Annotated in this window: 55 protein-coding genes (2 of these 55 cut by a window edge); 29 read left to right on the top strand and 26 right to left on the bottom strand. The window is 37.7% G+C overall.

What is annotated here, in order from left to right:
* The 3 genes from B879_RS00250 to B879_RS00260 all read right to left on the bottom strand — a co-directional run.
* Window positions 1-1,719 carry the 5' portion of an ATP-binding protein gene (locus tag B879_RS00250; RefSeq protein WP_009183108.1) on the bottom strand. Its footprint begins 297 nt before the window's first position, so 1,719 of the gene's 2,016 nt are visible here — the first part of the coding sequence; it begins with the start codon at window positions 1,717-1,719; its stop codon lies beyond the left edge, outside the window.
* Window positions 1,720-1,724: 5 nt separating this feature from the next.
* Complete coding sequence (locus tag B879_RS00255) at window positions 1,725-1,916, bottom strand: hypothetical protein (protein ID WP_009183109.1); 192 nt, start codon at window positions 1,914-1,916, stop codon at window positions 1,725-1,727.
* 109 nt (window positions 1,917-2,025) lie between these two features.
* The gene (locus B879_RS00260) at window positions 2,026-3,531 is read right to left on the bottom strand and encodes a S10 family peptidase (protein WP_009183110.1); all 1,506 of its coding nucleotides are present in this window, start codon (window positions 3,529-3,531) and stop codon (window positions 2,026-2,028) included.
* Between the two features lie 217 nt (window positions 3,532-3,748).
* Between B879_RS00260 and B879_RS00265 the strand changes: the two genes are divergently transcribed.
* The 3 genes from B879_RS00265 to B879_RS00275 all read left to right on the top strand — a co-directional run bounded on the left by B879_RS00265 (window position 3,749) and on the right by B879_RS00275 (window position 5,598).
* Window positions 3,749-4,099, top strand: a complete 351-nt coding sequence (locus B879_RS00265) for a single-stranded DNA-binding protein (protein ID WP_009183111.1) — start codon at window positions 3,749-3,751, stop codon at window positions 4,097-4,099.
* Window positions 4,100-4,260: 161 nt separating this feature from the next.
* A complete protein-coding gene (gene pfkA / locus B879_RS00270) occupies window positions 4,261-5,235 on the top strand; it encodes a 6-phosphofructokinase (protein WP_009183112.1) in 975 nt (324 codons plus the stop codon).
* 3 nt (window positions 5,236-5,238) lie between these two features.
* Entirely contained in the window at window positions 5,239-5,598 is a 360-nt protein-coding gene (locus B879_RS00275; protein ID WP_009183113.1) for a hypothetical protein, read from the top strand.
* A gap of 14 nt (window positions 5,599-5,612) precedes the next feature.
* Here B879_RS00275 and miaA read toward each other — a convergent pair whose 3' ends face one another.
* Window positions 5,613-6,530 carry a tRNA (adenosine(37)-N6)-dimethylallyltransferase MiaA gene (gene miaA, locus B879_RS00280; RefSeq protein WP_009183114.1) on the bottom strand — a complete coding sequence of 306 codons (918 nt, stop codon included), beginning with the start codon at window positions 6,528-6,530 and terminating at the stop codon, window positions 5,613-5,615.
* Window positions 6,531-6,583: 53 nt separating this feature from the next.
* On the opposite strand from miaA, the gene B879_RS00285 reads away from it, so the two are divergent.
* From B879_RS00285 to B879_RS23065, 5 genes are all read left to right on the top strand, one after another.
* Window positions 6,584-7,342: an Hpt domain-containing response regulator gene (locus B879_RS00285; RefSeq protein ID WP_009183115.1), complete on the top strand. Its 759-nt coding sequence runs from the start codon at window positions 6,584-6,586 to the stop codon at window positions 7,340-7,342.
* The gene (locus tag B879_RS00290; protein ID WP_009183116.1) at window positions 7,339-7,716 is read left to right on the top strand and encodes a response regulator; all 378 of its coding nucleotides are present in this window, start codon (window positions 7,339-7,341) and stop codon (window positions 7,714-7,716) included. Before B879_RS00285 ends, B879_RS00290 begins: the two co-directional genes overlap by 4 nt.
* An 11-nt stretch (window positions 7,717-7,727) precedes the next feature.
* The gene (locus tag B879_RS00295; protein WP_009183117.1) at window positions 7,728-8,006 is read left to right on the top strand and encodes a hypothetical protein; all 279 of its coding nucleotides are present in this window, start codon (window positions 7,728-7,730) and stop codon (window positions 8,004-8,006) included.
* On the top strand, window positions 8,003-8,767 hold the full coding sequence (locus tag B879_RS00300) for an MBL fold metallo-hydrolase (RefSeq protein ID WP_009183118.1): 765 nt from the start codon (window positions 8,003-8,005) through the stop codon (window positions 8,765-8,767). Before B879_RS00295 ends, B879_RS00300 begins: the two co-directional genes overlap by 4 nt.
* A 595-nt stretch (window positions 8,768-9,362) precedes the next feature.
* Window positions 9,363-10,328, top strand: a complete 966-nt coding sequence (locus B879_RS23065) for an NFACT RNA binding domain-containing protein (protein WP_009183120.1) — start codon at window positions 9,363-9,365, stop codon at window positions 10,326-10,328.
* On the opposite strand, the gene B879_RS00310 is transcribed toward B879_RS23065, so the two are convergent.
* From B879_RS00310 to B879_RS00335, 6 genes are all read right to left on the bottom strand, one after another.
* Window positions 10,322-10,675, bottom strand: coding sequence for a hypothetical protein (locus B879_RS00310; protein ID WP_009183121.1), 354 nt, complete (start codon window positions 10,673-10,675; stop codon window positions 10,322-10,324). The genes B879_RS23065 and B879_RS00310 overlap by 7 nt on opposite strands.
* 3 nt (window positions 10,676-10,678) lie before the next feature.
* Window positions 10,679-11,449 carry a LytR/AlgR family response regulator transcription factor gene (locus B879_RS00315; protein ID WP_009183122.1) on the bottom strand — a complete coding sequence of 257 codons (771 nt, stop codon included), beginning with the start codon at window positions 11,447-11,449 and terminating at the stop codon, window positions 10,679-10,681.
* On the bottom strand, window positions 11,400-12,380 hold the full coding sequence (locus tag B879_RS00320; RefSeq protein WP_202949552.1) for a sensor histidine kinase: 981 nt from the start codon (window positions 12,378-12,380) through the stop codon (window positions 11,400-11,402). The genes B879_RS00315 and B879_RS00320 overlap by 50 nt, the downstream gene beginning before the upstream one ends.
* Window positions 12,381-12,533: 153 nt before the next feature.
* Window positions 12,534-13,967 (bottom strand): fasciclin domain-containing protein, encoded by a 1,434-nt coding sequence (locus tag B879_RS00325; RefSeq protein WP_009183124.1) that lies wholly within the window; start codon window positions 13,965-13,967, stop codon window positions 12,534-12,536.
* Window positions 13,968-14,135: 168 nt separating this feature from the next.
* Window positions 14,136-15,566, bottom strand: coding sequence for a pyruvate kinase (gene pyk, locus B879_RS00330; protein WP_009183125.1), 1,431 nt, complete (start codon window positions 15,564-15,566; stop codon window positions 14,136-14,138).
* 13 nt (window positions 15,567-15,579) lie between these two features.
* Window positions 15,580-16,008: an IPExxxVDY family protein gene (locus B879_RS00335; RefSeq protein WP_009183126.1), complete on the bottom strand. Its 429-nt coding sequence runs from the start codon at window positions 16,006-16,008 to the stop codon at window positions 15,580-15,582.
* A gap of 153 nt (window positions 16,009-16,161) precedes the next feature.
* On the opposite strand from B879_RS00335, the gene B879_RS00340 reads away from it, so the two are divergent.
* Genes B879_RS00340 through B879_RS00360 form a run of 5 tightly spaced genes read left to right on the top strand, consistent with a single transcriptional unit; the run spans window position 16,162 to window position 21,455 of the window.
* Entirely contained in the window at window positions 16,162-16,398 is a 237-nt protein-coding gene (locus B879_RS00340) for an acyl carrier protein (RefSeq protein ID WP_008629501.1), read from the top strand.
* 21 nt (window positions 16,399-16,419) lie between these two features.
* On the top strand, window positions 16,420-17,673 hold the full coding sequence (gene fabF, locus B879_RS00345; protein WP_009183127.1) for a beta-ketoacyl-ACP synthase II: 1,254 nt from the start codon (window positions 16,420-16,422) through the stop codon (window positions 17,671-17,673).
* 1 nt (window position 17,674) lies between these two features.
* Complete coding sequence (gene rnc / locus B879_RS00350) at window positions 17,675-18,415, top strand: ribonuclease III (protein ID WP_040400014.1); 741 nt, start codon at window positions 17,675-17,677, stop codon at window positions 18,413-18,415.
* 43 nt (window positions 18,416-18,458) lie between these two features.
* Complete coding sequence (nadE, locus tag B879_RS00355; protein WP_009183129.1) at window positions 18,459-20,306, top strand: NAD(+) synthase; 1,848 nt, start codon at window positions 18,459-18,461, stop codon at window positions 20,304-20,306.
* 39 nt (window positions 20,307-20,345) lie between these two features.
* A complete protein-coding gene (locus B879_RS00360; RefSeq protein ID WP_009183130.1) occupies window positions 20,346-21,455 on the top strand; it encodes a prolipoprotein diacylglyceryl transferase in 1,110 nt (369 codons plus the stop codon).
* Here the strand turns inward: B879_RS00360 and yidD are convergent.
* On the bottom strand, window positions 21,452-21,673 hold the full coding sequence (yidD, locus tag B879_RS00365; protein ID WP_040400002.1) for a membrane protein insertion efficiency factor YidD: 222 nt from the start codon (window positions 21,671-21,673) through the stop codon (window positions 21,452-21,454). The genes B879_RS00360 and yidD overlap by 4 nt on opposite strands.
* Before the next feature lie 108 nt (window positions 21,674-21,781).
* Here yidD and B879_RS00370 point away from each other — a divergent pair, with 108 nt between their 5' ends.
* From B879_RS00370 to B879_RS00385, 4 genes are all read left to right on the top strand, one after another.
* A complete protein-coding gene (locus tag B879_RS00370) occupies window positions 21,782-23,194 on the top strand; it encodes a POTRA domain-containing protein (RefSeq protein WP_169314507.1) in 1,413 nt (470 codons plus the stop codon).
* An 87-nt stretch (window positions 23,195-23,281) separates the two neighbouring features.
* Complete coding sequence (locus B879_RS00375; protein ID WP_009183132.1) at window positions 23,282-24,100, top strand: PorV/PorQ family protein; 819 nt, start codon at window positions 23,282-23,284, stop codon at window positions 24,098-24,100.
* Window positions 24,097-26,196, top strand: coding sequence for a ComEA family DNA-binding protein (locus B879_RS00380; RefSeq protein ID WP_009183133.1), 2,100 nt, complete (start codon window positions 24,097-24,099; stop codon window positions 26,194-26,196). Before B879_RS00375 ends, B879_RS00380 begins: the two co-directional genes overlap by 4 nt.
* Window positions 26,197-26,268: 72 nt before the next feature.
* Entirely contained in the window at window positions 26,269-28,740 is a 2,472-nt protein-coding gene (locus B879_RS00385) for a zinc-dependent metalloprotease (RefSeq protein ID WP_009183134.1), read from the top strand.
* A 122-nt stretch (window positions 28,741-28,862) separates the two neighbouring features.
* On the opposite strand, the gene B879_RS22015 is transcribed toward B879_RS00385, so the two are convergent.
* From B879_RS22015 to B879_RS00400, 4 genes are read right to left on the bottom strand one after another with little or no spacing between them, the layout of a single operon-like run.
* Window positions 28,863-28,997: a DUF2256 domain-containing protein gene (locus B879_RS22015; protein ID WP_083847908.1), complete on the bottom strand. Its 135-nt coding sequence runs from the start codon at window positions 28,995-28,997 to the stop codon at window positions 28,863-28,865.
* On the bottom strand, window positions 28,994-29,536 hold the full coding sequence (locus B879_RS00390) for a hypothetical protein (RefSeq protein ID WP_009183135.1): 543 nt from the start codon (window positions 29,534-29,536) through the stop codon (window positions 28,994-28,996). The genes B879_RS22015 and B879_RS00390 overlap by 4 nt, the downstream gene beginning before the upstream one ends.
* Window positions 29,537-29,568: 32 nt before the next feature.
* Complete coding sequence (locus B879_RS00395) at window positions 29,569-29,925, bottom strand: nucleotide pyrophosphohydrolase (RefSeq protein WP_009183136.1); 357 nt, start codon at window positions 29,923-29,925, stop codon at window positions 29,569-29,571.
* 47 nt (window positions 29,926-29,972) lie between these two features.
* A complete protein-coding gene (locus B879_RS00400; RefSeq protein ID WP_009183137.1) occupies window positions 29,973-31,046 on the bottom strand; it encodes a mannose-1-phosphate guanylyltransferase in 1,074 nt (357 codons plus the stop codon).
* 237 nt (window positions 31,047-31,283) lie between these two features.
* On the opposite strand from B879_RS00400, the gene recQ reads away from it, so the two are divergent.
* The 3 genes from recQ (at window position 31,284) to ricT (ending at window position 36,673) form a co-directional block, all read left to right on the top strand.
* The gene (recQ, locus tag B879_RS00405) at window positions 31,284-33,464 is read left to right on the top strand and encodes a DNA helicase RecQ (RefSeq protein WP_009183138.1); all 2,181 of its coding nucleotides are present in this window, start codon (window positions 31,284-31,286) and stop codon (window positions 33,462-33,464) included.
* Between the two features lie 14 nt (window positions 33,465-33,478).
* A complete protein-coding gene (purD, locus tag B879_RS00410) occupies window positions 33,479-34,774 on the top strand; it encodes a phosphoribosylamine--glycine ligase (RefSeq protein ID WP_009183139.1) in 1,296 nt (431 codons plus the stop codon).
* Between the two features lie 135 nt (window positions 34,775-34,909).
* On the top strand, window positions 34,910-36,673 hold the full coding sequence (gene ricT / locus B879_RS00415) for a regulatory iron-sulfur-containing complex subunit RicT (RefSeq protein WP_306413678.1): 1,764 nt from the start codon (window positions 34,910-34,912) through the stop codon (window positions 36,671-36,673).
* Between the two features lie 8 nt (window positions 36,674-36,681).
* Here ricT and B879_RS23070 read toward each other — a convergent pair whose 3' ends face one another.
* From B879_RS23070 to B879_RS00430, 3 genes are read right to left on the bottom strand one after another with little or no spacing between them, the layout of a single operon-like run.
* Window positions 36,682-37,485 (bottom strand): DEAD/DEAH box helicase, encoded by an 804-nt coding sequence (locus tag B879_RS23070; RefSeq protein WP_238542051.1) that lies wholly within the window; start codon window positions 37,483-37,485, stop codon window positions 36,682-36,684.
* Entirely contained in the window at window positions 37,485-40,616 is a 3,132-nt protein-coding gene (locus B879_RS00425) for an AAA domain-containing protein (RefSeq protein ID WP_009183142.1), read from the bottom strand. The genes B879_RS23070 and B879_RS00425 overlap by 1 nt, the downstream gene beginning before the upstream one ends.
* Window positions 40,617-40,621: 5 nt before the next feature.
* Window positions 40,622-41,434 carry an SDR family oxidoreductase gene (locus B879_RS00430; protein WP_009183143.1) on the bottom strand — a complete coding sequence of 271 codons (813 nt, stop codon included), beginning with the start codon at window positions 41,432-41,434 and terminating at the stop codon, window positions 40,622-40,624.
* Between the two features lie 168 nt (window positions 41,435-41,602).
* Between B879_RS00430 and rlmD the strand changes: the two genes are divergently transcribed.
* Window positions 41,603-43,009 carry a 23S rRNA (uracil(1939)-C(5))-methyltransferase RlmD gene (gene rlmD / locus B879_RS00435; protein WP_009183145.1) on the top strand — a complete coding sequence of 469 codons (1,407 nt, stop codon included), beginning with the start codon at window positions 41,603-41,605 and terminating at the stop codon, window positions 43,007-43,009.
* Complete coding sequence (locus B879_RS00440; protein WP_009183146.1) at window positions 43,006-43,383, top strand: hypothetical protein; 378 nt, start codon at window positions 43,006-43,008, stop codon at window positions 43,381-43,383. Before rlmD ends, B879_RS00440 begins: the two co-directional genes overlap by 4 nt.
* Before the next feature lie 80 nt (window positions 43,384-43,463).
* Here B879_RS00440 and B879_RS00445 read toward each other — a convergent pair whose 3' ends face one another.
* The 6 genes from B879_RS00445 to mce form a co-directional block, all read right to left on the bottom strand.
* On the bottom strand, window positions 43,464-44,141 hold the full coding sequence (locus B879_RS00445) for an ERCC4 domain-containing protein (protein ID WP_009183147.1): 678 nt from the start codon (window positions 44,139-44,141) through the stop codon (window positions 43,464-43,466).
* Window positions 44,142-44,204: 63 nt separating this feature from the next.
* Complete coding sequence (thiL, locus tag B879_RS00450; RefSeq protein ID WP_009183148.1) at window positions 44,205-45,236, bottom strand: thiamine-phosphate kinase; 1,032 nt, start codon at window positions 45,234-45,236, stop codon at window positions 44,205-44,207.
* Window positions 45,237-45,443: 207 nt separating this feature from the next.
* Complete coding sequence (locus tag B879_RS00455) at window positions 45,444-46,319, bottom strand: aldo-keto reductase family protein (RefSeq protein WP_009183150.1); 876 nt, start codon at window positions 46,317-46,319, stop codon at window positions 45,444-45,446.
* A 2-nt stretch (window positions 46,320-46,321) separates the two neighbouring features.
* Window positions 46,322-47,329, bottom strand: a complete 1,008-nt coding sequence (locus B879_RS00460) for a Gfo/Idh/MocA family protein (RefSeq protein ID WP_009183151.1) — start codon at window positions 47,327-47,329, stop codon at window positions 46,322-46,324.
* 1 nt (window position 47,330) lies between these two features.
* A complete protein-coding gene (locus B879_RS00465) occupies window positions 47,331-48,122 on the bottom strand; it encodes a WecB/TagA/CpsF family glycosyltransferase (protein ID WP_009183152.1) in 792 nt (263 codons plus the stop codon).
* A 151-nt stretch (window positions 48,123-48,273) separates the two neighbouring features.
* The gene (gene mce, locus B879_RS00470; protein WP_009183153.1) at window positions 48,274-48,684 is read right to left on the bottom strand and encodes a methylmalonyl-CoA epimerase; all 411 of its coding nucleotides are present in this window, start codon (window positions 48,682-48,684) and stop codon (window positions 48,274-48,276) included.
* 79 nt (window positions 48,685-48,763) lie between these two features.
* Between mce and B879_RS00475 the strand changes: the two genes are divergently transcribed.
* Window positions 48,764-49,090 (top strand): HesB/IscA family protein, encoded by a 327-nt coding sequence (locus B879_RS00475; RefSeq protein ID WP_009183154.1) that lies wholly within the window; start codon window positions 48,764-48,766, stop codon window positions 49,088-49,090.
* Between the two features lie 125 nt (window positions 49,091-49,215).
* Entirely contained in the window at window positions 49,216-50,307 is a 1,092-nt protein-coding gene (gcvT, locus tag B879_RS00480) for a glycine cleavage system aminomethyltransferase GcvT (protein ID WP_009183155.1), read from the top strand.
* 101 nt (window positions 50,308-50,408) lie between these two features.
* On the opposite strand, the gene B879_RS00485 is transcribed toward gcvT, so the two are convergent.
* Window positions 50,409-51,098 carry an exopolysaccharide biosynthesis polyprenyl glycosylphosphotransferase gene (locus B879_RS00485; protein WP_009183156.1) on the bottom strand — a complete coding sequence of 230 codons (690 nt, stop codon included), beginning with the start codon at window positions 51,096-51,098 and terminating at the stop codon, window positions 50,409-50,411.
* Window positions 51,099-51,393: 295 nt separating this feature from the next.
* Window positions 51,394-52,125, bottom strand: coding sequence for a glycosyltransferase family protein (locus tag B879_RS00490; RefSeq protein WP_009183157.1), 732 nt, complete (start codon window positions 52,123-52,125; stop codon window positions 51,394-51,396).
* Window positions 52,126-52,321: 196 nt separating this feature from the next.
* Between B879_RS00490 and B879_RS00500 the strand changes: the two genes are divergently transcribed.
* From B879_RS00500 to B879_RS00520, 5 genes are all read left to right on the top strand, one after another.
* Complete coding sequence (locus tag B879_RS00500) at window positions 52,322-53,038, top strand: 2-phosphosulfolactate phosphatase (protein ID WP_009183158.1); 717 nt, start codon at window positions 52,322-52,324, stop codon at window positions 53,036-53,038.
* Between the two features lie 105 nt (window positions 53,039-53,143).
* A complete protein-coding gene (locus B879_RS00505; protein ID WP_009183159.1) occupies window positions 53,144-54,070 on the top strand; it encodes a ribose-phosphate pyrophosphokinase in 927 nt (308 codons plus the stop codon).
* Between the two features lie 349 nt (window positions 54,071-54,419).
* Window positions 54,420-55,199, top strand: a complete 780-nt coding sequence (locus B879_RS00510; RefSeq protein WP_009183160.1) for a polysaccharide biosynthesis/export family protein — start codon at window positions 54,420-54,422, stop codon at window positions 55,197-55,199.
* A gap of 31 nt (window positions 55,200-55,230) precedes the next feature.
* Complete coding sequence (locus B879_RS00515) at window positions 55,231-57,594, top strand: GumC family protein (protein ID WP_009183161.1); 2,364 nt, start codon at window positions 55,231-55,233, stop codon at window positions 57,592-57,594.
* 47 nt (window positions 57,595-57,641) lie between these two features.
* Window positions 57,642-57,671, top strand: partial view of a DUF354 domain-containing protein gene (locus tag B879_RS00520; protein WP_009183162.1) — the 5' portion only. The gene runs 993 nt beyond the window's last position; only the first 30 of its 1,023 coding nucleotides appear in the window; its start codon is at window positions 57,642-57,644; its stop codon lies beyond the right edge, outside the window.

The following is a 57,671-nucleotide window of genomic DNA, read 5'->3' on the forward strand; positions in this document are numbered from 1 at the left end:
CTCTGCTCCTTCCGCTACCTCAAATTGGTAAGTAATTCCTTTGGGTTCTAAGATCTCTGCAGCAAACTCCTGCATTTTGCTGAGCAACTGTTCCAGGTTATCGTTATTGGGATGGATGGACCAGACGATGTCACTCAATTTGTCCATCATATTGGCAGTCTGGGAATTGATCTTTGAAAAAAGTACTTTGTTTGCTGCATCCTCCTTATGTAAAGCCATCTGCGATAAAATATGTATACTGGATAAAGTGCTCCCCAAGTCATCATGCAGGTCCCTGGCTATAGAGTTGCGTAATTTTTCCACTTCCAAAAGCCTCTTGGTACGCCCCACCACTCTGTATTTATTGACCAGAATACCCGCAAGCAAAATCAAAAAGAAAAATACTGCTATTATAAGATTTTGATTGGCTTTTCTTTTGGCTAACTCCAATTTATCCAGCTCCTTTTCCGCTATCAATAAACTGATTTCATTTTCTTTTAAATCCAGTGCATACTTGGACTCTAATTCTTTGAGCTGTGTCTGTAATGTTCCGATTCCGATTGAATCACGATAGGCATATTCTTTGGATTGGGCTTCTAATGCTTCTTGAAATTTACCCTGGGACTGATAGTATTCCTTTAAATTTTTAAATGCTGTGACAGCCTCACTGTATTGTTTTTGGTGCGTTGCGGTCTGAGTTGCCAACTTCAAACTTTGATAGGCCTCACTTTCTTGGGATAATATTCTTTGTACTTTTCCTAAATCAGCCAATACCTTAGCATCATAGGTACTCACTCCTGCTTCCTTCAGTACTTTCCGGGCCCTTTGGAAATGTTCTAAAGCCAACTGATATTCTTCCATCCCGATGTAATTCCTTCCTAGGTTATAAAGCTGTATACCAACCATTTCTTTCAAGCCCAACTCCTCCTGCATCTCCAAGGCCGATGTAAAATATTCTTTAGCTTTCTGGTGCTGCTCTGTGTCCATAAAAATATTGCCCAAATTTCCCAACACCATGGACTCCCCCCTTTTGTCCCCCAAAAGCTGTCTAAAATCAAGGGATTTTAAAAAGTACTTTTCAGACTCGTCATAATTCTTTATGTGGTAATGAGCAGTTCCCAGGCTGTTGTAGACAAAGGCCAGACCGGTCTTATTTTGGGTCTTTTCGAAAATCTCTAAAGCCTTATAACTCGCTTCAAAATTGGACTTTTGATCATCCATTTGCTTGTATACATTGGAAAGATTGATATATAGACCTGCCACATTATCCAATCCAATAACCTGATGGTCGAGGGCTATGGCTTTATTATAAGCTGAAAGCGCAGCTTCAAACTTCCCGATTCTATTTAGATGAATGCCTCTTCCATTATAAAGTGCATAGGCCATTTTTTGATCATTGAGATTTGCATTGATCAATTTTTCAGCCTTTTCAAAATAGAAATCCACGGAATCCAGTCTCCCTGTGGCTGAATAATTGCCGGCCAACCTTATAGCGGCACTGGCTTTGAACTTTTGAAAAGCAGGTTCTTCTTTCATGTTCAAAACAGCCCAATAATTTTCAGTAGATCGCTTTAGATCTGACCTTTCTAGATTGATTCCCAGATTCAACAGTGCCTTTATATGAAGGGTATCCTGTTGGTTTTTAGAAATAATCCCTTGCAGGCTATCCAAAAGTTGGGTTTGTGAAAAAACATCCGTAAAGAATCCAATCAAAATTAAGAAACATAAAATCTTCTTCATAAAAATCAAGGCGCTTGATTAAAAATCAATTGTTTAATTTTCCAAAGTACATTATCATACTTTTCCCAAAATAAAATAAAAGACTCCCAGACTTCTTCAAGTTCTTCATTTCTGGTGTCAGTCTTTGCCATTAAAACCGAATAACCTGTTAGTACGGGGATCAAAAAAAACAAGGGAATTAACTTAAAAGTCTTCATTTTTCTGCAGTTAAGTCTTACCCAATTTAGGATAAAAATTTGAAATCCAAAAAGTTATAAAAACAAAAAGGCTACTTCGATAATAGCCTTTTTGTTTTAAATCACATCTTTATTTCATGGTATCTTTTATAAAATCCTCCAAATCTGTTTTAAACTTTATCAAGGAAGGCATATGGGTATACATCATATGACCGGCTTCATAATAAGTCATGATAATATTATCCCTGATTTCTGGACGAAGATTCATTTGGTCTATGGTATGCTCAACCCCGTAAAAAACGGTAGCCAAATCATAGTAACCATTCATGATCAATACCTTGACATTAGGATCTTTATTCATCGCATCTGCCATGTCAATAGCCGTATTGATGGATATCATGGACCCCCAACCTTCGTTTCCTTTGTGTGACCAGTCCCATCGGAACCCGGGGGAAGCATAGGCAGAGGTTTTATAAGTCAGATCTTTACTTACCCCAAGGTCTCTATGGAAATAATCCAAGAATCCTGCAGTATAGGCTGGGGAGATGGCATCACTTTGGGGATCGGTTATAGCAAACTGATTCTGGGGCATTGGGTTAATACCGATAAACCTAGAATCCAACCTGCCTACAGTCATCCCATCTTCCCGCATAAGTTCATTGAAAAACTCTCTGGCGGTAATCCTTAAGTTTGAGCGTAACCAAGTATCCTTTGATACACCTGCATAGCGCTCCAATTTTTCAGCTACCCTCGCTTTTTCAGAATCACTAAGCCTTCCTCCTTTGAAAAGGGCAGGTAAATATTCCTCCTCGGTAAATTTCCTGACTTCATCAACAAATGCTTCCAGGTTAGGATTTTTGTTCTTCAATTTATCATGGTACCAAGCCGTAGTGGCATATGTTGGGAAATGGACCAAGTACGAAGTACTTTCCTGAACAGGGAAGGCAAGAGATCGGATATCGAAAACGGCTGAAACCATAACCACGCCATTAAGTGCATAACCTTTATCCAAAAGATATTTCATCACCCCTGCATTCCGCATGGTGCCATAGCTCTCTCCAAGAAGATATTTTGGTGATTGCAACCTATCGTATTCTTTTAGAAACTGCATGATAAATAGACTGATGGCCCTTATATCCTGATCCACACCCCAGAAATCCTTACCCTCTGCTTTTCCCACAGGTACACTTAACCCGGTACCTATAGGGTCCATCATTACTACATCCGCAATATCCAAAATAGAGTAATCATTATTTACCAATTCATAAGGGGCAGCCTTCGTATAACCCGGATCATTGACCACCACACGTTTTGGCCCCATCACCCCCATATGCAACCAATAGGAAGAAGATCCCGGCCCACCATTAAATGAAAAAATGATCGGTCTTTTGGATGGACCATCTTCCTTAAAGTAGGCTGTAAACCCATGTAGGGCAATAGGTTCGTTATTCTCATCTCTGAGCAACATGGTGCCTGCCCTTGTTTTCAGACTATGGTTCACACCATTAATTCGTACATTCTGAGTAGAACTAAATACCTGTGGTTCTGGAATAGGCTTTTCTATGGCCTTCTCCTGCCCTATTGCAGGTATGATTATCCAAAACAATAACAGTAAGAAAATATAATTTTTTCGCATGACACAAATAAGGTTGATTTGGATTTTAAGCTAATCATTTATTTCCAACATAGACACTAAATTTCTTTTAATCTCCCAAATTCAGGGATTAACCGAATATAATCGACTATATCCGTTTAATACCATCATGTTTTAATGATGTTTAATGATATTTGGTACAGCTGCATTTTTAAATCAGCATTTTGTATTTATCATTTTAACCTAAAACAATCATTCAATGAGCAGTATTAGAAACAGAGTCACGCTGATCGGGAGATTAGGTGCCAAACCAGAAATCAAAAGGTTTGATGATGGAAAAATAAAAGCCTCATTAAGCCTTGCAACGAACGATTACTACAAAAATCAAAAAGGTGAAAAAGTGGAAGAAACTACCTGGCATTTATTGATTGCTTGGGGCAAATCAGCCGAAATAATTGAAAAGTATACCGACAAGGGTTCTGAAATAGCTGTTGATGGAAAACTCACCAACAGAAGTTATACAGATAAAGATGGAGTAAAAAAATTCATTACAGAAGTATTGGTTGATAATGTGGCTTTATTGGGCGACAAAGTAGCTGCTAGCACCTAATACTATGCGTGGCCACCCACAAAATTTCTGGTATAAGATGAGTGGGTGGCCATACCATTTTTATGACTGTTCGTGGATTTATAACATTTAAAACTTTTGCGGGTTTCTTATTTTTAGATGTCTTTTTGAGTATTTTTACGCCTCATTAAACCTATTAATCCATGAAAAAAATAGCAGTTTTTACTTCAGGGGGTGATTCTCCTGGTATGAATGCATGCATCAGGGCAGTCGTCAGGACTTCCATTTTTAAAGGTATAGAAGTGTATGGTATAAGTTATGGCTATGATGGGATGATCAATGGCAATATCAAAAGAATGCAATCTCATTCTGTAAGCAATATTATACAAAGGGGTGGAACCATACTCAAATCAGCCAGAAGTGATGAATTCAGAACTTTCGAGGGTAGAAAAAAAGCCTACGATTTGCTACAAAAACATGGTATAGAAGGCATAGTTGCTATTGGAGGTGATGGCACATTTACGGGAGCCAAAGTTTTTTTCGAGGAATTTGGTATCCCAACCATTGGCTGTCCTGGCACCATAGACAATGACATTTTCGGAACAGACTTTACCATTGGTTTTGACACAGCTGTCAATACTGCGCTGGAAGCTATTGACAAAATTCGGGATACTGCAGCTGCCCATGATCGTATATTCTTCATTGAAGTGATGGGCAGAGACTCCGGTTATATCGCCCTGGAATGTGGCATTGGAGGAGGAGCTGAGTTTGTTATGATTCCGGAAACGGAAACAGACCTGAAGCGTGTGGTAAAATCCTTAAAAAATCTTCGAAAAACCAAAACCTCCTCTATCATAGTGGTGGCTGAGGGTGATGAAGAGGGAGGTGCTGAAGAAATCATGCAAAAAGTTAAAGAAAAAGTCAACGATCCAGAAAAAGAGTTTAAGGTAACAACACTTGGACATATTCAAAGAGGCGGAAATCCTACAGCCAGAGACAGGGTATTGGCCTCAAGGTGTGGTATGGCTGCAGTAGAAGGGCTTTTGGAAGGGAAATCCAACTGTATGGCAGGGGTCGTGAATGGAGAGGTAGTGTACACACCTTTCGAGGACTGCATTGGCAAACCCAAACAACTCAAAGAAGATCATTTAAAACTAATTGAAATCTTAAGTATTTAAACCATGGGATTTATTCCAGTAATCTTAACCATGTCAGCAGCCATTCTTTTATTTATCCTGGCTGTTCACAATTCATTAAAGTCAAAAAAATCCCAGATGGAAGAACTACGGTTCTCCATGGAGGAAGGTATCAAAGCTTTGACAAAGGATTTATCAGGTATGAATATGAAAGACACAGACGAATTGTCAGAAATTTTTCATACAGCAAAAAGTGCGCTGGAAGAAAGCCATCAAGAAGCCTTTCATCTGAAAGTAAGAAAACCTTATCAGCAAATCAAATTACTAAAATCACAATATAATCAGCTTATAGCCAGGAAACCTTACAGTTTTGTGGCAAAAATCATGGGACACCAGCCGATTTAACTATTCCCTAACTTTCATTTATTTTGAACCCGCTCCCGAATAAAGGCAAAGACATTATGCTCTTCTTCAGGATGAAACCATGTGATTTCCTGATCCCTACGAAACCATGTCATCTGTCTTTTAGCATATCTTCTTGAATTTCTTTTCAAAAGCCTTATGGCTTCTTCCTTATCATATTTCCCTTCAAGATAACCAAAAATTTCAGAGTAACCGACAGTTTGTAAGGCATTCAAATACCTAAAAGGAAATAAGGAATAAGCTTCTTCGAAAAGACCTTCTTCTATCATCTGATCCATCCTTAGGTCTATCCTTTGATACAGATCAGCTCTTTCTCTTTTGAGACCAACTTTAATCACCTCAAAAGGCCTTTGTTGTTTATGCTTTTTTCTAAATGAACTATATGGTTTTCCTGTTGCTCTACTAACTTCAAGTGCCCGCATTAACCTTTGGGGATTTTTCAAATCAACCTCTTGATAATAGGCTGGATCAACCTGTCGTAACTCGGATTGCAAGTGCTCAATTCCTTTATGCTCGTACAACTCAATCAAGGCTTTCCTGATACCAGGTTCAACTCCTGGTATTTCATCCATACCATTACAAACCACATCAACAAATAGTCCAGAGCCTCCTGTTAGGATTACCAAATCCTTATTCTCAAATAGTTTTTCCAGCAGTTTTAAAGTGTCTTTCTCAAATATTTTTACATCATAACTGTCAAAAATCGATTTGTGTCCTATAAAATGATGTGGAACCTCTGAGCGTTCTTTGATACTAGGCTTTGCCGTACCAATTTCAGTCTCTTTATAGAATTGCCTGCTATCTGCAGAAATAATTTCAGTATTAAATTTTTTAGCTAATTTTAAACATAATGAAGTTTTCCCCACCGCAGTGGGTCCTACAACTACAAGCAGAAATTTGGCAGAACTATTCAAAAGTATTGTATATTAATTGAAATAACCTGTTCCAAAATTATCAATAAAACCTGATGAAAAACAAAAAGATCCTGATTGCTGATGACAATGCACTCAACCGAAAGGTGTTTCAAAATATAATCGGACAGGTATATGATTATGATTTAGCTGAAAATGGACATGATGTCATAGAAAAAATAAAATCAAATCATTATGATTTGATTTTATTAGACATTCAAATGCCAAAACTAGACGGTATCAATACCCTCAGGCTAATCAAAGAAGAAAAACTCACCAATGCTCCCATTATCGCTGTTTCGGCTTTTGCCGAAATCAATGATAAGGCTTACTTTTTTTCAGCAGGTTTTGATGACTTTATTTCCAAGCCCATCAAGCCTAAACAATTATTGGAATCATTACATCAATTGATATCAAAATCTCCCGAAAACGCTCCAAAAGATGTTGAACAAAATCCGACGCATCAAACAGAAGTTTTGGATAAGGCTGTGTTGATCAAACTTTTAAAATTTAATTCAAAAGAAAACATTAAATTAGTTTATAATGATTTTATAGAAGAAACAGAGAAGCTTTTGGAGGAAATTGAATACTTGCTAAAATATGGAGAAGTAAATGAAATCGGCAGTAAACTTCACATCATCAAGGGCAATTCCGGGACCTTGGGAGCCAATTCAATTTACGAGTTCAGTAAGAAAATTGAATTAGACATAAAAACAGACAATTTCAACAATACTTTAAAAGATTATTTATATTTGAAGACCCTATTTGAACAATTTAAGCAACATTGTCAATCATCAGAATTTCTTAATTCATGACCCAAGTTAGAAAAGTATTGGTAGCCGAGGACAGTTCTGTCATTATTAACCTTACCAAAAATGTATTGATGTTTGAGAATTACCACATCACAGCAGTCAAAAACGGAAAACAAGTGCTAGAAAAACTGGCAAAAGAGGATTTTGATCTGATTCTGATGGACATCAATATGCCAGAAATGGACGGTATTGAGTGTACTACGGCTATCAGGGCACTTGAAAATCCAAATAAGGCCAATATCCCTATAGTAGCCATAACCGGTAATTACAAAAATTATACTATGGATGATTTCAAAAAAGCAGGCTTGAATGACTATGTTCAAAAACCCCTGGATTACGATCACCTGCTAGCTACTGTCAAGAAACATTTATCTTAACAGGTATTGTCATGGCCATCAAGTACACTAAAAATTTCCTCGATAAGCTAGAAAACATTTTTGCAGCTTCAGAGTATATTTTGAGGTATGAGAAGGGAAATTTCAAGTCAGGATATTGTGTTTTGAAAGAAAATAAAATTGTCATCATCAATAAATATTACACATTGGAAGGTAAGGTCAATACCCTTATAGATATCATTAAAGAATTGGAGTTTCACCCAAATGATTTTCAAGACAAAAAAATACAGGATCTACTCACCGAACTTCAGCAAACTGAATTAAAACTTTGAAAATAACATTTTTAGGCACAGGAACATCGCAGGGAGTACCAGTCATAGGTTGCGACTGTCCTGTTTGCAGTTCCCTGGATTTCAGGGACAAGAGAACCCGTAGTGCCTTGCACATGGAAGTGGACGGGAAAAGCATTGTGATCGATACAGGCCCTGACTTTCGAAGTCAAATGCTCAGAGAGAAAATCAACCAACTGGATGCTGTACTTTTCACACATGAACATAAAGACCATACTGCCGGCCTTGATGACATCCGCCCTTTTAATTTTTCTCAAAAAAAAGACATGCCCATATTTGGATCTCAAAAAGTACTGAGTCAAATAAAAAGGGAGTTTGCTTATATTTTTGAGGAAATCAAATATCCAGGAGTGCCTTCCGTGATTCCAAATGAAATAAGTAACAAACCTTTCATCGTAGAAAATATCCCTGTTTTGCCTATTCAGGTAATGCATTACAGACTACCAGTATTTGGTTTTAGGATCAAAGATTTCACCTACATAACCGATGCCAAATACATTGACAAGAAGGAAATTGAAAAAATCAAAGGTAGCAAAACCCTTGTCTTAAACGCTTTGCAAAAAACCCATCATATTTCTCACCTTACATTAGATGAAGCCATTGAAATGGTGAATATCATTCAGCCTGAAAACGCCTATTTTACCCATATAAGCCATAAGCTTGGCACACATCACGAAATTGAAGCCCAATTACCACCTCATATCAGGCTCGCTTTCGATGGCCTTAAGATTGAAATATACTGATGCATTTCAATTCACATTTTCTTCGCTTTTTATGCCCTGAGCTAAATAATAGGTTCCATGGCATGCAGGTTGTCACTTGTTTTTCACAAAATAAGGACGAATTGGTTATTGGATGTGCCGGTAACGATGAATCATGCTACATAAGGGCCAATTTACTACCTGTCATTTCCTGCATTTCTTTTCCTGAGGACTTCAAAAGAAGTAAAAAAACACTATAGCACTTTTCCCTGAAATTATCGGACAAACCATTACTGAAATCAGAGAATTCCATAATGAACGGGCCTTTAGAATAAATTTTCTATCAAAAGACTGCCTTGTTTTCAAACTTCATGGAACAAGAAGTAATGTTCTTTTTTATCCAAAAAGCTCAGACCTTCCTTCAAATATTTTCCGAAATGAATTAAGGGATGATAAAGCATTAAACCTTCAAACCATCGACAGAGAGCTTATCCTCGATTTTAAGGAATTTAAAAAACTAGAAGGCAATGCTTCAAAATTTCTTCCAACTCTGGGGAAAACCCCAAGAGAATGGCTAAAAGAAAAAGGCTATATTGAGGCTGATCTTGATGAAAGGTGGCTGCTTATTCAGGAGTTGATGGACTTAATGCAAACTCCTCATTATTATATCACCAAATCGGAACCTGATTATCAACTCACTTTATTGCCCAGTCAAGAATTTGTTTTTGATACTTCATCACCAATAGTTGCTTGCAATGAGTTATTTAGGTACAAGGTAGTTATCCAGGCTTTTGAAAAAGAAAAGCAGCAGCTGCTTAAAAACTTGGAAGAGCAGCGAAAAAGGACAGCTTCCTACATCCAAAAAACGCAGGCAAAACTAAATGAATTAAACAATGGGTTGGCACCTTCTCAACTTGCAGATGTGATTATGGCCAATTTGCATGCCATACCCAAGGAGGCTGAAGAGGTCTTTCTTTTTAATTTTTATACACAAAAAGAGGAGCGATTCTTACTTAAAAGAGGTTTAAGCCCGCAGAAATTCGCAGAAAACCTTTATAGAAAATCCAAAAACCGAAAAAGAGAAATTGACCAACTGGAGGAAAATTTAAGAGAAAAAGAAAGCTTGTTGGCACAAACAACATCCTGGTTATCAGAATTAGCAGAAATCCAAAACTTCAGAGAGCTAAAGGCATTCATTAAAACCCATCAACTGGGGTATAAGCAAAAAGAAAAAGAAGATCAGGTACCCTTTAAAAAATTTGAACTGGAGGGTTTTGATGTCCTCATTGGAAAATCAGCAAAAGCCAATGATGAATTGCTCAGAAGATTTGCATGGAAAGAGGACCTATGGCTACATGCAAAGGACGTATCCGGATCTCATGTCTTGATAAAGTACAGGTCAGGTCTCAATTTTCCCAAAACAGTAATCGAGCGTGCGGCTGAATTGGCGGCGTATTATTCTAAAAACAAAAATGAAAGCCTTGCTCCTGTCATTTATACCCCGAGCAAGTATGTCAGAAAAGTGAAAGGCTCTGCACCAGGGGCTGTAATGGTGGACAAAGAACGTATCCTCATGGTCAGCCCCAAAGGACCAGGTCAATAGACTTTTTTGGGCGGACCTAAACTGATTTTATTAAAGCCTCTTACCAAAACAACAGTTCCTGTAATACCAATCCCTCCGCCTACATACAACAATGTTTCTCCCAAGGCAGGTCGTGTCCCCAACAACTGCCCCCCAATGATGGTCACTGTATACCCAAGTGTCGCGATAAGGATCCCATTTTTGAGTTGCTTTTGGGATGAATATAAATTATTTTCAATTTCAAACACCCGTTTCTCCAAGACCATGATAGACCTTTGAAGGGAATCCTGAGTAATTGGTGTGGCAGTTTGACCGTTAGCAAAATTGACCAATCCCAGAAAAAGCCACAGGAAAAGAATTCTTTTCATGTATTATTGATTTATCCAACTTTTAAATTCATTTACCCTTTCTCTTGCTACAATGATCTGGCGATCATTTAGTGTACACAAACTAAGAAGTAATCTCCCATTTAAGTATGGCTTCATTTCAATCAAATGTTCTATATTGATTATCATCGATCTATTAATCCTGTAAAAAACCTTTGGGTCTAGTAAGCCACTTTCCAATTCAAAGAGTGAAAAATCCACAATGGCTTTTCGATTTGAATTGGTTTCTTCCATGTAAGTTAAACCATTCTCAACATAAAAGCAGGCAACATCTTCAATATTCACAAATCTCAATTTACTTCCTGATTTGGCTAAGAACCTCCTTTTAAACTGTTTTTGAGAATATTCCTGAATTATCTGGTCAATGATCCCTTGGGTAAAAGTGGACTCTGTTTCCTTAGAAATATATCGTTCTGCTTTTTCAAAAGCTCTTTCCAGCCTTGATTTATCTATGGGCTTGAGTACATAATCCAAACAATTGTGCTCGAAAGAATTAAGAGCGTATTGATCAAATGCAGTAATAAAAATGATAGGCTGTAAAATGTTTTTTCCTTTTAAAGCAGAAAAACTGATTCCGTCTGCAAGGTGAATATCACATAAAATAAGATCAAAACTTAACTCCGAATGAAAAACTCCTTCCAATTCTGTGATCGTTTGAGCATGCATCACAATTTCCCAACTAGGTCTAAGTTCCTTAATAAGCGATTTAATTCGCTGAAAGGTCAATGGTTCGTCTTCTACTACCAGTATTTTCATTTGGATCTATCAAAGGTAAAGCAACCTGAAAGAAGTCGGATGTTTGTGTAACTTCAATCTTTTTACCTAAGAACTTATAACGATCAATAATGTTTTGGATTCCAACTCCGGTAGAGTAACTTTTGTCCTCTTTTTTACGCAACTCATTTTTAATAATACACTTTTCACCCTCAATAATGAGTGAAACCTCCATTGGATGCTGTACTGTGAAAATATTATGTTTGACTACATTTTCTACCAAAAGCTGAAGCACTGCTGGTGGAATTTGGTGCTGCAGTAAACTTGAATTTATTTCTTTTTTGAAAATCAATGCATCTTGGAAGCGCATAGATAATAAATCAATATAATCCCTCAAAAAATTTAATTCTTCTTCCAAAGTGGTTAATTCCTGCGTGTTGTTTTTTAATATATACCGATAAATATTGGACAATTTTAGCAAATAAAGATCTGCCTTTTCAATATCCTCATGCATTAAATTGGATAAAGCACTTAGATTATTGAAAAAAAAATGTGGGTTGATTTGATTGTTTATTGTAGCCAATTTGGCGTTTGCATTTAGCGTTTTCAACTTTTCCGCTTCCAACTCTTTGGCTTTGAATTTTTTGAAAAAGAAATATATCGCATTTAATGTATTCAAGAATAAATTAATGCGAGAACCAAAAGCACTTGTTAATAGGAAGTTTTGGCTGGAATAAGAAAATGGACCACCTAACCAATAACCAGTTACTAATACAGATAATAAACTGATTATTGTCACCGCAACAAGGCTTAAACCAAATTGAATAATTAGGGGATGGATTTTCCTAGAAAGGTTTGAAACGTACTTTTCAATCCAAGCATTTGACAACCATACTGCATATACAATACAGACAATTAAAATAAAAGCCACATTCACAGGAAGTTCTGCTTGGTATAATCTATCTCCGTCCAACAATAAAATGTTAAGGAAAGAGTACAATCCCAATATTGCTGGAAATAGAAATTTAAGCCTGTGATTGAACATGATTTTTGGAGTAATTATTTAGGGGTTATCCAAAAAAAATAACCCGGGAGAAAGCCATCTCCCGGGCAATATTATTCAATTTTAATCTAAGGTTGGCAATACCACACCATCGATTACATGTACTACACCATTCTGAATGGCCACATCTGCAACTACCACATTGTAAGTAGATCCAGCAGCATCAGTAACCGTTACTCCGTCAGCGGAACGGGTTACAGTCAACTCCTCACCAGCTAAAGTAGGTACTGTCTGAGTTCCATCAGCAAGATCAAAGGAGAACGCCTCGGCTGGAACTACATGGAAGGTCAATACTTTTGTTACTGCCTCTGCACCTAACGTTGCAATCAATTCTTCAAGAGAACTTAATTCCAATGCTTCAAGTAGATCTAAAAAGGCTTGATTGGTTGGAGCAAATACTGTGATTTCATCTGCATCTAAAAGTGCTTGTCCCAAGCCGGCGGCTGTTACAGCTTCAAGTAAAATGGTCAAATCAGCTGCGGTGGCTGCTTCCACTATATTTGGCAAGGTCAGCGCAGGTACTAAAACACCGTCAATCACGTGAACTACACCATTTTCAATCTCTACATCAGCAGCTACCACATTAGCAGTTCTACCCAAAGCATCTGTTACCGTTACACCATTACCATTTCTTGTAACGGTTATATCCTGTCCTCCTAAAGTTGGGAATACGTTTGTTGCTTCTAGGTCTCCTGAGAACGCTACTGCAGGTACCACATGGAAACCTAATACGGTTTGAAGATTGTCAAGACCACCTATTCTAGCCACTAGTTGATCTAAATTGGCAGCATTGAATGCTTCCAATGCATCGGCAAAAGCATCATTGGTAGGAGCAAAAACAGTAATGGCATCGGCAGCTAAAAGTGCATCAGCAAGACCATCAACTGCCGTCACAGCAGATAGTAAAGTAGTCAAATTAGCGGCGGTAGCTGCTTCTACCAAGTTTGGGGCAGGAACTTCAGGCATTTCAAGTTCAGGTAATAAAACCCTGTCAATTACATGCACTACACCATTTTGAATCTCCACATCAGCAGCAATTACTGTTGCAGTATTACCAACTGCATCGATTACTGTCACTGTATTTCCGGAACGGTTAACTGTTAAAGATTGGCCGGACAAAGTCGGAACAGTGTTGGTGGCGTTCAAGCTGCCAGATAAGGCAACAGCAGGTACTACGTGAAAACCTAAAACAACTTCCAAGTTTTCCGGACCTCCGATCGCATCTACCAGTTCAGGAAGGCTAGAAGCACCAAAAGCAGCCAATGCAGCGTTAAAAGCTTCATTAGTGGGGGCAAATACAGTAATGGCATCTGCATTTAGCAATGCACTTCCAAGACCTGGAACAGCATCGACAGCCGCCAGCAAAGTAGTCAGTCCAGCAGCATTAGCTGCATCTACTAAATTAGGTGCAGGCATTTGAGGCTGAGGGTCATCATTACAGCTTACCACTGCAAAAAAAAGCGCTCCAGAAAGAAGCAATGTCATTAATCTTTTCATAGTTGATCAGTTTTTAGTTACCCTTCAATAACACCGATCAAATAAAAAGGATATTGAAAATTACCCGAAATGGGTAAATGTTAAGTCCAACCGTAGAATACAAAGGTTAAACTGTATAAAAAAAACCGGAAAATGATCCGGTTTCTTTTATATAGTTTTGATTTAAATTTACTCCACTTGATGGATTTTGAGCATATTGGTTTTACCCTTGGCTTTCAAAGGCATACTGGCTGTATTGATGATGATATCTCCTGTTTTAACATATCCATCTTTTTTCAATTGGTTTTGAATATCCAGAAAGGTGGCATCAGTAGAAACATTGCTTTCATAATGATAAGATCTTACACCCCATACCAAACTCAATTGGGTCATTAATTTAATGTTTCTTGTAAATACAATCAAATTTGCTAATGGTCTAAATGAAGCAAGTCTCAGGGCCGTCATCCCTGAACTGGTTATACCAATAAGGGCTTTGGCCTTAACATTTCTCGAGAGTCTTGCAGCCATTAAAGTGAGGTTTTTGCTGTAAAAATTAGGATCATCTTCCGGGATTTTATATAAGTGATGGAAAACATCGTGATTATTTTCAATGTAATTGATAATGCTGCTCATTGCTTTTACGGAGTTAACAGGGAAATTTCCGGAAGCTGTCTCAGCAGAAAGCATTACAGCATCGGCACCGTCCAATACAGCAGTGGCAACATCATTTGTCTCAGCTCGGGTCGGTCGGGGATGAGAAGTCATACTCTCCAACATTTGAGTAGCAATGATGACTGGTTTGCTGGATAGCTTACATTTGGAAACCATCTGCTTTTGCCATAAAGGTACTGTCTCCATAGGAACTTCAACACCAAGGTCTCCTCTGGCTACCATGATGGCATCTGTTGCCTGAATGATCTCATCAATATTTTTCAATGCTTCAGGCTTTTCAATCTTTGCAACTATTTTACAGTCTTTTCCAGATTTGAGAATTCTATCTCTCAAGTCTCTGATATCATCTGCCGACCTTACGAAAGAAAGGGCAATCCAATCCACATCCTGTTCTAGTCCAAACTCTAAATCTTTCAGGTCCTTTTCTGTTAAGGATGGCGCAGATACTTTGGTATTTGGCAAATTGATTCCTTTTCTGGATTTCAACACCCCCCCATGAATTACTACGCAACGTACATTTTTCCCATCCGTATTATTTACGGCCAATTCTATGTTTCCATCATCTATTAATATTCTATCTCCTTGCCTCACGTCATTGGGAAGATTCTTGTATACAGTGCTGACAAGTTCCGCGTTTCCGACAACAGGGTCATTGGTGATGGTGATCTTTTGACCTGGACTGATCTGTACACCTCCATTTTCCATCTCCCCTACCCTGATTTTTGGGCCTTGTAAGTCCTGAAGTATGCCAATATTTAACCCTGTTTCTTGATTGATTTTCCGGATCATCTTAACAACCTCTGCATGGCCAGCATGATCACCATGTGAAAAATTCAATCTAAAAACATTGGCTCCAGCATTTGCCAAACTATATAAGGTATCGTAGTTATTGGATGCCGGTCCAATGGTGGCTAAAATTTTTGTCTTGTTGTAAAGTGCAATACTCATTGATTAATTGGGATTAATAGGTTAGAAGATTTTCTTTTGATTTCAGTTTAGCAACATCAAGTTTTACGATGTTCTGTATGTACCTTACCTGGGTTAGGCGCTCAATATACATATTTAAATCCAATTGAAAAGTTAGGTCCTGTAGCAGGAGAAAGTAATCAATCATCCTTAATTCAGGAACCAAGTAGAGTACTTGGCTACTTTCTTTGAAAGACCTGTTTTTTAGCAACTGCGTGTATCCATGGTCTTTCTGATCCACATATTGGGAAATTTTCAACTGGGTTTGATTGACAAACTCAGGCTCAAAATCATTAGCTTTCACCAGCTTAAGTCCTAAGGTTCGGTTAATCACCCAAGCCATCTTGTAATCCTTGATTGGGGCGACCAAACCTAAGAGTTCAAAATCATACTGATGTTCAACGAATAATTTTGTTTTCTTCATTAATAGGAAGAATTATTGAAAGACAAATTTAGAAATATTCCTGCAAGTACAATTGTGGAATTAGATATCTTAAATTTGTTTGAGACATTTTTTTGGCAAAAAGGCATTTAATACATTTCTTTGCGGAGTGTTTTAATTTAAACTGATCAAAAAATGTCTGAAATTGCACAAAAAGTAAAAGCCATTATCGTTGATAAGTTGGGCGTAGAAGAATCTGAAGTTACTCCTGAGGCTAGCTTCACTAATGATCTTGGTGCTGACTCTCTGGATACAGTAGAGCTCATCATGGAATTCGAAAAAGAATTCAATATCTCTATTCCAGATGATCAAGCTGAGCAAATCGGCACTGTTGGTCAGGCTATCAGCTACCTGGAAGCAAACGTAAAATAAATAATCACTTAAAATTCATTTATGAATTTAAGAAGAGTTGTAGTAACAGGCCTAGGTGCCCTTACACCCATTGGAAACACCGTCGAAGAATTCTGGAACGGTTTATCGAATGGGGTGAGCGGCGCTGCGCCTATTACTAGATTCGATGCCTCAAAATTTAAAACCCAATTTGCCTGCGAAGTCAAAGGGCTGAATGTAGAGCAATTTATCGATAGAAAAGAAGCCAGGAAAATGGATCTTTTTACCCAAATGGGATTGATAGTTGCCGACCAGGCCATTATTGACTCGGGGCTTGATCTGGAAAAATCCAACCTCAACAGAATTGGAGTGATCATGGGATCGGGAATTGGTGGACTACGATCCTTTCAAGATGAAGTCACTGACTTTGCCAAAGGAGATGGAACACCAAGGTTTAACCCTTTCTTCATTCCAAAAATGATAGCCGATATCTGTGCTGGATTCATTTCTATCAAATATGGTTTCAAAGGACCTAATTTCGTGACTGTATCCGCTTGTGCATCAGGCACTAATGCAATCATTGATGCTTTCAATTATATCAGGCTTGGCAAAGCAGATATTTTCGTTACCGGCGGAACAGAAGCAACGGTTACTGAGGCGGGTGTTGGTGGATTCAATGCTTTGAAAGCACTATCCCAAAGAAATGATTCCCCACAAACTGCATCCAGACCTTTTGATAAAGAAAGAGACGGTTTCGTTTTAGGGGAAGGTGCAGGTTGCCTAATTTTAGAAGATTATGAACATGCCAAGGCACGGGGAGCCAAAATATATGCAGAAATGGTTGGTGGCGGGATGTCTGCGGATGCTTATCACCTGACAGCCCCACATCCTGATGGTGAAGGCGCTGGCAATGTGATGAAAAATGCCCTTGAAGATGCGGGTATGAAACCTGAGGACATTGATTATATTAATGTTCATGGTACTTCTACTCCTTTGGGAGATATCAGTGAGATAAAGGCAATCCAAAAAGTTTTTGGAGAGCATGCTTTTAATCTGAATATCAGCAGTACAAAATCCATGACAGGCCACCTGCTTGGAGCGGCCGGTGCCATTGAAGCAATAGCCTCCATTTTGGCTATTCAAAACAGTCTTGTTCCTCCTACCATAAACCACTTTACAGACGACGAGGAATTTGATAGCGGTTTGAATCTGACTTTTAACAAAGCTCAGAAAAGAGAAATCAATGCTGCGTTAAGTAATACTTTTGGATTTGGCGGGCATAATGCCTCAGTCATTTTCAAAAAAATCAGTGAGTAAATTGAGACTTTCCAGATTACTCCGGTTACAGTCTGTTTTTTACAACAAATCAGAAAAAAGGCTTGCTGCCGCCATCAAACATATGGTGGGTAGTAAGCCTTTTAACTTAAAGCTGTATAAACTTGCAATAAAGCATGCATCTGTAGCCAATGAAAGCATCAACGGTCTTAAAATTTCAAATGAACGTTTGGAATACTTGGGAGATGCAATTCTTGGAGCAGTAGTTGCCGAATTCCTATTCATTAAATTCCCCTACCGTGATGAAGGTTTTCTTACCGAGACCCGCTCAAGGATGGTCAACAGGGAAGCGCTAAACCAAATAGCGATTAAAATAGGCCTCTCCAAAATAATAGAAAAAGAATTCAAGGGGAAAAACCTCAGCGCCCATAAATCAATTTTCGGGGACACATTGGAAGCCTTAGTGGGCGCCGTCTATTTAGATCGTGGCTATCATTTTTGTAAAAAATTCATCCTAAAAAGAATCATCATTCATTTTGATGTGGATGGTATCATCACCACAACAACCAATTTTAAGAGTAAAGTAATAGAATGGTCACAAAAGGAAAGCAAGGAGGTGGATTTCGAAATGCTTTCGGTATCAGGAAATTCACGGTTCAAAGAATTTCATGTACAAATAACCATTAATGGTGAAATTTTGGCAGACGGTAAAGGGGCAACCAAAAAGAAAGCAGAACAAGATGCTTCCAAAAATGCCTGTGAAAAACTTAAACTTGATATCTAGAACACTCTTAATGAATTTGGTGTTTTGAAGATTTAAAAGAAATATGTCAACCCTTAGAATTTCATGCGCTACAGTCAATCAAACGCCTCTTGATTGGACTGGTAATTTACAGCATATTGTTGCCTGTATCAAAGAGGCAAAAAATCAAGGTGCTGACATAGTATGTCTTCCTGAGCTTGCTTTGACCGGCTACGGCTCTGAGGATCTGTTTTTAAGTTATTGGTATCCCCAAAAAGCCTTAAGCCAATTGCAAAAAGTCATCCCCTTCTGTGAGGACATTACAGTAGCTGTGGGATTACCGGTAAGAATACAGGAAAAGGTTTACAATTGCATGGCTATCATTGAGGATGCAAAGCTGAAAGCATTTGTAGCCAAACAGTTTATGGCCATAGATGGTGTACATTACGAATTTAGGTGGTTTACCCCCTGGAGCCATGGACAAGTTATCTCCTTTGACTTTTTTGGCAGCAATATTCCACTCGGAGATCTGATTTTTGAGAAAAAAGGAATTAAATACGGGTTTGAAATCTGCGAAGATGCCTGGCGTGGACCCGTGAGACCTGGTTTTAGATTAAAAGAAAGAAAAGTTGATGTAATTTTTAATCCCAGTGCAAGCCACTTTGCTATGGGCAAAACACTTCAAAGAGAAGAATTAATCAAGGAAAGTTCTACTTTATTTGATGTGACTTATTGTTACATCAATCTTTTGGGTAATGAATCCGGCAGGATGATTTTTGATGGCGAAATCATGGTGGCTGCAAATGAAGCAATCCTGATTAAAAATCCCCTACTTTCTTTCAGGGATTATCAGGTCTTACACTTTGATTATCAAAAAGAAAAAACTGATTATCCTCCCATTACCAGTACAGTAGATAAAAACGAAGAGTTTGTACAAGCAGCAGCCTTAGGCTTATTTGATTACCTCAGGAAAAGTAAAAGTAAGGGCTTTGTGCTTTCATTAAGCGGCGGAGCAGATTCCTCCACCATTGCCATATTGGTTTCGGAAATGGTCAAAAGAGGTATCAATGAACTGGGATTGGACAAGTTTTTGGAAAAACTACAAATAGACTTTCACACTAGTTCCGATCACCCTGAAAAGGAAATTGTAAGAAAAATATTTACTACCGCCTATCAAGCCTCTGAAAATTCTTCCGATGCGACTTTCGAAAGTGCAAAGAACTTAGCGGATAGCATTGGTGCCGAATTTTTACATTGGGAAATTTCTGAGGAGGTAAAGAGCTATACATCAAAAATTGAGCAGGCAATTGGCAGGAAATTAACCTGGGAACAGGATGACCTTGCTTTACAAAATATTCAAGCCAGGGCAAGGTCCCCAATCATCTGGATGTTGGCCAATATCAAAAATGCCCTTCTTTTGAGTACTTCAAACAGAAGCGAGGGAGATGTGGGTTACACCACTATGGATGGTGATACCAGTGGAAGCATTTCTCCAATCGCGGCAGTGGACAAGCATTTTATCATTCAATGGTTAAAGTGGGCTGAAACCCATTTGGGGTATCCTGGACTTGCATGGGTAAATAGTCTTCAGCCCACCGCAGAACTTAGACCACAGGAGAACATGCAAACCGATGAATCTGATTTGATGCCTTATTCATTGATTGTAGAAATCGAAAGGTTAGCTATCCGGGACAGAAGGTCTCCCATTGATATATATTTAAACCTTAAAGACGAATGGGACCTGGCGCCGCAGACTTTAAAAAATTACATAAAAAAGTTTTTCAGGCTTTGGTCCAGAAATCAATGGAAAAGAGAAAGATTGGCTCCCTCCTTTCACCTTGATGAATTCAATGTTGATCCAAAAACCTGGTACCGTTTCCCTATCCTATCAGGTTCCTTCGAAGAGGAGCTAAAAGAATTGGATAATAATTAAAAAAGGGTAATTTCACATCCTTCCGAGAACGAAAACATCATGAATACAATAGATTTTATTTTAAGTTATGTAGTTTGGAGTCCAAATCCAGCTGTTTTTCCAAGTTTTGAAAGGTTAAGATGGTATAGCTTATTGTTTGCCACGGGATTTATCATCTCCCAACAAATCATGTTTTATATCTATAGAAAAGAGGGAGAAGATGAAAAATTGGTAGACAGATTGACCATCTATATGGTTTTATCCACCATCATTGGAGCCAGATTAGGTCATGTGCTTTTCTACGAGCCTGAAAAATACCTCAGTAATCCTATTGATATTCTCAAGGTATGGGAAGGTGGTTTGGCCAGTCATGGGGCTGCCATAGCCATTTTAATCGCCCTTTACCTTTATGCCCGAAAAATACCCAGCCAAAGTTACCTATGGGTCGTAGACAGAATTGTCATTGTGGTAGCTATGACTGGTGCGTTGATACGGGTAGGAAATCTGATGAATTCAGAAATAGGTGGAAAACCAACCGCAAGCGATAGTGGATTCGTTTTTGCGAGAGATACGGAAGAAATTCTGGAAACCATGAGAATCCCTATCCTCTCGGTAGATGCCTACAAACCAGGGGATAGGTCTTCGGAACTTACAGGCAATGGCATTGTACCTGTAAATTTTGACATTCATATTGAAAAGGGTGGTTTTAGTGAGGCCGACTTAAGGACAGCCTTAGAGACTGATGTAAAATATGTATTGACAAGATTCCGAAGTTCTCAAAAATACTTGTCTGAAAGTCCGGAAACCCCTTTAAACTACAATTTAACTGATAAGGGAGATCATTATCTTGCCACGGTTTTCACCTTTGGTGTGGCCCGCTACCCAACACAGATTTATGAAGCCGCAACCTATTTTATCATATTCCTTTTGCTGTATTTCTTATGGCAGAAGTACCAATCCAGGCTTCCAGATGGGCTATTCTTAGGCTTGTTTTTAATTTCTGTATTTGGAATGCGCTTTGTTTGGGAATTTCTCAAAGAGAATCAGGTAGACTTCGAAGAAGGACTTACCTTTAACATGGGGCAAGCTTTGAGCATTCCTTTGGTTATTGGAGGTGTTGTATTGGTAATATTGGCCCTAAAACGCGGTTTCAAGCCTGGTGAAAGTTAAGGCACTGGATCATGCCCATGTCCACCCCAAGGATGACAACTGCCAATCCGCTTGATCGCTAGCCATCCTCCCTTCAAAACCCCATGCTTCAAAATGGCTTCTTTCGTATATTGGCTACAGGTGGGTGTATACCTACAGGCAGCGGGGAATAGAGGAGAAATCAGGTATTGGTAAAACAATACTGGTAAAATGGCTATTTTCCTAACGAAAGTTTTCAAAATATAAATTCATTTATAACAGAATATAAATATTTACATTAAAGTTCAGTAAATAAAAACAAGTCCTAGAAATTGTTAGGTATTATTAAAAATACTACCCTCTTATTGATGATGTTCATCTCCTTATCACTGCCTTCAATTGGCTTGGGACAAGTAGATGATGCGGATACTGTTTTACTTGATTTGCCTGAAAAAGTGGTGATCAACAATATCTATATCATTGGGAATGAAAAAACCCGGAAAAACATCATCCTTCGTGAAATTGATTTACAAACAGGGATTGTGTATGATTGGGAGGAACTCATTCAAATGATTCGGGCTGATGAAAAAAAAATATACAACCTTCAATTATTCAATACGGTCGAAATCACTCCTTTGATAACAGGACCTGAGCAAATTGAATTACTGGTTGCTGTAACTGAAAGGTGGTATATAATCCCCAACATTATTTTGAATTTAGCGGATAGAAACCTGGCAGAATGGTGGACCAACCAAAACCGGGACCTTTCAAGGTTGAATTATGGTGGAAGATTGATTCATAACAATGTGGGGGGGAGAAATGAAAAATTAAGGGTAGGTGGACAATTTGGGTTTGTCAGGTCAGCAGAAATTGGCTATAGCAAACCTTACATAGACAAAAAGCAAAAACATGGACTAGCCGCCCAATTCACTTATTTTACACAGAGGACTATTCCTGTAAAATCAGTTGACAACCGACAAATCTTTTATCGCAATGAAAATGAGGAGGTACTAAGAAGAAATTCAGCTGCCTTTTTAAGGTATACTTACAGGGGGAGTTTTTATAATTTCCATTTTGTGACACTTGGTTATACCAATACCTGGATCAATGAAGATGTGTTTACCCAAAACCCCAATTTCTTTATCCATGGAGACAATCGACTACAATTCTTTGTCTTGAGTTACAACTACAGACATGATAATAGGGACAATATTGCTTACGCTACCGAAGGCCAACTGCTTAACCTGTCTTTGACCAGGTATGGATTATTGGGCCGAGATGATGTGCAGGACACGGAATTCACCATGAATGCCAACAAATACAAAAGGATCAGCCAAAGATTTCATGTGGTGACAGGGCTATCATTCAATCAATTTTTCGGACAAAGACAGCCATTTACATTGGTAAGAGGGATAGGATATAATCCATTCTTTATTAGGGGTTATGAACTTAATGTAGTAGAAGGCCAACAGGTAATCGTCCATAAAAACAGTCTTCGCTTCAAACTCTTGGATACAGGACTGGATGTGGGAGATTATGTTCCATTAGAAGAATTTTCTTTCATACCATTTCGGGTTTTTCTAAGTGCTAATTTTGACCATGGCTATGTTAACGACCGTAACCAAATTCCTGAAAACCTCCGTTTGACCAATAAATATTTATATGGATATGGTTTGGGTTTAGATTTAGTCACTTTATACGATATGGTTTTCAGGTTTGAATACTCCTTGAACAACCAAAATGAAAGCGCATTTTTCTTCAATATTCGTGCTCCATTCTGATTTAAAAAGTTATCCGTTTATATCCGATTAATAGAGGATAAATCCCTTTTATAAAATGTAAATTAGCCATGTACTATTTTACTTTTTATGAAATGGCTGATACCCATATGTATTTTTTGCATAGGCATTAGCACACTTTGGGCACAGGGCACAGAGACCTTCCCCAAAGGTGCCAGAAGTATGGGGATGGGCAATGCCAATGCTACCCTCTCTGATGTGTGGAGTGTTTTTAATAATGTAGGCGGTTTAAGTCGCATAGATCATTCCCAAGTTGCTTTTGGCTATGACCATAGATTAGATTTGAATGAATTAACTACCCTTGCAGCGGCTTTGGTTTTCAAAAGAAAAGATTTTGGTTGGGGCATTGGGGTTTCCAGCTATGGTTCGGAATATTTTTCCCAGCAACATTTTGGACTGGCTATTTCCAATCAGTTGGGGATTGCTAGTCTTGGACTAAAAATCAACTATTTCCAGACCAGTATTGAAGGCTTTGGCACCGGCAGAGCAGCCATACTTGAATTTGGCGGCATTGCTGAACTCAGTCCAGAATTATTTTTTGGGGCGCATGTTTACAATCCCACCAGGGCAAAATTTGGAAAGCATTCACCTGACCACCTGCCGACTGTGATAAAAGCAGGGATTTCCTACAGACCTGCTGAAAAACTTTCTGTTCAATTAGAAGCCGAAAAAGACATTGTGCTTGATCCTTTATTAAAACTGGGCCTAGAGTACAATTTATTGAATAAAATTTGGGGAAGGATGGGAATCAATACACTCAGCTCCCACTTATTTTTTGGCATCGGCTTTCAAGGTAGGACAATTCACTTTGATTATGCCATCACCCAGCACCCTGCATTGGGGTACACCCATCACTTTTCTGCCAATGTCCAATTATCAAAAAAATGAGGAAGGAATGGATAATTCTGTTAGTACTGCTTATTCAGCTTGATTCCTTACAGGCTCAAACCTACAAAAAGGGAGAAATTGACATGGAAAATTTCATAGAAGACCTCTTTGGTATGCAACGTGAAGAAGAAGATTATGAAGAGCTTTATGAAGGATTGTTACAGGTTTTGCTGAACCCCATCAACCTCAATAAAGTAGGGACTGAGGAACTTAAATCACTTTATGTACTGACCCCATCACAAATTCATCAATTTTTGCTGTACCGGAAGAATTTCGGGAACCTTTTATCCCTCTACGAACTTCAGGCCATTCCAGAGTTTGATCTGGAAACAATTTACAAAATCCTTCCTTTCGTAGTTATTGATGAAAGAACGGTGCAACGTGGTTCTCTCTGGAGCAGAATGTCTGAAACAAAAGATGCTTACTTTATTTTCCGGCATAGAAGGGTCTGGGAAACAAGAAGAGGTTTTACCCTTCCAGATACCCTAATTAATGGTAATCTGACCAGTAGATATCAAGGGGACCCCAATTCCCTCTATGGAAGGTTCCGAATCCAGCAGGGTAAAGATTTCAGTCTTGGACTTACTTTTGACAAGGATCCGGGAGAAGAGTTTATTTGGGATCCTCCAAGTAATCGATATGGATTCAATTTTCTTTCCTACCACTTCACGCTTTTCAATAGAGGTAACTGGAAGGCCATCAGCATTGGGGACTATCAATTACAATTTGGTCAAGGCTTAGTGTTTGGGGCTGGGTTTGCCCCTGGAAAAGGTGCTGAGACCATTACAACGGTTAGGAGAAGCAGTTTGGGAATAAGACCCTACACGGCTGCTTTAGAATTTGGTTATTTTAGGGGCGTAGCAGCCAGCAAACAATTGGGGCCGGTCCAAATTACCCTGATGGCATCCAATGCCCCAAAAGATGCCAATGTTCAGCTAGCTATGGACAGTTTAGAGCAGGATCAAGCCATAATTACCTCACTTCAGCGAAGCGGTTTACACAGAACCCCCACGGAAATCAGCTATAAAAATCAAGCAAGAGAAAAAAACCTTGGGGCAAACATTCAATTTACCAGCCTTAACAAAAGGTTGCAGATTGGAGGAAACTCCCTGTACACGGAGTTTAGCCAACCCTTTATCCGCACCCCCAGGGTTTACAACCAATTTGAGTTTTACGGACAAAGCAATCAGATTCATAGCCTTTATTTTTCCTACAATTTTCAGAATTATTACTTTTTCGGGGAATCAGCCATTTCTTCCAGTGGTGGTATGGGGACCATTTTAGGAATGATGAGCAGCCTCCACCCCACCTTGGCCTTCTCTTTACTTTATCGAAATTATCAAAGAAACTTCCACAGTTTCTATGGCAATGCCTTTGGGGAAGGCTCAAGACCCATTAATGAAAAGGGAATTTATATGGGGTTGAATTTTAGACCTAACCAAAAATATAATTGGTCATTTTACTATGACCGCTTTGAATTTCCCTGGCTTAGATTCAGGGCTTACGCTCCCTCTTGGGGGAAAGAATGGTTTTCCAGATTTACCTACACACCAAGCCGCAAAACATTAATATTTTTTCAATTGAGACAAGAATCCAAGGCCAGGAACCTCAGCGAATATCCCGGATATCAATCCCCATATATCATGGATCAAGGTATTAAAACCAATTTTGCATTCAATCTTGACCAAAAACTGGACAATACCTGGAGCATCAAATCAAGAGTAAATAGCAGTACTTTCCAATTTGGTGGAAATTTAAGCAAGGGCTTTGCCATCAGTCAAGACTTGAATGCAGACTTTAACCAGTGGAGATTTTCCTCCAGGATCGTTCTTTTCGACACAGATGATTTTGATAATCGTCAATTCATCTACGAAAGAAATGTACTGTGGCTTTTTTCCATTCCTGCCCTTCATGGACAAGGGATGCGGTATTATTTTTTAACACAATACCGCTTGAGCCCTAAATTGACATTTTGGGCAAGGTTTGCAAGGACCATATTTACAGATAGAGAAGTTATAGGTTCCGGCTTACAACAGATCTCAGGAAATGCAGTCACTGAAACCACCTTTCAGCTGAGGTATCAGTTTAATAGGTAATTTTCCACCATTGGTTATTTTTGATCAGGCCTTTTTGATAAATTGTAAACAATAACAAACCACCGATCAATTATGAAAAAAATATTACTCTGGACCTTCTTCATTGCAGCTGTAACTACCAGTGGAATTTGTGCACAAAGCATAGACCGCAGCAAAATGGAAAAAAAAGAAGGGTTTTTCACCCTTTATACCGATGAAGACAAAGGAAAAGTTTATTTGGAAATCGATAAACTTGATTTTGAGTTTTTATATGTCAACTCTATGCCAGCAGGTATTGGGTCCAATGATATTGGTCTAGACAGAGGACAGCTTGGAAGGACCAGAATTGTTGAGTTCAGAAAATCAGGGAATAAGCTACTTTTAGTACATAAAAATTACGATTTCAGGGCATACAGTGATAATCCAGCTGAAGTAAAAGCAGTTAGAGACGCTTTTGCAGAATCGGTAATCTGGGGCTTTGATATCAGTGAAAATGATAAAGGCACATACCTGATAGATGCTACAAACTTTTACCTCCAAGATGCCCATATGGTGGCAGAAAGACTGGGAAGTTCAAGGCAGGGCACATACAAGCCAGATGCCTCTAGAAGTAGCATCTATTATCCCATGACCAAAAATTTCCCTAAAAATACCGAAGTAGAGGCCACCGTAACTGTAACGGGAACTCCTACAGGAGGGTACATTCGATCCGTAACCCCTTCCCCTGAGTCGGTGACAGTGAGACAAAGACATTCATTCATTGAATTACCAGATGATGGGTATCAGCCCAGGGAATTTGACCCTCGCTCCGGATATTTTCATATCAGCTATATGGATTTTACCAGCCCTATCGGTGATCCAATGGTGAAAAAATATATCTCGAGGCATAGATTGGAAAAAAAGGATCCTTCGGCGGCTGTATCAGAGGTGGTTAAGCCGATTATCTACTATCTGGACAGGGGAACACCCGAGCCGGTCAGGTCTGCCCTGATTGAAGGAGGAAATTGGTGGGCAGCAGCTTTTGAGGCTGCAGGCTTCAAAAATGCTTATCGGGTAGAGTTGATGCCAGAAGGTGCAGACCCTATGGATGTCCGGTATAATGTGATTCAATGGGTTCACCGTTCTACAAGGGGTTGGTCTTATGGCTCCTCTGTAAGGGATCCAAGAACTGGTGAAATTATCAAAGGACATGTCACATTGGGTTCTCTTAGGGTAAGACAGGATTTTTTAATTGCTCAGGGACTTTTACAGCCCTTTGAAGACGGACAACCCAAAAACCCAAAAATGCTGGAAATGGCATTGGCCAGGTTGCGTCAATTGTCAGCCCATGAAATAGGCCATACCCTTGGCTTGGCGCATGCTTATGCCTCCTCTCCTACCAACAGAGCTTCTGTCATGGACTACCCCTATCCTTTGATCAAAATGGATACAAATGGTGAAATTGATCTTTCTGAGGCCTATGATGATAAAATCGGAGCTTGGGACATCTGGGCAATCCGCTATGGATATGAGAACGTACCTACAGGACAAGAGGAAAAGGCATTTTTAAGTAGAATGCTGGAAGATACTTATGAAGCTGGCCATACTTTTATTTCAGACACTGATTCCCGGCACCCCAGTGGTTCTCACCCACATGCACATTTGTGGGATAATGGAGAATCTGCAAGCGAAGAATTATATCGCCTGATGGATATCAGAAAAAAGAAAATGGAATCCTTCGGGCTTAATACCATAGAGGAAGGACAGCCTGAAGCTTTGATGGAAGAAGTTTTGGTTCCCCTTTATCTGATGCACAGGTACCAGATCGAAGCTGCAAGCAAACTTTTGGGTGGCTTAGACTACACTTACAAGGTTAAAGGCGATAATCAAAGGGTTCAATCCAGGTTAGATGCACAAATCCAAAATAAAGCTTTAAATAGCTTATTGAGTACCATTAGGCCGGAAAACCTAGCTGTTCCAGAACATATTTTGGATAGAATCCCTCCTAGACCCATGGGCTATGCTAGAAACAGAGAAACTTTCCCCTCGAGGAATGGGTTGAACTTTGATCCTTTAGCTCCAGCTGAAAATGTGGTGGACATGGTTTTTGGATTTTTATTCGAGGCAGGAAGAGCAAATAGGTTACATCAGCAAGCTTTGATGGATAACAGACTACCATCTTTCAGTTCAGTATTGGATAAAACAGTGGAAAATGTTTTCGGTAGCCCATACACAGAAGATTATTTTGGAGAAATTAAGATCATGACAGAAAGTAAGCTGGTGGATCATTTAATTGCCTTAGCCAATCATCCACAGGCCACTGTTTCTGTTAAGTCAGAAGTTAGAAGACAACTGAAGGGGCTTGTAAGTGATGCTGAATCACGACGGGAATCATTGTATAAAACTTTAATGCGGAATAGATCAGGATTGACAAAATCGCATAAAAACAATGTAGATCAATACCTAGCTGATAAGATTATCGCCTATTTGGAGCTCCCAGAGAAGCTTAGTATACCTGCTGAGATTTCAATCCCCGATGGTGCTCCTATTGGTTCAGATGATATGTCCTGTGATTTTGATTTTTGATTAAGGATAACGATAGTGAGCATGCCATATGAATCAAATTAAGTCTCCAAGGTTTGCATGCTTACCATTTGAATAAAAACATGCCAAATAAAAAAGCTGTCCCTAATTCAGAGACAGCTTTTTTATTTGGTACGGATAGAAGCACATTTTTTGGAACAGTATTTTACATTTTCCCAATTTTTCTCCCACTTCTTTCTCCAAGTGAATGGCCTTTTACAAACAGGGCATACTTTTGTTGGAAGGTGCTGTTTTTTCATGCACTTATCAATCCCCTTACAAAACGATATGTTACCAAAGTATCTAACCATTCAGCAGTCGCAAAATCATAAAGTGATTTATTAACTTCGACATCAATGGTCGATTGGTCAATTAAATTAATAGCTGTAATCTGGCCAGCTTGAGGAACCATTGGCTGCATCCTAAGTACAGCAAATGCATTGGTTTCTTCTGCAAATACCACGGTAAGCGATTGGTTTTCTACCGGAAAACGAATGATAGGCACTCCTGATTGAATGGTCAAGACATTAGGAAAAAAAAGGGGAAATTGCATTTCATCCATTTCTGCCGAAGATAAGGTCATCCTTTTAATTGATGTACTGGATCCATCTTCTACTTGACTAAGAAAATTCATAGAAGTATCTCCATCATTATTGAGGTCCATAGCCCTGTCCATAGAAATCGACTGTAAATTGTAATTCCCATAAAAAAAAGGACGAGGAGCTTCATCCTCCTTACAGGCAAAAAGTCCCATTAAAAAAACAATGATCAACAGTTGTGAAAACTTAATATTATTCATGATATTTTTTTAAGGAGGTTACTTATAAACCCCTATTTCAATTTAAGGTTTTGCTTGTGCCTATCTTTATCCCTGATATTCTTCTTTTCAAAGTTTTTATGCAAAGCCTCAGTCAGGTTTACACCAGTTTGATTGGCCAAACAGATCAATACCCAAAGTACATCTGCCATTTCATCTGCTAAATCTTTTCCTTCATCTGAGGTCTTAAAAGATTGTTCTCCGTACTTTCTTGCCATAATTCTGGCCAATTCACCTACTTCTTCCATCAGAATGGCCGTATTGGTCAATTCATTGAAATATCGGACTCCCACCGTGCGGATCCATTCATCAACCATTTTTTGTGCCTCGGCAATCGTAATATCTTTTTCAGACCTATTATTTTCATTCATTTTTTAAACATATTATATCCTGCGCGATAAATTTTACATCAGGGTGATTAAACGAAGCCCTCTCCTTTGCTCTTGGCATCATGTACAAAAGTTCTGAATTTTTTTTCTGCATCCAGTTTACAAATCAAAAGCACATTTTCACTTTCGTTGACCAAAAAGTTATCCAAGCCCTCGATAACAACCAACTTATCCTTTCCTACTTTAACAAAACAATTATGGACATCATACAAAATCGCATTGGCATCCACAACATTATTTTGCTCATCTTTTTGATGATTTTCGTGTAAACCCAACCAAGAGCCCAAATCAGACCAACTGAAATCCCCCATTACCATATAAACTTCTTCAGCCTTTTCCATAATTCCGTAATCAATAGAGGTATTTTTAACTAAACTATAGGCCTTTTGAATAAAGGGCTTTTCCTCTTTACCGTTATAATATTGAATTCCTTCCTCAAAAACTTCAGCCACTTCAGGCATGTATTTTTCAAATGCTTTGAGGATACTGCTAGCTTTCCAAACAAAAATGCCGGAATTCCATACAAAATCCCCACTATCTAAAAATGCGCGGGCCAATTTCAAGTTTGGTTTTTCAGTGAAAGTCTTGACTTTTTTAACCGGGTTTCCAGGTTCGGAATGGTATTGAATGTATCCATAGCCTGTCTCAGGCCTATTGGGTTTAATACCGATAGTAATCAATTTAAAATCAACCTCACAGGCTTTTAAAGCAATATGAAGCTTTTCATGAAACTTTTCTTCCTCAATAATCAAATGATCAGAAGGCGTTACAATGATTTTTGCCTCGCTGTTCTTTTGGGCTATTTTATAACTGGCATAAGCGACACATGTAGCCGTATTCCTTCTGAGCGGTTCTGTTAAAATCTGTTCTTCAGGAATATCCGGTAATTGTTCCTTTACTAAATCAAAATATTTCTGATTGGTAACTACGAAAAAATAATCCGCCTTTGATAATTTGATGAACCTATCATAGGTCATCTGCAACAAGGTCCTACCTGTTCCAAGAATATCCAGAAACTGCTTGGGTTTATTATTTCTGCTGTAAGGCCAGAACCTGGAACCAATTCCACCAGCCATGACTACGATATAAGGTTTTTCCTTCATTTATTTAGTTGTGCTTTTCATACAACAGATCAAACTACCAATTAACAAGATAGGATACTTTTTAAATTTACAAGGATTATATCTAACCTTGGCATACTTTTATAATACATCTTTTAATATTTTTTATTAACTTCAAAAATGCCGTGTTTAATGATTAAATTTGTATCAAAGGTAAAAAAATAAATCCTTTTCGTTTAAGTCACCCGAAAACCGGCAACTTATAAAATAATATTTGCTGTGGATCAATTCGTAAAAGAAAAACTAAAGAAAATATTCGGTTTCAGTCAATTCAGAGGAAACCAAGAGCCCATTGTTGACAATATTTTAAAAGGTAAGAACACTTTTGTCATTATGCCAACAGGAGCTGGGAAGTCGCTTTGCTATCAACTTCCAGCTGTAATTCAAGATGGTACAGCAATTGTCATTTCACCATTAATTGCATTGATGAAGAATCAGGTGGATCAACTGAATGCTTTTGGTATCAATGCACATTTCCTCAATTCGACCCTCAATAAATCAGAAACAAATAAGGTCAAAAAAGAGGTCCTATCCGGTAAAACGAAGCTACTTTACGTAGCTCCTGAATCACTTACCAAAGAAGAGAACATTCTTTTCTTGAAAGATGCCAAATTAAGTTTTGTCGCCATCGATGAAGCACATTGTATCTCGGAATGGGGACATGATTTTAGGCCTGAATACAGAAAGATCAAATCAATTATTGCCCAGGTAGGCGAGAGTCTTCCGATAATTGCGCTGACGGCTACCGCTACACCAAAAGTGCAGCAAGATATTCAGAGAAATCTTCATATGGAAGAGGCGGATTTGTACAAATCCTCCTTCAATAGGACCAACCTATACTATGAAGTCCGTCCAAAAATAAAGAATGAGACGAAAAAACAGATCATTAAATACATCAAATCCCATAAGGGGAAATCTGGAATTATTTACTGTCTCAGCAGGAAAAAAGTAGAGGAAATAGCAGACCTCCTCAAGGTAAATGGTATCAAAGCAGCTCCCTACCATGCCGGACTTGATCAAAGTGTCAGAATAAAAAATCAAGACGATTTTTTAAATGAGGAAGTAGATGTAATTGTGGCTACCATTGCCTTTGGTATGGGAATTGACAAACCTGATGTTCGCTATGTCATCCATTATGATGTGCCTAAATCATTGGAGGGATATTATCAGGAAACCGGAAGGGCCGGCAGAGATGGACTTGAGGGACACTGCCTCATGTTTTACCGTTATGAGGACATCATCAAACTGGAAAAATTTAACAAAGATAAGCCAGTTACTGAAAGGGAAAATGCGAAGGTTCTTTTACAGGAGATGGCCGCTTATGCCGAAAGTTCAATTTGTAGGAGGAAATTCCTATTGCATTATTTTGGAGAACTTCTTGAAGATGATTGTGGCTTCTGTGATAACTGTAAGAAACCAAAGGAAAAATTTGATGGGACTGATTATTTGATGATAGCACTTGAAACTGTTAAAAACACCAATAACAGGTTCAATATGGATCACTTGATCAATGTAATCCGGGGCGAGTCCAATGATTATATAAAAAGCTATAAACATGACCAATTAAACGTTTTTGGAAAAGGTAAAGAGGACGATGAAAGGTTATGGAAAACAGTCATTCGACAATCCATGATCGGTGGCTTTCTGGAAAAGGATATCGAAAATTATGGTGTGATCAAACTCACTGCCAAAGGAGAGAAATATCAGAACGAACCCTACGCGGTTACATTCTGCAAAGACCACGATTTCGAGTCAATGCTAGAAAATGAAACTCCGGAAGAAGCACCTTTAGCAGGCGGAAAAGCCTATGATGAAAAATTATTTGAGCTTTTAAAAGCAGAACGAAAAAAAGTAGCAAAAGCAAAGGGCCTTCCACCTTACGTCATATTCCAAGACCCTTCCCTAGAGGAAATGGCTACAGTATACCCTACTAGCAGGGAGGAATTGGCACAAATTAATGGCGTAGGCATGGGTAAAGTGGCTAAATTCGGAGGCCCTTTTCTCAAACTTATAGAAAACTATGTGGAGGAAAATGATATCATAACGGCCTCAGATGTCGTGGTAAAAACCGCAGGTACAAGGTCAAAAGTGAAGATTTCTATTATCCAACAAGTGGACAGGAAGATTGATCTGGATGAAATAGCTTCTAATCTCAACCTTTCAATGGCTGAACTTTTGCAGGAAATAGAGCAGATTATATACAGTGGCACCAAACTGAATATCAATTACTACATTGAAAACATCATGGATGAAGAAAGGGAAGACACCCTCCATGATTATTTTATGACTGCTGATACAGATAACATCCGTGTGGCGTTACAGGAGTTAGAGGAAGAAGATTTTGCTGAAGAAGAAATCCGTGTCTATCGGATCAAATTCATCTCAGAGCATGCCAACTAAATAGAAAATTACAAATGAATATATTGTTGATAGGAAGCGGAGGCCGTGAACATGCCTTCGCTTGGAAAATTGTAAACAGTAAGAATTGTTCGCAACTTTTTGTAGCTCCTGGAAATGCCGGTACAGCAGCAATTGCCCAAAATGTCGCCATTGAGGTTACAGATTTTGAAAAGATAGGCCAATTTGTGCTGGATAATAAAATCAATATGGTGGTAGTGGGGCCTGAAGAACCGCTTGTAAAAGGCATAGTGAATTATTTTGCTGAAAGAGACGATCTAAAAAATATCCCGGTAATAGGCCCTGATCGAAAAGGGGCCCAACTGGAAGGATCTAAGGATTTTTCTAAAAAGTTTATGGAAAAATGTGGTATTCCCACTGCTGCTTCCATGACTTTTACTGCTGAAAATTTTGAAGAAGGGCTTGAGTTTATTGAATTACAAGAACTACCGATAGTACTTAAGGCGGATGGATTAGCCGCCGGAAAGGGCGTATTGATCTGCCAAAGCCATGAAGAAGCCAAATCTTCCCTGAAAGAAATGCTTTTAGAATCTAAATTTGGTAAGGCTTCTGAAAAGGTCGTGGTTGAACAATTCTTATCAGGTATTGAAGTATCTGTATTTGTAGCTACTGATGGAAATAGCTACATCATTCTTCCCGAAGCCAAAGATTACAAAAGGATTGGTGAGCATGATACAGGCCTAAATACAGGAGGAATGGGCGCTGTAAGTCCTGTCCCCTTTGTAGATCAGCAATTTCTAGAGAAAGTTGAAAAAAGAATCGTGATCCCAACCATAAAAGGACTGGAGCTACAAAATATTCGTTATCAGGGCTTTTTATTCATCGGGTTAATGAATGTCAATGGAGACCCGTATGTCATTGAGTATAATGTAAGAATGGGGGATCCCGAGACTCAAGCTGTCCTGCCAAGAATTAAAAGCGATTTTGTAGATTTACTCTATTCCATGGGAATAAAGCAGCTTGGAAATTATAACTTTGAGTTGGAAAATTTCTGCACCACCACCGTAGTTATGGTGGCCGGAGGCTATCCTGAATCTTATAAAAAAGGAGATGCCATCCATGGACTGGATCAAGTTCAAAGTGAAAACGTGCTTGTTTTTCATGCTGGCACGCGATTAGGAGATTCCGGAAATATTCTTACCAATGGAGGTCGGGTCTTGGCTGTTACCGGCACGGGAAAAATATTAGAAGAAGCATTACAACATGCTTATGAAAAAGTGAAGAAGATCCACTGGAATGATGCTTATTTCAGAAAAGACATTGGACAAGATTTATTGAAATTTAAAAAGTAAATTTACTCAGGAGGAGAGCGATCTCCCTAAATATATATATTATTTATGGCAGGATGTAATAGCTGCTCAACCACCTCAGGAGCTAGTGGGGGCTGTAAAAATAACGGCACTTGTGGTACGAGCGATTGTAATAAAATGAACAGTTTCGATTGGCTTTCCCATATGGGGATTCCAACTGATGATAAATTTGATATTGTAGAGGTTAAATTCAAAGGTGGACGCAAAGATTACTATAGGAATGTGGATCATTTGTATCTAACAACGGGAGATCCCATAGTAATTGATGTACCTAATGGACACCATATCGGCTATGTTTCTCTACAAGGTGAATTGGTTCGCCTTCAAATGCAAAAGAGAAAAATCAAAAACGACGATAACATCCTGAGGATATATCGCATAGCCAATCAAAAGGACATTGAAAAATGGGAAGAAGCAAAAAACAGAGAGGTTCCAACACTCTACCGATCCAAACAGATTATTGAGGAGCTGGGTCTCCAAATGAAGCTATCTGACATAGAATATCAAGCTGATAATTCAAAAGCCACCTTCTATTATTCAGCCGATGACCGTGTGGACTTTAGAGAGTTGATAAAAATATTGGCCTCAGAATTCAAAATAAGGGTAGAAATGAGGCAAATTAGCCTTAGACAAGAAGCGGGCAGGATTGGAGGGATTGGCATATGTGGAAGAGAACTCTGCTGTTCTACTTGGATTCATGACTTTAAAAGTGTTTCTACAGCTGCGGCGAGGTATCAAAATCTATCATTAAATCCAAGTAAACTTTCAGGGCAATGTGGCAGGCTTAAGTGTTGTCTGAACTATGAGTTGGATACCTATATGGCGGCCTTGGAAGATATACCGCAGATAGAAAAACCTCTACAGACAGAGACCGGTCCTGCCAAACTTCAAAAAACTGATATCTTCAGGAAATTGATGTGGTTCAGCTACAACAATGAAAACAACTGGCACTCTATTACCTGTGAAAGGGTTAAAGAGATACAGGAAATGAATGAAAAAAACATCATCCCATTTGATCTTCACAATAATAAGGAGAAAGAATTTGATGAAGAAGTCCTTAAGTCTACTTTAGAACTAGAAAGACTCGATAAAAAATTCAGTACCAAAAAGAAAAAGAAAAAAGAAGAAAGGGAGCAAATAACCTTGAGGAAACTGAAGGGGCTAAAAGCAGAAAACAGCCCTCTCAAACGCACTCCAAAGAAGATTCCCTTAATTCCGGTCCAACCGGAGGCGCAAGAAACAGAAGAAGCAGGCCTAGCCGAAAAAACCAATCGGAGAAAAATGCATCACAAGGCCCAAATAAAGAAACTTCTTCCGGTCTACCCAAGCGTCAGAACCAATCTGCCGAGCAGGAAAATAAACCTAAAAACAAGGGGAAAAGAAGGTTTCCGCCCAGAAACAAGGGGGGACAAAATAACAGTGGGCAAAATGAGTAGAAATTTAATTTTACTCCTCTTCATTATGATTTGGGCTGGAGCTTGTTCCGAAGGCAGGGAGTTTGAGGACTACCAGGGCATGGAAAAACTTTCTTGGAGCCTTAATGACACCGTTTATTTTGTAATGAGCCCTCCTTTACCTCAGGGACCATCAATTCTGGCCATTAAGTATAATGCAAATTATCCGTACCGTAACCTCTATGTCAGATATATTTTAACGGATAGTTTGGGTGAAATGATGGAGTCAGACTTAATCAACGTGGCTTTGTTTGAGCCTACTTCTGGGCGCCCTATTGGAAAAGGGTTTGGAAATACATTTACAAAATATGACACCCTGTTTCTCCAAAACACGAGTCCTTATCAAAAAATTGAGTTTTTACAATACATGAGACTTGATGAGCTAGAGGGCATAGAAGCTATAGGACTTAAGCGATTGAAAAAATGATTGGAAGCTTAAAATGAAATCCCCATCCAATATTGCCGCGTAAAATAAAGAGAATAAGGCCAATTTTTCTTCTTCAATTGTATGGGATGATAAGCAAAGGACTCTTTTGCACTTGTTGCAGTGTACATCCTGTCATCATCAGTAAGCAAAGCCGATGCAAACTGATCATTTTCAACCTTCGCCAAGTCCATCCATTTTGATTCTGAAAAAAACACCAATCTATTTCTAGCAGACTCTTTTATCAGTCTGTTTTTTAAATACCAATTATACTGGTATCCCTTAATTGGACTCATCTCTTTTTGGCGGATTTTCCCAGAGACTTTCCTCTCTACAAATTCAATGTACTGCTTCAGCAGTCCAACACCCCTATTTTTCAAATGGCTCTCTTTGAAATCACGTGAAGATAAACTCGTTACCAAAGTTATACTTTTCCTGGCCCTGGTCACTGCAACATTGAGACGATTCACCCCCCCTTGCTTTGAGAGCAAACCAAAATTTGAAATCAATCTGCCCGTTTTGTTTTTGGCATAACCTATAGAAAATATCACCCGATCAAATTCATCTCCTTGTACATTTTCAATATTTTTCACCCATACATTCACTAAATCCACCCTAGGCTCTTTTTGAATCAACTCCTTTATTAATTCCATTTGGAAATAATTAAAAGTAATGACACCAATGCTATCTTGGGGGTTCTTTTGCTGCAAGGCAATGATCTCTTCAACAGTAGCCTCCGCTTCCATGTAATTGGTCTGGCGTTCCCAAACACCTTCCACCTTGACTAAATTGAAGGGGATTTCAGGATCATTCATTAGATTTCTATCGGGCAGCATTCCCAATTTTTCCTCATAAAAAAAGAATTGGAAAATTCAATTAATCCCATTTGGGTACTCCTGTAATGGCCCTGCAGCCAATATTTTTCAAAATATCTGGAGCTAATCTCCAATAATGAATCAATTTCCAAATCAGGGTCTTCTTCCTCCTCCTCGATTCTTACCTGATATAGGTCAAAAGGCTGCAGTTGATGGCTATCGCCCGCAACGACGACCTGTTTACCTCTTAACATTGCCGGAAGCCCACGTTCTACAAAACACTGTGAAGCCTCGTCAAAAATGACAAGATCAAAAGATTGTTTGAGAGGAAATAATGCAGCAACAGTTTCAGGTGAAGCTAACCAACAAGGCAACAGCTGAAAGATATCTTTCTCAAAACTTTCAAGCAATTTTTTGATGCTCCACAAACTCCTCTTTTTCTTTACCTGATGAGACAGTTCTCTAAATGATACGAGATTTCCCAGCCTATTGTATTTCAAGTTCTTCAAAGTTTGTTCCCTGAGTCGCAAAGCAGAGATATACCTGCTCAGGTCCCACTTTTCCAATATCGCATCCATTAATTCTTCTTGGAAATAAACAGACTTAGGCGTACTGACCTCTTTTAATACCGGATACTTTTTCTCTATATGTTCTATCCAGGACAATCTTAATCCTGATAAAAAACGACTTTGAACAGTTTCAAAAGTTTCTTCGGGGTAACTGTCCCAAAGCTTTTCAATTAACTCTATTTCTTCGGGCAATAATTGTTCTTTTAAAGTATCAAAAGCTACCAAGTCATCGAAAATAGCCCTTGATTCCAATTTTAATTTTTCGAAATCACCTTCTTTACAATCAAGAAATAAATGTTGTATTTGAATTCTTGATAAAAATAAATTCCAATGTGGCAAACGGCTTTCTAGATATTCAAATTCCTGAAAAAGAAATTCAATGTTTGAAAGAAGAAATTCACTTGATTGCCTATTCTCTGTCAGAAAGTCTCCTGACGGCCCCAATTCTTCTAATAAAAATTTAGCATGAATGGCGTCTAACGATACAGTTGAAAAATGGTTGAATTCAGAAAAGTCAAATGGTTTATCAGGGACTTTCAACCATTCTTTTCTGGTTAAAAGCGTAACCTGATGATTGACATTTAATCTATTTTCCAACCTTTTTAGCAGGATATCATTTCCGAAATCATTAAGTTCCAATCCGTTTTTTTGAAGCAGGTCAAATAATGGTGAAAATTTCTTTTTGGTCCATGGCCAAAGAAGACTGTCAAAAACACCTTTCCCCCTCTTTTTATAAGCTAAAGATAAAGCTAATAATACTTCTACCTTCTCATCAGAAGAATGCCACTCGACACCAAATTCAGAGAGCAGCAATTTGATGGTTTCAAGTTTTTGTTCCAGCCAAAGTAAATCAATTTTTTCAGAATCAATTTCAAATATGCCATCAAAAATCTCTCGTGTTTCATTATTCTTCAAAATAGCCCTTAATTGATAAAGCTTGCTCTTTTGTTCAAAAAGTGCGTAAAAATGAGTGATGTCGAAAGTAAGAGAATCCTGAAATTTGGCTGAAACCTTATTTTTTAAGTCCCTTATTTCATCAAAAATTTCTTCGATACGCTTTTGGGAACCGGCAGAAAAAAGGCTGAAATTAACCCTGTGTAGCCAAAATGATTCTTCCAGTTGATACTTCTTATAATACAGGCCATATATTTTAAGATTTCTTGTGAAAATATTGACCCTGTCAAATGAGAATTTTTTATAATACTGGGTCATATCAAAGTGTACCTCATTCAATTTGGATTCAAGATAAAGCTCCTTAATTGGCACAGAACATTCCTCCGTATTAAACAAAGCCTTTCTAAAATCATTGAAAAATTCTACATGGTTTTCAATGGTTTTGGAAAGTTGAAAAAACTGTCTTTCCAGTTGAATGGCATCAATTGACCGGTTATCTTCCTGATAGCTTTCAAGGGCACCTATTTGTGTTTGTATTTTTTTAAACAGTGCTTTTTTATCGGCCCTGAAATCATGAACCAAGGCCAAGAAATTGTCAAACTCCAATTCGGAAAGGCGTTGATAAACCACATCAAGGGCTGCCCTTTTTTGGGATACCACCAACACCTTTTTGCCCCTTGAAATGTAATCTAATGCCAAATTACAGATTAACTGGGATTTGCCAGAACCAGGCGGGCCTTCTACCACAACTGATTTTCCTGATCTAACAGCCTTAATAACTTGTTCTTGATAGGCATCAACAGGATAACAATTGTACAATTGATCCTCTCTTAAGGATTTTAACCCCCTCTCTTCAGGAATGAATTTTTTTTGAAAAAGTGATTCCAAGGATTCTCCAGTTTCCTGACCTATCAAATACTCATAATCCTGAATCAAAAAACCTGAATTTTGAGAAAATACACCCAAAGTCGCATAGGATTTCAACTTAAGTTCTCCTAGCTGAAACTTGGTTTCGTCCAGTGATCTTTGGGATTCTGGAAATGGAATTACATTTTTTTCGTAAAGATTTGAAGTAAAGTTGACCGCGAGTTGTTCCTTAACCAGATCATAAAGGGCATTTAGAAAAGCAGTAGCTTCATCTGGAAAACCCTCAATGGGGTTATCCACGTCATCGGTTTTTTCCTTTTTGCCATACGCTTGCTGGTAAGCCAACAAAAAGGTCTTATTCAAAAACGGTAGGTCAGACTTGGTTCTCTTAAGTTGCCAAATATTATTTTCTAGGTGGATAGTAACAGGAAAAAAAAGTAAGGGACAGCGAATAACTTGCCCATTCATCAATTTCCCTTCTACATAAGGCCAAGCGAAATAGGTGCTTTTTTCACCGGTTTCTGATTCGGCAGTAAGGGCTAGAGATTGGATTCTTTTAATTTTTTTAGAAAGCATGTTAACTTTACTGTCCCTTGGATCTACAGTAGTTATCAGGTCAATTGCCTTCTTATTTCCCAATAAAGCTTCTATGTAGCCAAAAGCGGCATGGTGATTTAAAAAATCCAGTTCCTTCAGGTCCAGCATCTGGGAAGGTATCAATTTGGGAAGGTATAAGGACCTGTTTTTACTGGACAAATCCACCATCCTATTGAGGTAAGCCTGAAAGATATCCTTTAACATGCAGTTTATTTGAATGGAGAATCCTTTTCTTTTGCCATATGGTTATACACGATTCCATCCATAATCCCAGGAATCCATTTGTTCAAAAATACGGCCAATTTACCCTGCCTTGTTAGAACAATATCCCTTTTCCTTTTCAGGACTGCTTGCAAAATGGCTTTTGCTACTGCTTCAGCCGTCATCATTTCGCCTTCATCTCTTGGTGATTCACCTTGTGATTGCCCCTCCGCTGTAAGGGCATTGTTCCTGATATTTGAAGCAGTAAATCCAGGGCAGGCCACCAATACATGTACTCCTCTTTTCATTACTTCAGTACGCAAAGACTCAAAAAAACCATTCATGGCATATTTACTCGCCGTGTAAGCCGTCCGGGCCGGGGTGCCTCTGTACCCATTGATGGAAGAAACTCCAACAATAGAACCTTTTGACTTGAAAATTTCCGGTAAGCAATATTTTGTTGCATAAACAGTACCCCAGAAGTTGGTATCCATGACCTTATGGAAAACAGATAAATCTAAATCTTCAAATAAGGCCCTCATGCTTATCCCCGCATTATTGATCAGTATGTCAATACTGCCAAATTTATTTAAGGCCGCCTGTGCCATTCTTTCATTATCTGACTCGGAAGCAGCGTCAGCAAGTACACCCAAGACATCTATCCCCAAAATTTCTAACTTATCCTTTGTATGTTGTAGTTTTTCAGCATTTCTCCCAGTTATCACTACCTTTGCTCCTTCCTGACCGAAAATCATCGCACAGGCCTCTCCGATTCCAGAGGTGGCTCCTGTAATGATAACAACCTTATCTTTTAATTTCATTCCTATACAATTTAAAAGTTAAAGATAAAAATATGGATCGGATGAACAGCTATTCCTTTTTATTTTTAAAAGACGAAAAGCAAGTAAAGCCAACCCTAAGATTTATAAAAAGAAAGTCTGCTATGCAATACCTAAGGCCGATCCATATTTTTAATTAATTTTGCGGCCATGTCCAGAAAAATGAAAAACAAAGTACTCCCTAATCTTAGGATTGAGCGAATTGCTGCAGAGGGAAAATGTGTGGCCTATTATGAAGGAAAAGTTGTTTTTGTACCTAACGTTGCTCCCGGAGACCTGGTAGATATCCGGGTAACCAAAGGAAGGAGTTCATTTATGGAAGGGGAAGCCATCGCTTTCCATGAATTTTCCAAAGATAGGGTAAAGCCCTTTTGTTCCCATTTCGGAACCTGCGGAGGCTGTAAATGGCAGCATATCAATTACGAGCTTCAAAAAACTTACAAAAGGCAACAGGTCATCGACCAATTTACCAGGATTGGTAAAGTCGATATACCTGAGGTTTTACCCATAATCGGATCTGAAAAAACGCAATATTACCGCAATAAGCTGGATTTCACTTTTTCCAATAACAGGTGGCTGACCAAAGAAGAAATCAATTCTGAAGAAACTTTCGAAAGGAATGCATTGGGATTTCACATTCCCAAAATGTTTGATAAAATCGTTGATATTGACCATTGTTATTTACAGGGCAATGCTTCCAATGATATCCGAAACAGCTTAAGAACTTTTGCACTTCAAGAAGGCTTGACATTCTTTGATCTTAGGAATCAAGTAGGACTGCTAAGAAACCTGATTATCCGGAGCAGCAGTACGGGGGAAATTATGGTGATCGTTCAGTTTGGCGAAAATGACCCTAATGGTATTCAAAAGGTGATGGAGTATTTAAAAAGTGAATTCCCGTTCATTGATTCCTTACTTTATATCGTCAATTTAAAAAAGAATGAGACTTTTCATGATCAAGAAGTCATCACTCACCATGGAAGGGACTTTATTGAGGAAGAAATGGAAGGGCTCAGGTTCCAGGTTGGCCCAAAATCTTTTTACCAGACCAATTCGGAACAAGCTTATGAACTGTATAAGGTTGCCAGAGAATTTGCTTCATTAAATGGTGATGAAGTAGTGTATGACCTATATACAGGAACAGGAACCATTGCTAATTTTGTTGCCAAGAGGGCTAAACAGGTCGTTGGAATAGAATATGTAGAAGCTGCTATTGCAGATGCCAAAATCAATTCCCAAATCAATGGGATTGAGAATACCCTGTTTTATGCAGGAGATATGAAAGACATACTCAATGATGAGTTTTTAAACAATCATCCTAAACCCGATGTGGTAATTACTGATCCACCAAGAGCTGGCATGCATGAGGATGTAGTGAAAATGCTATTACGGCTTGAAGCGCCTAAAATAGTATATGTGAGTTGTAATCCAGCTACCCAGGCTAGGGACATCGCTTTATTGTCAGAAAAATACCAAATTGATAAAATACAACCTGTGGACATGTTTCCACAAACCTATCATGTAGAAAATGTTGTACGATTAATACTTAAATCATGATTTCAGACTTTAATGATCCAGAACTCTCAGGGAAATACTTAGGTACGATCACAAAAGATTTTGTGCAGATCTCAGAAGTCCTGAAAGAAGCTTCCTATCAGGTAAGGAGTAGGAAATTTTCAGAGTTCCCTATTTTCCCCATTTCTAAGGAAGAGCAGCCTATTGGACAGTTATTCATGGGTAAGGCTGAAAAGGGCTTGGACTGGAATTACTACATTACTTATTTGGATGAGTTTATGCAAAGGAAATTGATAGCGGAAGACTTATTGGAAGACTTTAAAAAGGCCTATAAAAACCCAGACGAATTCTGTTGTCTTTTTGTAATGGACAAAGAGTTTACAAGTTTTGTGTATATTCCTTACCCTGAAGATTAAAATGCTCTGCCATCAACTGAGGTAAGATCGCCTTCATACCTGAGAAGAATATTCCCAAAATAAGGGATAGATATGCTTGACTAGCTCCTTAAAATCTCATCAAAACCATTCCAAGATTTTTTCCCAATGCCTTCGACAGATAAAAAATCTTCTTTTGAGGAGGAAAACAATTTTTCAAGTGTAGAAAATTTCTGAATAAGTTTTAGGGAACGGTGTGGCCCTAATCCTGGAAAAGCAGACAAGACCCTTAGTTTCTTTAAAAGGGTTGGGTCGTATGAATGGTGGCTTTTTTTCTTGATATTGTTCCAAATTGGAGGAAACCTTAAGGCGTTTATTTTTTCTAACTGCCTATAGCAATGGAACATCATGTCAACAGTTTGGGCTATATTTTCCGATCTCAATACAGGAATTTTGAAACTAAAGGAAACTGCTGCAATGGCAGCTTGAATCGCTTCTGATCTCACCTTACTTTTTTCAAGCTGCTCTTCATTTCCTTCTATGATTAAAATGGTGCTTATTTTGGTTTTTGACATTTTTCTTAGCTGATCAAACAGCCTTCCGTCTTTTAAGGATTGAGAAAAATCATGTACTGTTTTCCTTTCCACTTGCATTTCATCATCAAATAGAATATCCCCAACAAATAGTCTTTTCTTGGTCACAAAAAGATTAGCTCTTTTTTCAAATTCCAAAAAGAGCGTTTCAGGTTCTCTGTCATCAATAAAAACCTGCAGCGGCAAAGTGGAAGAAAAATCAATCATAAAAATCTACCTAAAAATATAAAATTGAGATAAAAAAATCAATCCATAATTTTAATCAGATCTTTAGAAGTGTTGCCAGCCCTGTGCTTTAAGCTGAACAACTGTACCGCTTTTAGTAACCAAGTTTTTCCCACCTTCAGGCTTTGTTACATGACCTATAAAATGGATGTCTGGATGCTTTTCTAATTTTTTAAAGTCTTTCTGATCAATTGTAAATAGCAATTCATAATCTTCTCCCCCATTGAGCACGCATGTGATAGGGTCAAGACCGAGTTCAACAGCGGTATCAAAAGTCTGCTTATCTATCGGTAATTTATCCTCATAAATGGTCACCCCAACTTTGGAAGCCTTAGAAATATGAAACAATTCAGAAGCCAGGCCATCAGAAATATCCATCATGCTGGTTGGAACCACATTGAAATCTTTTAGTTCATATACAATATCCATTCTGGCTTCAGGTCTTATCTGCCTTCCGGTAACAATTTGATATTTGTCAAGTTCTGGTTGCATGCCGGGGTTGGACAAATACACTTGTTTTTCTCTTTCAAGGATTTGAAGACCTATAAATGCGCCACCTAAATCTCCTGAAACACATATAATGTCATTTTCTTTAGCACCTGAACGATAGGCTAGTCTATCTTTTGATACTTCACCAAGTGCAGTAACAGAAATTACCAAACCTGAACGGGATGAAGTAGTATCCCCTCCGACTACATCAACCCCGTAATGTTCTGCTGCCGCATTTATTCCAGCGTATAATGCATCCACTGCTTCAACAGAAAAACGATTGGAAAGAGCAATGCTAACGGTTATTTGTTTAGGAATGGCATTCATGGCCGCTACATCCGATATATTGACCGCCACCGCTTTAAAACCTACGTGAGTCAGTGGCGCATAGGTCAGATCAAAATGTACACCTTCTAACAATAAATCAGTTGTCACCACCAATACACGTTCATTTTCAATATCAATGACTGCCGCATCGTCTCCTATGCCCTTGATCGTCGATTGATGTTTGATTTTGATACTTTGATTCAAATGATCTATCAATCCAAATTCCCCAATTTCGCTGATTTCTGTTCTTTTTTCTGACATTTTTCTTGATAACGTATTTATTTCTTTCACAAAGATAAGGCGAATTCTTAATTGGCCATTAAACAGGGGACTAAGTAGTATATGGACACTACCTATCTCTTGTTTGCAGTGTATTATTTCTTCATGTTAAGTAAATTTATCGAACCTTTCAAAATAAAAAAACTAGCCCTGAATGGGGCTAGTTTTTAATTTCAAATTCATTATAAATTAACTCACCATTATTTTTTGGCTATCATAATGGTTAATAGTTTCTACAGTATTCTGAATATTTTGCTTTGAGGAAGCACCAAAAAGGATTGATTCCACATTTGGAAGTTTACTTACATATTCTAGGGCTTCTCTGGCAGGTATTGCTCCACCTCCCAATACTTGCATGGCAATTACCCTTGCTCTACCCTCAGAAAGAATTTGCTCGTAAAGCTCCTTACCACCTGACATTCTAAAATTAACTTTATTGATAGAAGCGCAGATGATTGGATTTTTAATCCCACCTTCTTCAAGTACAGGAAGTAACTGGGGTAGGTTCATCGTAATGAAGCCCGCCTCTGCGTTATATTTCTTTTCAATATGATGAGCAAAGGCAATTAAAAAATCCTTCATGCCTAAACCAAGCAAAAGATCAGTGATTACATTTTGAAGAAATATAACCGGTGTATCTATTCCTTTGAACATTTTCATTTCTGCGTCTATCAAAAGCTCCATAATAGAAATGAAGTCTTTAGAAATAACAGCCATTCCTCCCTTAAACAAAGAACCAAAGAAATTGCCTGGAACGTACTCCTTTAAAGTGCCTACAATGCCTAACTCGGTAACTGCATTGGCATATTTGTGGGCATAGGGCATACAGGGGTAAATTTTGAAACCCTCATACTTTTCAGGGTTATCTCTGATGATATCACAGACATTTGCTATCCTATCATGCGTGGTACACATAAAAGTATTTATTCCTGCTGCACGGGCATCATCCAATACTTTCATGATGGCTGCATCATCTTTAAATTTGATGGCCTGAGCCCTGGATTTCTCATCCGAAATATGGTTAACAGCGAAAAACTGGTTATCGCCAAATAATATCCTTTCCATAATTATGAAGATTTTTTGATAATTGAAATTGATAAATCTGTTTTCCAAGCACTTTCAAAAGTATTGATCACATTAGGTACAATGCCTTGAACCGCTTTGATAAAATAATCGATTTGAGCTGAATACTCTTCTCCTCGAAGGTAAAAACTCACCTCTTCTGTTAAATCTGTCACATATTTAACATTCCAGCCTTTACTGTATCCTTCCGGGAAATCTTTCGTCTTAAAATAGACCTTCAATTCATTGGCATCAGAAACAATTTTTCCCTTAGAACCTATAATTGTCACGGAAGTAGACATTTTCCTGTAAGTTTCATCACTCCAATTGACTGAGATAACACCTGTTTCTCCAGACTCAATGCCCACCAAAGCGTACACTGCATCATCCACTTGTTTGGAATAAATGGATTTCAACATGGCACCTTTACAGGAATCTATTGGTGACAATATATCATTGATAAGATCAATAACGTGTGACGCGTAATCCATTAGACATCCCCCGCCCTCGTTGGGATCAGACCTCCATGTTTCGCTCTTCTTTTTAATAACTACAGGACCATAGGCTTCACCTGTAAAATGCTGTATATCTCCGATATATCCTGCATCGACTATTCTTTTAACTTCTTGAAACGTCCCTACAAATTTGTTGTGATAGCCTACTTGATTGATCAATTTTTTCGATTTAGCAATATCCACTAATTCCTTACTTTCCTGTGGATTAAGACAAAATGGTTTTTCTGAAAAAACATGTTTTCCTCTTTCCAATAGATCTTTCACCATCTTGTAGTGAAACTTGGTAGGAACTGCTACAAATACCGCATCAGGTTTGGTTTTATCGACCATTTTTAGATAATCGGTGAAACACTCAAAGCCACTGTATTTTTCTAAAACTTCGGATACGATTTTGGAGGTATCACAGACACCAACAATTTGAACATCCGGATGCGCTCCCAGAATAGAAAGATGGGAGATTCCCATCTTACCTGCACCAATTAATGCTACTTTTAACATGTTATTTAATTCTTTTTATATGTAAAATATGGAGGAATAAATCCCTTAAAAACATCATTTGATTCTTGGTATTTCTTCTGAATATTTCCGGTCTGAGAAATATTCGAACTAGCCATTCCAACCTTAATTTGATCCAAATTTTCGCAGGTCTTTTACTATTTCCGGCATACCAGTCAAAAACATTCCCAACTGTAGAAATTATCCCTGCATTTACTTTTTCCTTATGTTGAAATGCCCATTTTTCTTGCTTGGGAGCTGTAAGGCCTACAAACAAAACATTCGGCTGAAAATCATTAATTATGGTAACCATTCTAGAATTATCCTCCTCGTCAAATTCAGGCTTAAAAGGAGGAGAGAAATATTCTACTTTGATATTCGGATATTCATTCAAAGCCCTGGATTTCATTTTTTTTAAAGTATCATCAGTAGAGCCTAAGAAAAAAACTCTCCAGCCATTTTTGTTGGAAAGCTCTAAGAAATAATCAAAACAGTCCTGCCCAGCAATTTTTTTAATATTTTTCCCATTGAGTAGCAAAGAACCAAAAGCAACTCCAACCCCGTCCAATACCAAGAGATCTGAACCCTTCAAAGCTTTTTCAAACAACTTGTCCTTTAACGCGACGCCATAACTATTCGGACTCATTGTATTTATGAGAACCTTACAGGAAGTATCTTGGATGATATCCAATTTTCCGGAAAAGACATCATAACCTAATACTTCTAAACATTGGTATCCTGGGATAACCTCTACTCCTTTCTTTTCTTTAAGGTCAATTGATCTACTAACAACCATTACTCTACATTAAACATTAAACAATTATCGGCAGTATTGTCAACTGCTTTTTGAATGATACAAAAAACTTTATTTATTATTTAAAAAACAAGTTTTTATATATAAAAATTTTATATAATGACAAATCTCATGGAAAATGGTATAAAAAGCCCTATAATTTTTGATTTATCTCTTGACACAATTCTATCAAAACTCCATTTGTTGACCTAGGATGTAGGAAAACCACAAGTTTATTGTCAGCTCCTTTTTTGGGTATTTCATTCAAAATTTCAAAACCTTCTTTTTTTAATCTTTCTACTTCCTTTTCTATATTCTCTACATCAAAAGCAATATGATGAATCCCTTCAGACTTTTTATCCAAATACTTTGCAATTGGACTGTCTTCACGCGTAGCTTCCAACAATTCTATTTTGGTATCTCCAACCATGAAAAAAGAAGTCTTAACCCCTTCGCCCTCCACTAACTCTTCCTTATAGAGTTTTTCACCTAACAGTTTTTCAAATAGTTGATTAGATTTTTTAAGATCTTTTACCGCAATTCCCAGATGTTCAATTTTTCGCATTTCAATTTTATTTTTATTTTTGAATCATTTCAAAAATAAACATGTTTGTTGTTTTATTGATGAATTAGTAAATTTAGATATGATTGTCATTACAGATAAAGCAAAAGAAAGAATCCTTGAATTGAAAAAAGAGGAAGGAAGAGCCGATAAGGAAAACATCAGAGTTTCCGTAAAAGGTGGAGGATGCTCAGGCTTAATGTATGATCTAGGTTTTGATGAAAATGTCATTGAAACAGATCATATCTTTGAGGATAAGGGAATTAAAATTATTGTAGATCGTAAAAGTCTATTATATTTAGCGGGTACAACACTTGAATTCTCAGATGGTTTAAACGGAAAGGGTTTCCAGTTTGTAAATCCGAATGCCTCCAGAACCTGCGGTTGTGGTGAAAGTTTTTCAGTTTAATCATTCATAAAAAATTAAAAGCAATTAGGCCACCTTCATTAGGAAGTGGCCTTTTTTATGCATACGGTCTTTTCGTAATCCACCTTTATAAATTAGCTTTGCCCAAATTAGAAATAAACCCAATTATGGAAGATACTATCAAGAAAATTCAATTAAATGACCTCCATGAATCATTGGGGGCGAAAATGGTTCCTTTTGCAGGTTATAATATGCCCGTTCGCTACTCCTCGGATATTGAAGAACACAAAGCTGTCCGTGAGGGTGTGGGGGTTTTTGATGTTTCCCATATGGGGGAATTTATGGTAACTGGACCAAAGGCCTTAGAACTTATCCAAAAAATCACCTCCAACGACGCTTCTAAGCTTGCCAATGGTCAGGCGCAATATTCCTGTTTCCCTAATGATAAAGGGGGGATAGTTGATGATTTGATCGTTTATAAATTTGTAGACAATAAATATATGTTGGTGGTTAATGCTTCAAACATAGAAAAAGATTGGGCTTGGATTAATCAACATAATACCATGGGAGCTAATGTGGAAAATATTTCAGACGACATATCTCTCTTCGCCATACAAGGGCCCAAGGCGATAGAAGCTGTACAGTCTTTGACATCTGTAAATTTATCAGAAATCAAATTCTACCATTTTGTGGTGGGTGAATTTGCAGGCGTAGAAGATGTTATTATTTCAGGTACCGGGTATACTGGAGCAGGCGGATTTGAAATTTATGTTAAAAATGAAAATGCTGAAAAAGTGTGGAGTGCTATTTTCGAAGCAGGAAAAAATATGAATATCAAACCAATTGGCCTTGGAGCAAGAGATACACTCAGATTGGAAATGGGGTATTGTCTATACGGTAACGATATCAATGACAATACCTCACCATTGGAGGCTGGCTTAGGGTGGATTACAAAATTCAGCAAAGACTTTATCAACAGTGATAATCTTAAAAATCAAAAAGAAACAGGTGTAGCTAAAAAATTAATTGGTTTTGTGCTGCAGGAAAAAGGCATTCCAAGATCTCAATACCCTATCTTAAATGGTGAAGGAGAGACTATAGGTGAAGTCACTTCTGGCACCATATCCCCATCCATGGGAATAGGAATAGGCATGGGCTATGTTCAAACGGCTTATAGTACACCAGGAACTGAAATTTATATCAGCGTGAGAAATAAAAAATTAAAAGCGCAAATAGAAAAAACACCCTTACTTAAATAATACTAAATTTAACATCAAAAGGCTGCCTAAAAAATTAGACAGCCTTTTTTATTTTTTTATGATAAATAAAAATGAACAAACACTTAAATTAAATCGAAATTTCAATAAGCATTCCCATTATCCAAAACTATACCTTTTACTGTGAGGAATAAGATTTTTATATCTAAAAAGAAACTCCATTTTTCGATGTACAAAAGATCTAACTTTAACCTTCCCCTCATATCAAATTCTTTTTTAATCTCTCCTCTGAATCCTTTTGCTTGAGCCAATCCAGTAATACCAGGCTTAACCAAATGTCGTAATCTATAATTACTGTATTTTCTTTCACAGTCTATATTCATTTCTACAGCATGCGGTCTAGGACCTACAATAGACATGTCACCGATTAAGACATTTATCAATTGAGGAAGTTCATCCAAACTGGTTTTCCTTAAAAAAGCACCAATTCGAGTAATTCTAGGATCATTTTTTGTAGCCTGCTTAAATTGACCTTCAGGGTTGAAAGTCATTGTTCTGAATTTAAAGCAATAAAATTTAGTGTTGAACTGACCGTCCCTTAACTGTTTGTAAAAAACCGGCCCTTTAGAGTCAATTTTAATTAATATAGCAATAATTGGAAATAACCATAGTCCAATAAATACTAAAAATAAAGAAGACAATAAAATATCCATCACCCGCTTAGACAAAACTTGAAAGCTGTCTAAAAGATTTTCAGAAAACCTAATCACAGAATCTTCTGATTTCCTATTGATTTTCAAGCCAGGAACTGGATTTGAAAGTAATGTTTCCATGACAACGAAGTTATAAATAATTGATAGTCAATGGCTCAAAGCTTATTTAAAGCGATTAGCCTACCAATATGACAAAATTAATATTAAAGATAAGATTTGCAAAATTTAAAAGCATTTTTTTTAATTTGAAATACAATTATGTGTCTTTAAATTATTGCTTTAGAATTAGAGAATACATTCCAGTGTTACAGCCACCCATCAAATAGTGCGAGATTTTGAAAAATCTTAACAATATAAATTTATACATTTTTCTGTAATTTACATTATATAAAACGTATTTAATTTTTAAGATTTCTCAAGAAGCTATTTGATCACTGCTAAAGTTGTTTATTTGATAATGATCGTTGACATTTATAAAAGCGTTAATGCCTTTTACTTTATCCGATTTATCAATAACAGCCTCCTCAATTGAATGGCTAGGTATCAGGTCATTTAAGATCTCATTAATAAAGCTACCGCTTTTCTTAAAGTGGGCTCTTTTTGTAGCATAATAAGTGTCTGGCTCATGTTTCAAAAGCTCATCTAAGAAAGTTGAGGCCTTGAAACAATAAACCCTTTGAAGTAAATCCTCATGATCTTTTTTGCCAAGAGAAAGCTCTTCCTTATAAAAATCTACCACTACAATATCCCCTTGGTCAGCCAATCGCTTTGCATGTCTTAATGTATTATTATAGTAATCATTCACAGGTACCGAAAAAATGGGATTGGTAACAAACAAAACATCTTCTTGACTGGAGGCAAATGCTGCAAAAGCAAAATCTGCAGCAGTGTTTTTTGAGCATGCTTCGATAATTTCCTCATAATTGTAAATACCTATTTTCATTAATAAGCTTCTGGAATATTTAAAATTGGATATTTGGCCAACGATCATTAGTGAATCATATAAACCTTTATTTACTTCGACAGCGATTTCAAAAGGTGATTTTCCTTGCGCTTTGGGTAAAAAGGCTTTGGAAATTGGTCTTTTATTAGCTCCTAATAATTCTTGGTTGGAGCTTTCTTGAATAATTACAAATTTTGTTTCCATAACAGTTCGAAATTAATTTGTTAAAAAGGATAAATGTTCTAACACACAAAGTACCAGGCCTATTGATCAAAACTGAATTGTTTCAACGCTCAATTTTAAATCAAAATAATTTAAAAAGCAAATTTTTATATTTAAAATTCATTTTTAAAGGTTTGTTATTATCCTACTTCCTTGCAATTGTTATTATATTTGCAGCATGAAAAAAATAGAAGTTTGCCTTTCCCCGGAATTAATTCACCTATATGACAGCAGAGGGAAAATTGTAATCATTGTAGATATATTTAGAGCTTCAAGCACAATTGTAGCTGCATTGGCTAATGGTGTTTCCTCGATAACACCTTTTAAAGATTTGAATGCTTGTAAGGCTATGCAAGAAAAGGGGTTTATCATTGCCGGTGAACGGGATGGGAAACAAGCAAAAGGTTTTGATTTAGGTAATTCTCCTTTGGCCTATTTGAAAGGTATCTATAAAGGAAAAGAACTGGCCATTACAACTACCAATGGGACAAATGCTATTGATACCATTGGAGAAGAAGCCTCCCAAGTACTGATCGGCGCATTCATTAACTTGAATGCTACAGTTTCTTATTTGAAAAATACGAAAGAAGACCTTTTAATCTATTGTGCAGGGTGGAAAGGGAAATTTAATTTAGAAGACTCTTTATATGCCGGTGCTTTAGCGGATTCACTCGACTCCTACTATGTAACGGAATGTGACAGCACATTGGCTTTTAGAACGCTCTATCAAACTCAGCGCAAAAATTTAAAAGATTTTATTTCAAATGCTTCACATACCAAACGTTTACAAAATCAAGATATAGAAAAAGATATTGATTTTTGTTTGTCTTTAGATCTATATAATGCTGTTGCATTGGTTGAAAAGGGTAAAATTATTGCATTAAGGAATGCATAGACATCAAGAATCCTGAAGAATACCATTTGGTAAAAAGCTATTTTATAATCAATTTTTTTATCTTTGTGAGCTTGAAACAAAACCTTACCAACGAACCGTCCAATCATGACCGAGGTCAAACTCTTCTCAGGTACAAAAAGCCAATCGCTTGCCGAAAAAATCGCAAAACATTACGGGAAAAAATTAGGAGATCTTACCATATCCAAATTCAGTGATGGTGAAATGTCCCCAAGCTTCAATGAATCTGTAAGGGGCTGTACCGTTTTTTTAATCCAGTCAACAATGCCCTCTTCTGACAATTTGTTGGAATTGTGTCTGATGATAGATGCAGCTAAAAGAGCAAGTGCTTACAAGGTTTGTGCGGTCATCCCCTATTACGGATATGCCAGGCAGGACCGAAAAGACAGGCCAAGGGTTTCCATCGCCGCTAAACTGATCGCTAATATGTTGACTTCTGCCGGTGCAGACAGGATCATGACCTGCGATTTACACGCCGGTCAGATACAAGGCTTTTTCGATCTACCTTTGGACCACTTAAATGGTTCCGCCATATTTGTTCCCTATCTAGAAAGATTATTGTCTGAAAATCTGATTTTTGCTGCGCCAGATGTAGGTGGAGTTGCAAGAGCCAGAGCATATGCCAAACATTTTGAAGTGGAAATGGTGGTGTGTGACAAACATAGAAAAAGAGCTAATGAAGTAGCTTCCATGCAGGTAATTGGAGATGTGGAAGGGAAAGATGTCGTTTTAGTTGATGACCTGGTTGATACTGCAGGTACACTTTGTAAGGCAGCCCAGATCATAATGGATAAAGGCGCTAAGTCTGTACGTGCAATAGCTACCCATGGTGTTCTTTCCGGTAAAGCATATGAAAATATAGAAAATTCGGTACTCCAAGAACTTGTTATTACGGACACTATACCGTTGAAACAAGCTTCATCTAAAATTAAAGTGCTTTCTGTAGCAGATCTCTTTGCAAAAGCTATTCACGCTGTTACAGGAAACACATCCATAAGTTCCTTATTTATATAAAAAGTATAAATCCTGTTTCATAAAAGTTTTTAATACCATTCAATTATCTAATTGAATGGTATTTTTTTATCACTTCCTCATGATCAAAATACTAGAGCTAAGGAGTTAATGATTAAATTTTCAAAATAATAAAAAAGTTTTTTAAACACATTTATTTGCATTATGAATTTATTTTGTATTATTGCATTTGTATTGGACTCAAATAATGAGTTTCAAAAAAATAGACCAAAAATTAAGCGATAGTCGCTATTTTTTTCGATTTAAGCACAACAAGATTGTGACTGAGCGGGCGAAGCTATATTTTAGTTCAAGGAATTAGTATATTACCAAATATTTTATAAAATAGACCATGAAAAAATTATTATTTCTAGCAATTCTGAGCATTTCACTTTTCTCATGTGCCAAAAGGAATTTAGTCTACTTCAGTGATATTTATCAGGACATGGAATTTTCTGTTCCGGTTGAAATGTCCAACGAGCCTAGAATTCAGGTAGACGATCTGTTAAGCATTACTGTTACAAGTTTAAATCCAGAATCTAACATGCTTTTTAATGTAGGCGTATTGATGCCATCAGGAGATAGAAACAATACGATAGTGAATAATCCTATCAATGAGAATTACCTGGTCGATAAAGACGGTTATATCAATTATCCAGTTATCGGTTTAATCAATTTAAAAGGTCTTACTAAGCAGGAAGCTATTGACAAAATGAGTGGTCTCTTAAACGAATATGTAAAAGATCCTATTATCAATATTCGTTTTATGAACTTCAAAGTCACAGTAATTGGGGAGGTTCAAACTCCGAATTCTTTTATTATTCCCACAGAAAAAATCACGATCTTGGAGGCCCTGGGCTTAGCAGGAGATATGACGGCCTATGGAAGAAGAGAGAATGTTATGATTATTAGAGAAAAAGATGGAGTCCGAACAGCTACTCGCTTGAACTTGAATGACAAAACTATTTTGACATCTCCTTATTATTATCTCCAGCAAAATGATGTGGTATATGTAGAACCTTACAAAACAAAATCGGTTCAGGCAGATACCAACCCGGCACAAATTGCTATTATCACTAGTACGATAAGCTTAGCTACCATCGTTATTCTAAACTTCAGATGGAATAACTAATATTCTGATACGTCTATAAAAAACTATTGAAATGAATATTTCAGAATTATTGAAAGAATTAGAAGAGGAAGAAAATAGATCTTCCCGCAAAGGTAAAGTTGATTACAAACTATTATTTTTCAAATACTTGAAAAAATGGAAGTGGTTTGCCTCCGGCTTATTGATAGCATTAATTGCTGCATTTTTGATTACTTATTTTTCTACACCGCAGTATGAAATCAAAGCAACCCTTCTCTTAAAAGATAAAGAAAAAGGGGCTGATTTCAACTCGAATGCAGTTGTAAATAATTTGACAGGATTCAGCAGCACCACCACAGTAGAAAATGAAGCTGAAATTTTCAAATCTGAAAGCTTAATGATTAAAGCCTGCCAAGAGCTAGGAATCACTAATGGCTATTTTGTCCCAAATGGCTTATTCAGATGGAAGGAAATCTATGGGCCTGAAGTTCCTGTTGAAATCAACATTATAGAAAAAAACCCCTTCCCACCAAAGGTAAAAGACAATACAGTAGTCATCAAAATCCTCAGTGAGGAACAATTTGAAATTCAAATACCCAATGCTCCAAAAGTTAAGGCAGATTTTGGTGAATCATTGACAAACTTTTTCGGAACCTTTACCGTGGAGAAAAATCCAGAATATTTCCCCCAATTTTTACATCATGAAAATGAAATCAAAGTTGGTTTCTATGATCCTGTTGGGGTAGGTAAAGATTTCGCTGAAAATTTAAAAGTTGAAATAGTCAATAAATTATCCAGTGTAATCGAATTGGTCTTATACAACTCTCATCCTGAACGAGGAAAGATAGTATTAGATAAATTAATTGAAATTTATAATCAAGAAGCTGACAATGAGAAAAACTCAACAGCGCTAAACACCTTGAATTTTATCGATGAACAGCTCATCGATTTAACTGCAGAATTAGCAGACATTGAAAGGAAAGCAGAGAGGTTTAAGCTTAATAACGCCATTACTGATGTAAGTGCTGAAGCACAATTATTTTTAAACAGTACAACAGCAAACAGACAGCAAATAAGCGAACTTTCAGTTCAAATCGGTGTCTTGGAATCTATTGAACAGTATATCATGTCTTCTGGCAATGAATTTGGAATGGTACCAAGTACACTTTCTATTCAGGATCCCACGCTAGCTGATTTAATCACTAATTTCAACAGCATTCAAAGGGAAAAAGAAAGGATGTTAAGAACTACCCAGCCCAATAATCCAATCGTTACCAACCTTAATGAACAATTAATAGGTTTAAGAAAAAATATTTTAGAAAACATTAGAAATATAAAGCAGGGCTTGGTCATTTCTAGAAATAGTCTGATGGAAACCTCTGGGGAATTCCAAACAAGAGCTTCTAGAGTACCTACCATAGAGCGGGAACTCTTGGAAATTAGTAGGCAACAGGAAATCAAGCAAGAACATTATTTATTGTTGACACGAAAAAGAGAAGAAGCTGCACTTACATTGGCTGCCACCTCAATTTCCAACTCCAAGGTCATTGATCCGCCAACACCGACAGACTATCCTGTAAAGCCGAAAAAAGTATTGATATTTGGCATATGGACAATTCTTGGATTAATTTTCCCTTATGGGTTGATATATATTAAAGATATTTTGTCGGAAAAAATTGAGTTTAAGTCAGATATCCAGCATATCACTGCTACAAAAATCCTAGGAGAAGTTTCCAGAAATAATACCAATGAGGGCACCCTTGTAATTGGAAATGGTAAAAAAAGTTTACTAGCTGAGCAATTTAGGTTTATCCGAACCAATATGATTACTGAATTACAAAGAAAAACCAACCAGGTAATCATGGTCACTTCGGGAATAAGCGGAGAAGGGAAAACCTTCTTTAGCGTAAACCTGGCAGCAAGTTTGGGCTTAATCGGTAAAAAAGTTGCTGTCTTAGAACTTGACCTAAGGAGACCGGCACTATTATCCTCACTTGGTATTGAATCAGATGTTGGGATTTCAGAATATCTTGAAAATAATACCTATAAATTGGAAGATATCATTCATCCATTAGAGCAGATGGAAAATGTATCCGTGCTTGGCTGCGGAACAACTCCGGAGAATCCTGCAGAACTGATGATTAGCGATAAGTTACATGATATGATCAATCGTTTAGCGAAAAAATATGATTACGTCATTATTGATACAGCACCTGTAGGCCTTGTTTCCGATTCTTTTGTTCTTGCTGACCATGCCGACTTAACCATTTTTATGGTCAGGCTAAATCACTCGACAAAATCACAAATAAAAACTATTGAGGATATCAGAGCCAACAAAAAATTCAAAAAACCAATGATAGTGCTTAATGATGCTACCATGGAGCTTACCTACGGTTATGGAAAAAAATATGCCGGAGGTTATTATCATGCCAAGTAGCGTATCAGAAGTCCAATATACTTAATTACTACTTTTTATAAACAAGGATGAGAATCTGGATAGATTTTATTAATACC

The sequence above is a fragment of the Cecembia lonarensis LW9 genome (assembly GCF_000298295.1).
Taxonomy (GTDB): domain Bacteria; phylum Bacteroidota; class Bacteroidia; order Cytophagales; family Cyclobacteriaceae; genus Cecembia; species Cecembia lonarensis.

Excerpts from the sequence above, each read along its gene's own strand:
- B879_RS00370 (WP_169314507.1), top strand. The coding sequence starts at position 21,782 with ATGATGTTCATCTCCTTATCACTGCCTTCAATTGGCTTGGGACAAGTA.
- B879_RS23070 (WP_238542051.1), bottom strand. The coding sequence starts at position 37,485 with ATGAATGATCCTGAAATCCCCTTCAATTTAGTCAAGGTGGAAGGTGTT.
- rlmD (WP_009183145.1), top strand. The coding sequence starts at position 41,603 with ATGTCCAGAAAAATGAAAAACAAAGTACTCCCTAATCTTAGGATTGAG.
- B879_RS00425 (WP_009183142.1), bottom strand. The coding sequence starts at position 40,616 with ATGTTAAAGGATATCTTTCAGGCTTACCTCAATAGGATGGTGGATTTG.
- B879_RS00360 (WP_009183130.1), top strand. The coding sequence starts at position 20,346 with ATGAATACAATAGATTTTATTTTAAGTTATGTAGTTTGGAGTCCAAAT.
- B879_RS00475 (WP_009183154.1), top strand. The coding sequence starts at position 48,764 with ATGATTGTCATTACAGATAAAGCAAAAGAAAGAATCCTTGAATTGAAA.
- pyk (WP_009183125.1), bottom strand. The coding sequence starts at position 15,566 with ATGAGTATTGCACTTTACAACAAGACAAAAATTTTAGCCACCATTGGA.
- B879_RS00385 (WP_009183134.1), top strand. The coding sequence starts at position 26,269 with ATGAAAAAAATATTACTCTGGACCTTCTTCATTGCAGCTGTAACTACC.
- B879_RS00275 (WP_009183113.1), top strand. The coding sequence starts at position 5,239 with ATGGGATTTATTCCAGTAATCTTAACCATGTCAGCAGCCATTCTTTTA.
- B879_RS00440 (WP_009183146.1), top strand. The coding sequence starts at position 43,006 with ATGATTTCAGACTTTAATGATCCAGAACTCTCAGGGAAATACTTAGGT.
- B879_RS00485 (WP_009183156.1), bottom strand. The coding sequence starts at position 51,098 with ATGGAAACATTACTTTCAAATCCAGTTCCTGGCTTGAAAATCAATAGG.
- B879_RS00430 (WP_009183143.1), bottom strand. The coding sequence starts at position 41,434 with ATGAAATTAAAAGATAAGGTTGTTATCATTACAGGAGCCACCTCTGGA.
- B879_RS00455 (WP_009183150.1), bottom strand. The coding sequence starts at position 46,319 with ATGGAAAGGATATTATTTGGCGATAACCAGTTTTTCGCTGTTAACCAT.
- B879_RS00260 (WP_009183110.1), bottom strand. The coding sequence starts at position 3,531 with ATGCGAAAAAATTATATTTTCTTACTGTTATTGTTTTGGATAATCATA.
- ricT (WP_306413678.1), top strand. The coding sequence starts at position 34,910 with ATGAACAGTTTCGATTGGCTTTCCCATATGGGGATTCCAACTGATGAT.
- B879_RS00295 (WP_009183117.1), top strand. The coding sequence starts at position 7,728 with ATGGCCATCAAGTACACTAAAAATTTCCTCGATAAGCTAGAAAACATT.
- B879_RS00325 (WP_009183124.1), bottom strand. The coding sequence starts at position 13,967 with ATGAAAAGATTAATGACATTGCTTCTTTCTGGAGCGCTTTTTTTTGCA.
- B879_RS00395 (WP_009183136.1), bottom strand. The coding sequence starts at position 29,925 with ATGAATGAAAATAATAGGTCTGAAAAAGATATTACGATTGCCGAGGCA.
- B879_RS00380 (WP_009183133.1), top strand. The coding sequence starts at position 24,097 with ATGAGGAAGGAATGGATAATTCTGTTAGTACTGCTTATTCAGCTTGAT.
- B879_RS00375 (WP_009183132.1), top strand. The coding sequence starts at position 23,282 with ATGAAATGGCTGATACCCATATGTATTTTTTGCATAGGCATTAGCACA.
- B879_RS00400 (WP_009183137.1), bottom strand. The coding sequence starts at position 31,046 with ATGAAGGAAAAACCTTATATCGTAGTCATGGCTGGTGGAATTGGTTCC.
- B879_RS23065 (WP_009183120.1), top strand. The coding sequence starts at position 9,363 with ATGGACTTAATGCAAACTCCTCATTATTATATCACCAAATCGGAACCT.
- B879_RS22015 (WP_083847908.1), bottom strand. The coding sequence starts at position 28,997 with ATGAAAAAACAGCACCTTCCAACAAAAGTATGCCCTGTTTGTAAAAGG.
- purD (WP_009183139.1), top strand. The coding sequence starts at position 33,479 with ATGAATATATTGTTGATAGGAAGCGGAGGCCGTGAACATGCCTTCGCT.
- B879_RS00490 (WP_009183157.1), bottom strand. The coding sequence starts at position 52,125 with ATGGAAACAAAATTTGTAATTATTCAAGAAAGCTCCAACCAAGAATTA.
- B879_RS00510 (WP_009183160.1), top strand. The coding sequence starts at position 54,420 with ATGAAAAAATTATTATTTCTAGCAATTCTGAGCATTTCACTTTTCTCA.
- nadE (WP_009183129.1), top strand. The coding sequence starts at position 18,459 with ATGTCAACCCTTAGAATTTCATGCGCTACAGTCAATCAAACGCCTCTT.
- B879_RS00265 (WP_009183111.1), top strand. The coding sequence starts at position 3,749 with ATGAGCAGTATTAGAAACAGAGTCACGCTGATCGGGAGATTAGGTGCC.
- B879_RS00340 (WP_008629501.1), top strand. The coding sequence starts at position 16,162 with ATGTCTGAAATTGCACAAAAAGTAAAAGCCATTATCGTTGATAAGTTG.
- B879_RS00390 (WP_009183135.1), bottom strand. The coding sequence starts at position 29,536 with ATGAATAATATTAAGTTTTCACAACTGTTGATCATTGTTTTTTTAATG.
- gcvT (WP_009183155.1), top strand. The coding sequence starts at position 49,216 with ATGGAAGATACTATCAAGAAAATTCAATTAAATGACCTCCATGAATCA.
- B879_RS00465 (WP_009183152.1), bottom strand. The coding sequence starts at position 48,122 with ATGGTTGTTAGTAGATCAATTGACCTTAAAGAAAAGAAAGGAGTAGAG.
- B879_RS00515 (WP_009183161.1), top strand. The coding sequence starts at position 55,231 with ATGAATATTTCAGAATTATTGAAAGAATTAGAAGAGGAAGAAAATAGA.
- mce (WP_009183153.1), bottom strand. The coding sequence starts at position 48,684 with ATGCGAAAAATTGAACATCTGGGAATTGCGGTAAAAGATCTTAAAAAA.
- B879_RS00315 (WP_009183122.1), bottom strand. The coding sequence starts at position 11,449 with ATGAAAATACTGGTAGTAGAAGACGAACCATTGACCTTTCAGCGAATT.
- B879_RS00445 (WP_009183147.1), bottom strand. The coding sequence starts at position 44,141 with ATGATTGATTTTTCTTCCACTTTGCCGCTGCAGGTTTTTATTGATGAC.
- B879_RS00255 (WP_009183109.1), bottom strand. The coding sequence starts at position 1,916 with ATGAAGACTTTTAAGTTAATTCCCTTGTTTTTTTTGATCCCCGTACTA.
- B879_RS00310 (WP_009183121.1), bottom strand. The coding sequence starts at position 10,675 with ATGAAAAGAATTCTTTTCCTGTGGCTTTTTCTGGGATTGGTCAATTTT.
- B879_RS00460 (WP_009183151.1), bottom strand. The coding sequence starts at position 47,329 with ATGTTAAAAGTAGCATTAATTGGTGCAGGTAAGATGGGAATCTCCCAT.
- fabF (WP_009183127.1), top strand. The coding sequence starts at position 16,420 with ATGAATTTAAGAAGAGTTGTAGTAACAGGCCTAGGTGCCCTTACACCC.
- B879_RS00500 (WP_009183158.1), top strand. The coding sequence starts at position 52,322 with ATGAAAAAAATAGAAGTTTGCCTTTCCCCGGAATTAATTCACCTATAT.
- pfkA (WP_009183112.1), top strand. The coding sequence starts at position 4,261 with ATGAAAAAAATAGCAGTTTTTACTTCAGGGGGTGATTCTCCTGGTATG.
- thiL (WP_009183148.1), bottom strand. The coding sequence starts at position 45,236 with ATGTCAGAAAAAAGAACAGAAATCAGCGAAATTGGGGAATTTGGATTG.
- B879_RS00290 (WP_009183116.1), top strand. The coding sequence starts at position 7,339 with ATGACCCAAGTTAGAAAAGTATTGGTAGCCGAGGACAGTTCTGTCATT.
- B879_RS00505 (WP_009183159.1), top strand. The coding sequence starts at position 53,144 with ATGACCGAGGTCAAACTCTTCTCAGGTACAAAAAGCCAATCGCTTGCC.
- B879_RS00335 (WP_009183126.1), bottom strand. The coding sequence starts at position 16,008 with ATGAAGAAAACAAAATTATTCGTTGAACATCAGTATGATTTTGAACTC.
- B879_RS00285 (WP_009183115.1), top strand. The coding sequence starts at position 6,584 with ATGAAAAACAAAAAGATCCTGATTGCTGATGACAATGCACTCAACCGA.